This window comes from Enterococcus sp. 3C7_DIV0644 (assembly GCF_002141235.1).
Lineage (GTDB): Bacteria > Bacillota > Bacilli > Lactobacillales > Enterococcaceae > Enterococcus_D > Enterococcus_D entomosocium.
In genome coordinates this window covers 2,829,724-2,887,394 of record NZ_NGLK01000001.1, presented here as the reverse complement: position 1 = coordinate 2,887,394, position 57,671 = coordinate 2,829,724, and the positions used below count along the sequence as shown (strand labels likewise).

Sequence of the window (57,671 nt, the reverse complement as noted above, 5' to 3'; positions counted from 1 at the left end):
CTGGAATCCCCATATCAACTTGGAACGATTGGCCACCATTTGCTTCTGCAATCTTTGCAAAATTCTTCGCTTCTTCTGGCGTATCAAAGCTAAACGCGATCAATGCACTACTCGTGTTCTTCGTATCCCCAATACGTCTGCCATTCAGAAACTGTTGATAAAACTCATGTTCTAACAACATTATCCAAATCGATTCACTCCAAACCATTCCGCTGCTAGTCTCGTTTGAGAACTCTTCATTTTTGACAAATCCCAACGCTTCATAAAAGGAGGTTGCACGTTTGATATCAGTGACAGGCAAATTTATAAACACCATTTTATTCGCCATTTTCTTGCCTCTTTTCTTTGATAAGCTGCACTGCTGAATCCGCTCTCATTATAGCATTGGTCAATTGAATAAGAGAAACAATTGGCTTTTAGTAAATAAATGACTGATGTATTCTTTTCAAATCATTTTTGTGAAAAAACCTTTACTAAGATCGATAGCAATCACTCCTAATATAGGTCACTGAGGCTATAGCTGATTCATTCCAACTAAATCTCCGATCCTTGAGGAAGCAACATTTAGAAAGTGATTGCTTGTCCAATGTGTAAATCAGGCCAATCATTTGGCGAGACGATAATCGCTCCTGGAAGAACTTCATTTTCTCCCTCACGGAAATAGATGGAGATATGCCCCAATTCTGTGAAATTCGTATTTGCTGCCGATCCAACTTCTTGGATCTCATATTCTTTTTCTCCAATACGAAATTTCCCACCAACTTGAATCACATCTTCTGTTGGATCCTCATGCGTATGAATGACCGAAATCGCTCTCAATTCTGGTGTTGCTTTTGGTCCAAAAAGGATCAATAAACTTTCTTCTTTAAATGCTTCCACTAATTCTCCGATCTCTGTGACTGTCGTTTTGTACATAGAACACCCTCCTAGAATTCTTTTCAATTAAATAAATAGCGCTTACAATTGGACTGTAAGAAACAGTACTCTTGAAAGACTATCTGCTTCTATTTTGTTTATTGGTTCTAATCGTTGTAGCGTTTTGTGAGCCTTAACAACTTACACTTACGCTTCATGCAACAATTCATTTGCAACTTCATCAGTTGTAACAAGGACATTGATCAGCTGATGCTCTAGTGCAATTTTTATCGGTAAAACTTTTTTTGTTCCATAAGCAATCCCGATGACCGTTGGTATTTTTTTAATATCTTTTAAGTTCACACCGATCACACTCTTATTCAACTGACAATCAACTTCATTTCCTGTCTCATCGAAAAATCGAGAATTTATGTCTCCCTCGATTCCTTTTTCTTTAAGGCTTTTCATATCGGAATCGTCAATATAACCGATTTCTGCCATTGTACTTTCCTCGAAAGGACTTGCTACCCCGACTAAAGCAATGTCGACTTCACGTGCTTCTGCTATGACACTACGAATGGTTGAGTTTTCGGTCAAGTCCTTTTTAATTTGTGGGTTTGAAACTAACGCTGGAGCATACAAATACTTAGCTCGTCCTCGCATTTTTCTTGCCAGATCATACGATAATTGGTTGGAGTGGATATCTACATGATCATCCCCCATCCCACCAATCAATGGGTACACGGTAATTTCAGATTGATTGGCAAAAGGATAGTTATCAACTAAATTGCGGAGGGATTTCCCCCAAGACATCCCGATTTTAGTAGCTTTTTTTGATACCTTTTGTAGATACAAAGCACCTTGTCGTCCGACCATTTTGTCCACTTCATGATTTGCCAGATCCATCGTATCCACTACAACTGCACTTTTCAATTGGTATTTTTGTTCCAATTTTCGCTCTAGTGTTGCTGAATAAACACTTTTGCTATTAATAAAAATCTCTACTAAGCCAGCTTCCTTCGCATCAATTAAATTTTTAGAAACCAAAGAACGAGAAACACCAATGATTTTCGCAATCTCCGCTTGGGTTTTTCCTTCTTCATAGTACATCGATGCAATTTTAACTAGCTCTTTTTCATCTGTGCGATCCATCACGCATCTCTCCCTAAACCCTTTTATTAAAATATACCACACCTATTGTCAAATGACACAGACAATTCGCGATTTTCTAGAAATATGTTGGCTGATGTCTGCGGATGGATGTTGTTTTCTCCCACGATTTCTTGGAAGAACTAGGCAATGCTCTTCCACAAACGTTTTGCTTCTGTTGCAAATGAGTAGAATTTTTTTTCATTTAGAAAAGTATGATTTCCTCTGCTTTTTTCTCATTAGTACATCCCGATGCTAAAGACCCAAGCAATCAATACTGCAAGCACACCTGTAATGACCCGGCTATACAAGATCGCTGGGACTCCGACTTGCACGGTTTCAGGTTTTGCTTCGCCAAGGGATAGACCAACCGGAATGAAATCACAACCTGCTTGAGCATTGATAGCAAAAAGCGCCGGTAACGCATAAGCAACTGGAATGGTGCCTAAGCCAATTTGTGTTCCGATCAAAACACCAACGACTTGCGCAATCACACCACCAGGTCCTAAAATGGGTGATAGAAAAGGCATACTACAAATAAAAGCAATCAAAAGCATACCAATGATCGAATCAGAAAATGGTGCTAAAGCTTGTGCTAGGAGATCACCTACTCCTGTATAATTGATAAATCCGATCAGCATGCTGATAAAGGCCATGAAAGGAATAATGTTTTTCAATAGCATATCAACTGCATCGCGTCCTGCTTGGTAAAAAATGCCCATCACTTTGCCTATCCCTCGAGAGAACTTCACGAGAATGCTCTCTCTTTTGGCATTTTGTGCTTGATGCTGTGCTTTTGCTTGGGCATACTTTTCTTCAAATGACTCTGGGGCATCTGCAGTTTCAGTATCCGCCTGTTTCTCTAGCGTTTTTTCTTCTACAAGCACTGCCCCTTTAGTTTCACATAACTCGATATCCTCTGGCGTGACACCAGAAACGAAAACATCTTCTGTAATGAACTTAGCTAAAGGGCCAGAAGGCGAAGATGGCAAAACATCAACTGTTGGGATTTTCTTCATTGGATAAACTCCGATACGTGCTGTTCCACCACAATCGATGACTGCTGCCATAATTTCTTCTTCTGGGATCGCATTTGAGAAACCGTCGACGACTTCAGCCCCACTCAGTTCGCCCATCTTTTTCGCAACAGGATGAATTCCTCCTCCAGTCACAGAGATAATCTTGATTTTTTTCCCTTCAGGCTGAATTTCTAATCCTTTTCCCCAGCCGTTGCTACCTTTTTTTACAAAAATCTTTCTGTACATCGCTTTTCCTCCCATATACTCGATTCAACACACTTTAAATCGTTTCAGTTTTTGTGGCAGATTCTCGCTTCATTAAAAATTTTGTTATTTTCTCCGTAATCACACCTCTAACGAAAACCACGACAATCCCACATAAGAAATAACGAACGGCTAAACTTCCTTGATCATACCCTGCCTTCATGACCCCGTTAGCGATCCCCAAGTATACAAAAAGTTCGCCGGCATTCGCATAAGGAAATAAACCTGTTACAGGATGCAAAAATGAAACTACAGCATCATAAAATGCCGGTTTTTCTTCTTCCTCAACGAATTTTCCAAACGTATATGCCATTGGATTCGTTAATAAAAGGACCGATAAAATCGGCATGACTGTGTACCTTAATACAAGATGTTTCGCACTGGCACGAATTGCTTTATTGACTCGCTTCTCTCCAATAATAGCGATCAAAGAATAGGTAAATGTTAGTAAAACGATCAATAGCGGTATAATACCAGTCATAAAACTCATAAATTGTTCACCACCGGCTTCAAACAACCCAATAAAGTTTTTACCAAACCATTCAATATATTTCATTATTCATTCCTCCTAAAATCAAGTAATCGGTTTCATTTTTTTTGTCTAAAAAGGACAAAATCGCTTTTTGGTGCAAACACGATTTTTTCGTTTGCCATTCCTTCAATAACTCTTGAGAGGTTTGTTCACCAACTAATGCCTCACAAGATGTAAAACGAGAAAAAATCGTCAAGCCAGAATACGTATACGCCTCAATGATCCTTCCCTGTGTATTTGTTACTACGACTAATACCACCGATGAATACCAATTTTTGGCCACTTCTGTATTTAATTGATACCCACTTTTATTTTTATAGCGTTGGATTAATTGTTTCACAAAGCGCTGATAATACCGAATTTGAAACAAACTAAATATTCCTTGTAAAACGACGATAAGTGTTCCTAACACCACAATTCCTTGCATAAATAACCTCTCCTTTAACTACCACGATTTTTGTAAGTATGTGATATTGATATCTTTTTAGTGTAATTGATTCCTATGTTTGATACAAGCTAACGGTTATTTTATTCCTACTTACCTTATCTGGATCAGCGGTTAAAGGAGAAGCTAACTACTGTTTAATCAAATGTTTCGTCTTGCAATTTGCGTAATTTATATACAGTCGTTGATTCATCTAATTCAACATCATCCACCGTTAAAAAGGCTCCTTCTTTGATCGGACGCTTGGCAACTGCGCCAGCAATCAACCCAATCGGAATGTGACTATTTCTTTTCATGTCTTCATGGGTCTCAAGGACACCTCTTACGCAAAAGCCGCCGATTCCATCGATTCGCTCACCCGCTTTGATGGCTTTTTTCGTCACACAAACAGTTTCTGAAACAGGTGCTCCCATAGGTACGATTGCTGTATCTTGCTCTAGTACAGCTCTTGCAATGGTAATTGGTGTTTCTAATGAGCATAGATGAAACGGCCGATAGAGAAGATGATGATCACGCTCGCCTTTTTTCATCAGGTAATCTAATTCATGACTAACGCCTTCGTTTTGCCCTTTCACTATACAAAAGATTCCTGGGGCAATTCCGTCAACATATTCCACCACACCAAATTTATTTAATATCCCACCGTTTTCTTTGGTCGTCAGTTGTTCGAGCGTACCATCTAAATCCGCACTGATGCCATGCATGCCAACAACATCAGGGACAAACCCCATTGCATTAGAGAGCAAGTTCATTTCTCCCATCGTCTTTGTTCCATCTTGAAATGACGCTAGAATTTTCGGGCTCATTTTTTGGGCTTTGGCTTTTGCAGCTGCCGTATCTGGATTGGCATGGACCATCAATTGATTATTTTTTCCTTTACCAGCGACTAACACTTCCATCCCCATACTTTTAGCAAATTCATACATCTGCATCGTAGCCGCTGGCTCATCACCATCTGATCCAGTATAAATCAAGTCGGTTGCTCCATATAGCTTATTCATCAGAGGTCCAATCGTAATATCGATTTCAACATTCAAAAGTACAAGATGCTTTTTCGCCATTAGTGATTCAAGAGAAATTTGTGCACCTGCCTCAGGGACACCGGTTGCATCAACGATTATCTCTACTTTATCGGAATGAATAATATCTTTAAAATCTTGGCTGATCAAAATGTCGATTTTCTCATGGGCTGTCGCATTGTAAGCAGCAGCTGCACGATTGGCAGCTTCTAAATTGATATCGCTTATCCCACTGACGATCATTCCAGGAATCGTTGAAATTTGTGAAATCATACCAAAGCCCATTTGTCCTGCCCCAATCACACCTACCTTGATCGGGTTTCCTTCTTTTTCACGATGTAACAATTTTGCATAAAGCGTCATTGCTTCTTCCTCCTTTTTGTCAAACGACAAGATATTTGTCATTTGCTATTACATCTGTATTTTGCCATCTCTTATGTCATATGTCAACACCATTATCAAATGACATGACCACAGGCGTCTCATTTTCCTTTTTCTTCCTGTCTCTTTGCTATCCTTTCTTTATTCAGTCATTCGTTCTTTTCATCCGTAGAATTGACCGAATCGACCATAATTGCTTTTATAGTCATAAAAATTTTCAAAAAAGACCTAATAAATCACCTAAGAATCTGAGCTATAAAAAGCTAGGTTCTCCTCTCAAGAAAAAAGAAGGACTCGAAAATCGTTTATCATTTTCGAGTCCTCCTTTTTTTGTTCAAATTTCATGGTTCAAGTGCCCTTTAGAGTTAGCCATGCTGATTCACTGATGGTTCAATTGAAGTAAAGACAAAAAAGAAGAAATTCTTTCTTAACCTCTGCCATAAATCAGGATGTAACGAATTTGTTGATATAAATTTTTAGATAATGTCATTTCTTGATGGGTCTTTGTCTTGACCTAAAGTTAACTTCAACATTTATACTAACAATACTAACTTAAGAAAGAAGGATTTATATGAGAGCAGCAATTTTTGAAAAAGCAGGATTAGTTAAAGTGGAAGAAGTAAAAAAGCCAACTTTACAAGCAGCCGATGATGTTATTATTAAAGTTGTCCGAGCATGTGTTTGCGGTTCTGATCTTTGGTCGTATGCCCATGGCGATAGTAAAGAACCTCATTCAGTTAATGATGGTCATGAGGCATTAGGCATCGTTGAAGAAATTGGTCCAGACATTACGACTGTGAAACCTGGAGATTTTGTCATCGTCCCCTTCACCCATGGCTGTGGTGAATGTGATGCTTGCCGTGCCGGTTTTGATGGCACATGCGACCTTCATCAAGGCACAACGAATTGGTCTAACGGTTTCCAATCTGAGTATATCAACTTCCATTACGGCAACTGGGCCCTTGTAAAAGTTCCTGGTCAGCCAGCTGATTATACGGAAGGTATGATCAAATCTCTTTTAACTTTGGCTGATGTTATGCCCACAGGATATCATGCGGCACGTTGTGCACATGTAGAAAAAGGGGATAAAGTCGTCGTGATTGGCGATGGTGCCGTAGGACAATGTGCTGTCATCGCGGCAAAAATGCGTGGGGCTTCCCAAATTATTTTAATGAGCCGTCATAAAGATCGACAAGAAATGGCTCTTCAATCGGGTGCTACAGCTGTTGTGGCTGAGCGTGGTGAAGAGGGAATCGCGAAGGTACGCGAGATCCTTGGCGGAGGCGCGGATGCTGCTCTTGAATGTGTTGGTACAGAAGCTGCAATTACACAAGCCCTTGGTGTATTGCATAATGGTGGTCGTGTAGGTTATGTCGGCGTCCCTCACTATGATGATCGACCAATCGGTTCCACTTTTGCTCAAAACATTTCCATTGCGGGAGGATCTGCATCGGTCACAACATATGATAAGGAAATCCTGTTAAAAGCGGTGCTTGATGGTACTATCAATCCAGGCCGCGTTTTCACCCAAACCTATGATTTAGATGATATCAACCAAGCCTATGCCGATATGCAGGAACGAAAAACGATCAAATCTATGGTTGTTGTTTCAAGGGATGAATAGACAAAGCTAATTAAAAAAAGCTTGTCCTAACAATGGACAGCCTCTCGATAGACAAAGTACTATAACCAGTACTTTGTCTTTTTATCCATGAAGAAAGAAAACACTGTAACAGCCTACCCGTTTTCCACAATTAATCAATCCTAGAACTTTAAAATGATAGAACATAACGCAGAGCAAAAGAAAAAAGCCCTTGAAATCAAGGGCTTTTGCTTCATCTGATAATAAATGATTAACGACGAATTTCTTTGATACGAGCTGCTTTTCCGTGTAATGCACGTAAGTAGTACAATTTTGCACGACGTACTTTACCGTAACGAACAACTTCGATTTGTGCAACACGTGGTGTGTGCAATGGGAAGGTACGTTCAACACCTACACCGTTTGATACTTTACGAACTGTATAAGTTTCGCTGATACCAGCACCGCGGCGTTTGATGACAACACCTTCAAATAACTGGATACGTTCGCGAGTTCCTTCGACAACTTTCGCGTGAACGCGAACAGTGTCCCCAGGACGGAAAGCTGGGATGTCCGTACGTAATTGTTCTTGAGTTAGTTCTTGAATCAATGGATTCATGTTTATCATTCTCCTTATTCCCAAACATTCTTAAAGCATGAAAGCTCCAGCGGAACATCGTAATAGTTGAGTTTACACTCACTGAAACATCTTACCACAGTCGACCACAGTCTGTAAAGAGAATTTTCTTGTCATCGCGCAGAATATCAAAAAAACTGGCACTATTTTAGTTGCCAGCTTTCGCTTCTTCTTCAATTTCTTTTAAAAGCTTCTGCATTTCTTCCGTCAACGGATAATTTTCTAGCATATCAGGTCGGCGCTGAAAGGTGCGGCGCAATGATTCTTTTAATTGCCACTGCTCGATCAATTTATGATTGCCATTCATCAAAACTTCTGGTACTTTCATGCCTTTAAACTCTGCTGGGCGTGTATATTGCGGATGTTCTAATAAACCAGTGGAATGAGAATCGGTTTGTGCGGAGGTTTGATTGCCTAAAACTTCTGGTAATAGTCTGACCGTCGCATCGATCATGACCATTGCACCCAATTCGCCGCCAGTCAAGACGTAATCTCCCAGTGACACTTCATCAGTGACCAATGAACGGATTCGTTCATCGTATCCTTCATAATGACCACAAATGAAGACGAGGTGCTCTTCGGTAGAAAATTCTTCTGCCATCTTTTGATCAAAAGGTTTCCCCGCTGGGTCTAAAAGGATCACGCGTTTCTTCGTTTCTGGTGCTACTTCTTCGATCGCTTTGATATTGTCATAGACAGGTTGGACTTTTAATAACATTCCTGCTCCGCCACCATAAGGATAGTCGTCCACTGTTTGATGTTTGTTGTCGGAATAGTCACGGAAATTTGAGACGTTGATTTCTAACAGTCCCTTTTCCCTTGCTTTGCCAATGATCGATTCTCCTAGAGGACCTTCGAACATTCGCGGAAATAGTGTCAATACATCAATTCTCATCGTCTAACAACCCCTCTGGGATTTCCACAATGACCTGACCATTTTCAAGATCGATCGTGTGGACAACCGACTCGATATAAGGAATCAAGGCATCCTTCTTCCCTTTTCGTTGAACGACCCAAACGTCATTGGCACCTGGTGAAAGGATCTCTTTGACTTTACCAATGATTGTGCCATCTTCTTCGACGACTTCCAGACCAATAATTTCATGGTAGTAAAACTCATTTTCTGCTAAATCCACCAAATCATCCTTGGTAACTTTTAAAATGCCGTTACGAAACGGTTCAACATCGTTAATATTGGGATAGCCCTCAAACGTCACTAAATCAAAGTTTTTGTGTTTGCGATGACCTGAAACAATCAATGTTATTGGCTCTTTATTTTCACGAAAAAGTGTCAATTCGGCCCCTTTACGGTAGCGTTCTTCTGGAAAATCCGTTTGTGATATCACACGTACTTCTCCACGGATTCCATGTGTATTGACGATTTTTCCTACGTTTAAATATTCTGTCACGTTCGTTCCCCATTTCTTCTAACTTCTGTTCTATTTTAGCATAGCAAAGTAGCGAATTCTAGCCGTTTCCTAGCGCCCCATGTTTTCCTCAAAATCATCGCGCGAAAAATGCCCCTTCGACGCTTGATCAAAGGGGCATTGTCCTAATATGAACCTTATTGATTCATAGAAACGGCCATTTTCAATGCTGAACGTGCATCTTGATGTTGCACCGTTCGAAGGGTCTTTTCTTGTTGCCAAACCACTGTAGTTGCTGTATGGTCATTTTTTCCCATATCGATAGTGATTTGACCGACCTCAGGCGCTGGGAGCATAGCTTCTTCCAGATACGCTACCACTTCTTTGGCAACCGGAACTGGATCTTGTTTCTCTTGATTGACTGCTCGAACAGTCAATGACCAATTTCCTTCTTGCCAGCTCAAATAACTGGAACCAGCAGCTCCTTGCATATGCCCAGTAATGCCATATCCGAGATCAACGGCTTGTCCGCCATCATCAGCTGTTACATTGACCGCTGCAGCAGCTTCATCCGCTGATTGATAGTCTTTTGATTGAAAAGCAGCAATCGGTGTTTCCTCGTTCAAAGCCTTGTCATTGAGAGGCAGCTGCTTATCAAGTCCATAATAAAGAATCGAAGCATCGGACTGACTGCCAGCTGTGGCCGCATTCAACACTTTACCTGAAGCAAGTGGAATGTCCTTGGGCAAGACAAGATCAGGGAATGCCGCTTGTATTTGAGCGTAGATATCTGCAGTACTATTCGTGTTTGAAGAATCCCTAGAAGCCGCCTGACTAGAAGACGTACTTGATTGACTGGTTTCTGATTGATTACTTGCTTGCGTTTGGGTACTTTCCACCATACTCGTCGCTGTTGTTTCGGCACTACTGGCTTGACTGGTTTCTGGTTCCTGTTGATTATTGCAGCCAGCTAAGGCGCCCATCGTCAGCAGCGTAACGAATAATCCTAGTTCTTTTTTCATGATGTTCCCCTCCTTATACAAAGGATACCCCTCAATAAAAAAAATGACAAACAAGTCAGATTGTCTGTCATTTTTTTTGTTGATTTTTTAAAGATTTGTCACCCAATTTTGCAGTGATTGAAAGCCATCCTTGATCCATTGCCAAACTTGATTGGCGATCGTCGATAGGTCGCCCCAACGAAAGTTTTGTGTCCATTGGTTCAATTGCGTCATGATCTCCTCACGATAGACCCAAATTAAAAAGAGCAACAACAAGATTCCTAGCGTTCGCCAAAGAAAAGAACCAATTTTATAAATAAAGACGAGGATCAAAAGAACGACAATCCATGCGATTAGTTGAGACATACAAGCACCTCCTCCTTTTGATTATCTCAAAACCACCTTTTTTTGTCCTCCATCTTAAGCATGAATTTTACAAAAAAAGCATTCCTCAAAGAGAAATGCTTTTCATTCTTGCTTATTTACCATCAATGATATTCAAACGAACTTTTTTTGGTCCATTTGTCCGTACACTGTAAACGATTGTTCGAATTGCTTTGGCAACCCGACCTTGTTTACCGATGATACGACCAATATCCTCTGGTGCCACAGTAAGATTATATTCCAAGAAATCATCTGACTCTACCAGCTCAAGCTTGATATCCTCAGGTTTGGTAACAAGTGGTGAAACGATCGTTAAGACTAATTCTTGCAAATCTTTCATCCAAAGTCACCTTATTTCTTAGTGAATTTTGCTTCGTGGTGTTTTTTCATAACGCCTTCTTTAGAAAGGATGTTACGAACTGTATCTGAAGGTTGCGCACCTTTAGATAACCAATCAAGAACTAAATCTTCTTTGATTGTCACTTCAGCTGGGTCTAGTAAAGGATTGTAAGTACCAACTGTTTCGATGAAACGTCCGTCACGAGGAGAACGTGAATCTGCTACGACGATACGGTAAAAAGGTTTCTTTTTAGAACCCATGCGTTTTAAACGAATTTTTACTGCCATTATTTACACCTCCATTGATTTAATCACAAGAGCTAGTTTAACAGGTTTTTTCGATGGTGTAAAGAGTTTTTTCTTTACAGCTAAAAAAAGTTTCTTCTTTCTTATTTTCTAAGCATGGTTATCTTTTGCCAGAATGAATCAGGACGCGTATCATTAGTAATAGAGAAACTTTTTAAAGTCAAATCGTTTTATTTGCACCACCCACTTACTTTTGGTAAGCTTAATGAGTAGAAAACAACAAGGAGGAAATTTACATGACAAAAAAAATTGGTTTTATCGTCGGCAGTTTACGGGAAGGATCATTTAATAAACTCGTAGCGAAAAAATTCGCATCATTATTACCAGAAGGTTTTGAAGCATCTTTCATCGAAATCGGCAACTTGCCTTTTTACAATGAAGATTTGGAAGTTGAAGGAAAAGTTCCTGCTGAATGGACAGCATTTCGGGAAGCATTAAGCGCCGTTGATGGGGTCTTCTTCTTTACACCAGAATACAATCGTTCTGTTCCTGCAGCATTAAAAAATGCATTAGATGTTGGTTCTCGTCCTTACGGTGCTAGCAGTTGGGGTGGCAAACCAGCTTTGGTTGTCAGCGTTTCTCCAGGAGCGATCGCTGGGTTTGGTGCAAACCATCACCTACGTCAATCATTAGTCTTTTTGGATATGCCTACTCTACAACAACCAGAAGCCTATATCGGTGGAATCACCAACTTGATTGATGAAAACAACGAAATCAACCCAGATACAGTAAGCTTCTTTGAAACGATCATTACAAAATATATTGAACTCTTTCAACGATTCAACTAATTAAGAATCCAAACAAAAAGACCAAGAAACTCGGCACTGAGTTTCTTGGTCTTTTTACTGTGAAGAATAATCGTTTGCGCTTTTTACTCGCTGCCTGACACAGACTTTCGGACAAAATGAAGTTCTGTCAGTTCCCCCATCTGTTTTGTTTCAACAAACGTCAAGCGTCTCGCATAATCCCCCGGTTCAAACAGTCGCTTGCCCTCTCCTAAAAACACCGGCGCGATTTGAATAAACCATTCATCGATCAAATCAGCTTCCAGCAATGGTTTTAATAAGGAACCCCCACCTACTACCCATACGTTTTCCTCTTGTTTTAATGCTGAAACAAATGCAACTGGATCCGTTGACACTAGGGTTGCATCCGGCAGCGGCTCTTTTCGGGTACGAGAAAAAACATAGTTGGTCTTTTCAGGATATAGCAGTCCATCATCCATCAGTTTTTTTGCTTCTTGATAGGTCTTTCTTCCCATCACGGTCGCGTCGATGGTTGCAAAAAATGCTTCATAGGTCGTTGCAACACCGGTATCAGTTTGAAACAGCCAGTCCAGTTGATCCTCCATACCTGCTAAATAGCCATCGAGGCTGATTGCACCATAAAATACCACTTTTCCCAATTAGGCTCACTCCTTTATTTTTACGATTGCTTCTGACCTTCGACAAACACAAGTGACTAAGTGATCATTAACCATGCCGACCGCTTCCATAAACGCGTAAATAGTTGTCGTTCCGACAAATTTAAAGCCTCGCTTTTTCAAGTCTTTTGCTAGCTGATCGGAAATTTCCGAATGGGTCGGTACATCGGATTGCTGCTGAAATTCATTGATGACTGGCTCATGATTGACATATCGCCACAAGAATGCGGAGAAACTGCCGTATTCTTGTTGGATTTTTAAAACTTCTTGGGCATTGATGATCGCTGCTTCAATCTTTCGTCGATTGCGAATGATTCCTGGATTCATCATCAGTTCTTCCACTTTTTCTTCCGTATAGTTCGCTACTTTTATGATATTAAACTGATCGTATGCTGCATCGAAATTCGCCATCTTGTTTAAAATCGTTTGCCAGCTCAATCCTGCTTGATTCATATCTAACACCAGTTTTCGAAACAACTGCTGATCCTCATACTCAGGTTTTCCCCATACCGTATCATGATACTCCTGCATTGCTGGTGTACTGTTGGCCCATTCACATCGCTCCATTGTCCTCATCAGCTCCTTTTTGTTTATTTTATCATAAATGACTTTACATCCACCAGTGTACTACGTATACTAGTACACATAAATGAAAGGAGCTGATTTTGTGGTTCGCATTAACAAAGCCAGCAGCAAACCTTACTATGAGCAATTGGTTTTAAGTATCAAAGAAGATATTCTGAACGGTGTTCTAACCGCCGGAGACCAAGTACCTTCGGTTCGTGAAATGGCCAAGCGTCTGTTGATGAATCCAAATACCGTCAGCAAAGCCTACAAAGTATTGGAAAATGAGCAAGTACTTGTCACCATCAAAGGAAAAGGCACCTTTGTGAAAGTTACTGAGGATCTGCCACGCGATGAGATTCGGATCTTACAAGTGAAAGAACGTTTGAAAGAATTGGTGATCGAAGCACGCCATTTACAGATCAGCATGCGTGAGCTGAGCGATTGGATGAATGGCTTTGAACAAGAGTTAGGAGGCGATCCACAGTGAAGATCGAGCATGTGACCAAGAAAATGGAACAAACAATTGTCTTAGAAAACGTGAACTTCTCTTTGGAAAAAGGAGAGCTCGTAGGATTAATCGGCCGCAATGGTTCTGGGAAAACCACGTTGTTTCGGACGATTGCTGGGCATTATTTACTAGATGATGGGGAGATTTCCATCGATAACCAACGCCTGGATCAGCATCCGCAATTAAAAGAACAACTTTTTTATATTGATGAAAAAGAAAACTTTCTTTCGGCCTACTCTTTGAAAAAGCTCAATCAATTTTATCGGCTTGCTTATCCAAATTTCGATCAGAATCTTTACTTAGAATTGATGCAAAGTCACGGTCTTCCTCTGACGCTTTCCTACCGACGGATGTCAAAAGGTATGCAAGGTCTTTATAAAATGATTCTTGCGATCGCCTCAAATGCGACGTTCTTACTGTTAGACGAACCTTTTGATGGGCTTGATGTGATCGTCCGTAAAAAAGTGATTGGATTATTGCTGGAAAGCCTCAGCGAGTCGAATCGTACCGCCTTAATCGCTTCTCATAATCTAAATGAATTAGAACATATTATTGATCGTGCCTTGTTGATCAAAGGGAAAACGATTGAAGGAGACTACCGTTTGGAAACGATTCGCGAACAATCTCGCAAACTCCAACTCGTCTTTCGCAGCAAACAGATTCCTCCCCTTATCAAGCAGCACTCCAAGCTGATTCAAAAACAAGGTCGAGTCTTGACTGCTTTGTTTGACAATTACACAGAGGAGCTGGCGGCTGAGATCCAGCAACTTGATCCTTTGGTTTTCGAAGAATTACCTTTGACTTTGGAAGATCTGTTTGAAGCAAATTTACGACAAGAAGCATTGGTGGAAGGATAGAGGTGGAAAACGATGTTAAGCAATATATTTAAAGAACGCTACGGTAAGCTGTTGATCGGTTTTTGTTTTGTCGTGCTCTTCATGTATCTTAGTGCTGGCTGGCAATCACAAAATTCTTGGCACCAGCAAGAACGTTATTTGGCATCTGAGGAATTTATCAAAGATTTTAACGAAAATCGAGAATACTATGTCAAAAGCTACAACGGTGAAACCCCGGTTTACTTTGATTCGGCAGCAGAGTACCGCGATGCGGTATTGACAATCAACAAAGAGTACTCAGATGATTTTTATTACAATCGCCCGTATATGACCACCATGAATCAATTTGTGATTGTCTTCCTGTTTATTTGGGGCTTTTTGTCCTTTTTTGTCGATGGCCGCACCAATTTCAATCGCTTTTTATTTGCTTTACCCTTTAGCAGAAAGCACGTCTTTCGCAAGAAACTGCTTTTTATCGGCTTACCCTTGACCGCTTGTTTAGTGTTGGGCCTGTTAGGTCATATCCTGATCGAATACACAATGATCCCGGCTCGCTATCTCGCTGTGTCGCTTCAAGACGTGCTGCTTTCCGCCCTTAGTACTTTGGCAACGAATCTACTCGTATTTGCTGTCGGCATCTTGTTGGGCGTTTTACTGGGGAATCTGTTTACTGGCGTGCTGTCGGTGTTCTTCACTCTTTCTCTAGGAACAATGGGGTATAGCTTTTTCCAATGTACCCGCGAGTTTTTTAGTTTTGTATTTCTTGGTCATGGGGATTTTCTGCTTCCTTTTCAAACGTGGATCGATTGGCCGCAAGGATATGTCTATCCTTGGTGGCTACTGCTCCTTTACCTCGGTTTGAGCGGCTTGCTGATTCTTGCTGCCGAAAAAGTGTTCTCGAAAATTTCTTTAGAAAATGACGGTGATTATTTAACGATCCCTAAATTGCGCGCCCCGGTTTATTGGCTGCTTTCTTTGGGAACCTGGTTCTATCTATCCATGATTTCTTATTACCCGCTAGAAATTTTTTACCGTGATCTCTATGAGGGGTATGATGTCAGTCTTTGGAACATCATCCTTCGGCTTGGCTTGTTGCTGGTTGCTTGCTTATTCATCAGTTTATTGCTTGTCTATCCTAAAGCACTGATGAATTGGTGGTACAAACGAAAAAACAAACAGGTCAGCAATATTTAAAAAAGCGTCCCTACAACAAGAAATTGTTGCCGGGACGCTTTTATGTTTAATGTTTAGGTTTGTCGTCGTCTTTTTTGTCAAAGAAGTCATTTACTTTGCGAGAAACATCATCCGCAAAATCTTCAACCTTATCTTTGGCTTTCCCATATTTATTTTGGGTTTTCCCTTTTAACTCCTCGGAGTCATCTCCTGTAAGTTTCCCTTTTGTTTCGGTTACTTTTCCTTCAATGCGATCCTTGTTTGTCATCGTAAAAACTCCTTTCATACTTGCTATAAATTAATAGTAGCATCATTTGCCAGAAAGCACGAATGTTCTGCTTCTATCTTATCCTTTGAGTTGTCCGCAACGATAGTTCTTCGCTATTTTTGACTCTTGGACGATTTAGGATATTCAGTAGAAAGCTGGCTTTCTCTATAAAAAGGGATGTTCTTTAGATGTTCTATTTGATGTTCTTTGAAGGAGTTCATTTAAAGAGGACACTGTGAACATAAAAAAACCATGACCTGAAAGAAGGCAATCTGAGGAGCTGCAGCTGCTAGAATCAGGAGGTACAGATTCTCGATTTGGTGTCTTTTCAGGTCATGTTTTTTTTAATTGTACCCTAAGAGAAGGTTCGGTTCTTAGTTCCTATCAGTGTTAAACGATTATTTGCGTTTTTTCTTTTTCTTCTTTTGTTTTTTGACCATACGATTCATGGCCATTTTTCCAAGTTTCCCTTTGACACCGCCGCCAAACATTTGATCCATGCCAGGAATGTTCATATTCCCTTTGCTCATTTGCTGCATCATTTTGCGGGATTCTTTAAATTGTTTGATCATGCGGTTGACTTCGACGACACTGTTGCCAGAACCGGCGGCAATCCGGCGACGACGGCTTGGATTTAACAAATCAGGATTTTCACGTTCTGCTGGTGTCATGGAATAAACCATGGCTTTTTGACGGGCAATTTGTTTTGGATCAACTTTGACGTTCTCGATGCCAGGCATTTGGCTCATTCCCGGAATCATTTTCAAAAGATCTTCAATTGGGCCCATGCCCATGACTTGATCGATCTGTTCAACAAAGTCATTGAAGTCGAAGGAGTTTTCCTTCATTTTTTGAGCAAGTTCTTCTGCTTTTTTCTCGTCGTAATCTTGCTGTGCTTTTTCGATCAAAGTCAGCATATCACCCATACCGAGAATCCGACTAGACATCCGATCTGGATGGAATACTTCAAGGTCGGTCAATTTTTCACCGGTACCAGTGAACTTGATTGGAGCGCCTGTAACTTGACGAATTGACAATGCCGCACCGCCACGTGTATCGCCATCTAGTTTGGTGATGACTACCCCTGTGATCCCCAATTGTTGATTGAAGCTTTCCGCCACGTTGACAGCATCTTGTCCTGTCATCGCATCCACTACCAGTAAAATTTCATTTGGCTGTGCCAAGTCCTTGATTTGTTTTAGCTCTTCCATCAAGTTTTCATCGATATGCAAACGACCTGCTGTATCGATCAAGACATAGTCATTTTTCTTTTCCCGAGCCAAAGCCAATCCTTGGCGTACGATTTCAACTGGACTGACATCAGTTCCCATATCGAAAACAGGTACATCCAATTGCTGACCTAATACTTTCAATTGGTCGATCGCGGCTGGACGGTACACGTCACCGGCAATCATTAATGGACGTGCGTTTTCGGTTTTGATCAAGTGATTGGCTAATTTCCCAGCAAAGGTGGTTTTCCCTGCCCCTTGCAGACCAGCCATCATGATAATCGTTGGGATCTTTGGTGATTTTTCAATCCCAACTGTTTCTGATCCTAACGTTTTGGTTAATTCTTCGTCAACGATTTTAACGATCTGTTGCGCTGGAGATAAGCTTTCTAATACTTCTACCCCAACTGCCCGTTCACGGACATTTTTGGTAAACTCTTTCACAACTTGCAGATTGACGTCGGCTTCTAATAAAGCTAGACGAATCTCACGCATCATTTCTTTTACATCTGCTTCAGATACTTTTCCTTTTCTGCGCAGTTTACTCATTGCCTGCTGGAGGCGTTCAGTTAAACTTTCAAATGCCATTTTTTTTCATTCCTTTATTCTTCAATTTCTTGGAGCTGTTGAATAAACCCCTGTAAGGTTTCGTCTTTTGGATAGTGAGTTTTCGTATACTCGCTTAGCTGATCCAGCAAGTCTTCCCGCATGATATAGTCCGAAAACATATGTAGTTTTTTTTCATAGTCTTCTAAAATACGTTCGGTGCGTTTGATGTTGTCATAGACTGCTTGACGGCTTACTTGATACTCTTCAGCGATTTCTCCTAGAGAAAAATCATCTGCGTAATACAATTCCATGTAATTCATCTGTTTTTCTGTCAATAACGTGGAATAAAACTCAAACAACGCATTCATGCGATTGGTCTTTTCAATTTCCATTTGCTTCCTCCTGTTTTGCAAGCCATTCGACATCGGACAAAACAGTCATGCCTTGTTGCCGAAAATACGCACAAGCGACACCGATCCCTCTTCTTTTGATTCCAGAAAAATTGCCATCATAAATCATCTGACTGCCACAAGAGGGACTTTTCTCTTTTAGGATCAGTTGGGTGATGCCTTGCTCTTGTAATTTTTGATAAGCAATTTTCGCGCCGGTAGTAAACTGTTCGGTCACGTCTTCCCCTGAGATGGTGACGACCTTCGCTCGTTGCGCCCAAACGTCCACCCCATCGCCACCAACGATTTCGGCCGGTTCCCGTGGGATCGGCAAGCCGCCAAGAACTTCTGGACAAACCATCATTGCTTGACCTGCTCTTACCAGTTCGATCAATGGTGGCACTGCTTGGTGTTTTCCATCATAACGGCAAAGTACACCGCCTAGACACGCACTGATTCCGATCATATAGCACCCTCAGCTTTCCTATGAAATCGTCCTTTATTATAGCATTTATTTAGTGGTTGCAATAGTACCAATTGTCTATTCATGCTAAAATAGGACTTGTTCGTTGAAATTTAATCGTTTCTTGAAAAAAAGAAGCTAAAGGAGTTTGCCATGAAAAAAATACTCGTTGTCGATGATGAACCTTCCATCGTCACACTTTTAACCTTTAATCTAGAAAAAGAGGGCTATCAAGTCGTTTCCGCCTCAGATGGTCAAAAAGCCTACGAATTAGCCTTGTCTAAGCCTTTTGACTTTATCATCTTAGATGTCATGCTGCCGAATATGGACGGCATCGAGATCACGAAGAAATTGCGTCAAGAAAAAATCGAGACCCCGATCCTCGTCTTGACCGCAAAAGATGATCCAATCGATCGGATCTTAGGCTTAGAGATCGGCGCCGATGACTATTTGACGAAGCCTTTCAGTCCTAGAGAGGTATTAGCTAGAATGAAAGCCATCTTCCGTCGTTTAGAACCCCGTCAACAAACACGAGAAGAAGATCAACCTGCAGAGATTCTGCAAGTCGGTGGGATCCAAGCAGACCTGACGAATTTCCAAGTCAGTGTGGATGGTGAGAAAATCTTCCTAACGCCAAAAGAATTCGAGCTGCTAGTTTACTTTATGAAACGAAAAGGCCGCGTAATCGATCGCGATACCTTGCTCAATCGCATTTGGAACTTCGACTTTGATGGACAAAGTCGAATCGTGGATGTTCACATCAGTCATTTAAGAGAAAAATTGGAAGCTGATCCAAAACGGCCGGAATACTTAGTAACGGTTCGGGGATTCGGGTATAAATTTCAGGAGCCAGTCTAATGAAAAAACGCTATGGCTATGGTTTATGGTCGATCGGTCTATTGCTGATTTTTTTCCTGTGCTGGCAAGTTCTAAGCAGTTTTTACCGTCAGCAAGTCATTGCCCAGCAAGTGGCTTTTCTCCAAGAGAAAGCCACCGTATTTTTGAATCTATCAGATAATCAAACCGCGGCCTTAGAACAGTTTGCGGATACCTATGTTGAAGATAGCAATAGTCGCATCACTTTGTTAGATGACCATGGTCAGATCATTTTCGATACCTATGATCATACACTGCATGAAAACCGCTCCAATCGTCCAGAAGTCCAAGCCGTTTTGCGCGGAAGCTCCGTCGGTCAATCGCTGCGGGAAAGCGACACCTTGCATGAAGAATTGCTTTACGTGGCGATTCCTGTCAAAGAGGATGGAAACTTGACTCAAATCTTGCGAATCGCCGAACCGACCGCGGCTTTTTTTGCAAAAAATGAAGGAATCAAGCAGTCGATCTTGATTGTCTATCTTGTTTTTTGCTTTTTGATCAGCCTATTGATTTTCCATACCTTGCGCCAGCGAAATCGGCCGATCCAAACGATTCTGCCCGTCGTAAAAAAAATGATCACCTCGCCCGATCAACAAGCAATCATTATGCAAGAAACCCCTGAACATGATGAGTTGTATCAACTGATCAATCAGCTGAGCGAGCAAATGAGCCAGACCTATCGTGCCTATGCGGCTTCTGAACAGCAACTGTACGGCTTGCTCAGTGAACTGATGATCGGTGTCTTTATCATCAATGAAGAAAATCAACTGCTGCTGTTGAATCCGACGATGCAAGAACAGCTAGGGATGGAAACCGCACCGATCTTACCGCAACCTTTTACTGAAGTGATCCATGACACACAATTGATCCAGTTGATCTATCAATTTAATGACGAGACCCCTATTTTCCATGCGGAAACCACCCTTAGCGGGGAACGTTCAAAAGTCTTAGATGTTACCTTGCGAAGCTTCCAAGAAAACCAGTTGATTGGTATTTCTTATGACTTGACACGCATCCGACAATTAGAAAAGATGCAAAAAGATTTTGTCGGCAATGTTTCCCATGAATTAAAAACGCCGGTAACTTCCTTGATTGGGTTTACTGAAACACTGCTGGATGGCGCCAAAGAAGACCCTGAAACGTTGCAGACCTTCTTAGAGATCATTCAAAAAGATGCTTATCGCTTGAAAAATCTAATACAAGATATCATCCAATTGTCTCAAGACAGTGATTCTTTCCAGTATGTCGACCAACCGATCAACTTTTCTGAGCTGCTGCAACAAGTCGTTCAAACCTATGGTCCCGCAGCTGTTAAGAAGCAATTGACCTTTCAATTTGAAGGACCCGAACAATTCATTTTATCTACCAAAAAAGAGCTGCTGCAGCCCATCGTAAAAAATCTAGTTGAAAATGCGGTCACCTATTCAAAACCTGGTGGTGTCATCACATTATCCTATTCCGAGCAAGATGACCAGCTGCTTTTTCAAGTGCAGGATCAAGGCATCGGCATCGATGAAGAAGATCAAGAACGGATTTTTGAGCGGTTTTATCGGGTGGACAAAGCCCGCGCTCGCAATTCTGGCGGCACTGGACTTGGGCTGGCTATCGTCAAAGACTATACCAAATTATTAGGCGGCAGCATCAAGGTTGACAGTTTCCCTAAAATTGGTTCTACATTTACGGTGACTTTGCCGCTTCATTGAGAACATTAGAAAGAAAACTAGCCGAGAAAACGTCTAATGGCATTTTCTCGGCTAGTTTTTTGGAACCATACTTACTTAACAACTTTTGTTGCTGATTCATTGACGTAACCTAGCCAAGTTCCTTTATTATCATAAATTGACAGGTAATTACTTCCATTAAAGTGGCGATACACGTAACGCGCTTCGAACGTCTGTCCTTTCATGGCGTTAGTCACAGTACTTTTTTGTTTCCAAGAGAAATTTTGCCATAGTGGGAAATTCTGAGTAAACGTTATTTTTTTATGGTAACTTTGGTTTATTCCGGCAGCATTACTTGCTTCCTTTGCTCCATTGGCATTGATATAGCCAAGCCAAGTTCCTTTATTATCATATAGTGACGAATAGGTGCTACCATTGAAATGGTTGTAGTAAACTTTTACTTGAAGTGTTTGACCATAAAAATTACTGCTTTTATTTTTTTCTTTCCAAGAAAAGTTTTGCCACATCGAATAATTTTTACTTGTAACAGTGACATATTTACCACTTGAAATAGCTGTTCCACCTGCATTATTCGCTGTTTTGGTACCATTAGCGTTCATATAGCCTAACCATGTACCAGATTGATCATATAATGAATAATAAATACTGCCATTTAAGTGTTCATAGCGATATTTCGCTAAAACTGTTTTATTCAAGTAATCCTTGCTGGATGCCTTTACTTTCCATGAAAAATTTTGCCATATCGAGTAATTTCCACTGGTGATCGTTACATAGCGTCCATCGGCCAATGCGGGGCCTTGATTCGTTTGAACTGCTAATTTCGTTGAAGCGATGTACCCAATCCATTTTCCAGAAAAATCATAAACTGAATCATAATACGTGCCATCAAAGTGATGGTAAGTACCGGTTACTTTATAGGTATTTTTCACCATATCTGAAGTTACCGGTGCAGTCTTAGTAAATGTAAAATCTCGATATATCGTTCCTGGCTCTTTGAATTTGACATAGGTTTGCTTTGATTGCCAATTCCCTTGAGGACCATCAGCAACTTTGACGCCACCAGAGTTAATGTACCCAACCCAATTCCCTTGGTTGTCGTATAATGAATAATAGGTGCTACCGTTAATATGCTCATAACGCACTTTTATTTGCAGGGTCTGACCCAGATAAGCTTTAGAGTCTGCTTTTTTGGTCCAAGAGAAATTTTGCCAAATCGTATAATTGTCTTTTACAACGGTGGCATAACGGCCATCATTGATCGCACCGCCTTGTCCTTGACTGATAAAATACTTGTTATAATCTGAATTCATATCAAAGGTGCCATTGATCCCTGGGAATGTAACGTTATATGTCCACTGCCATGCACTATAATCCGTATACTTCTGATTTTGCGGTTCGTATGGATATTGTGCGATCCAAACTTTGTTTTTTCCTAAAGCAACAGGGTCGATCGCGTTATCCGTGACCCACGACACACCTATATAATGATGCGTATTCGTATACCCCAGTTCTTTTAATCTATTTTCAAAAACTTTTGACAATTGTGTATGATCTGCTTTTTTCTTAATATTTGGCTCTTCAATGTCATTGACCATTAGAGCAGAAGTCGGTAAATTTAATTGTCTCGCATAGCTTACAAAATAATCTGCTTCAGCTTTTGCCTGTGCCTCAGTGGTGAACCAACTGTAGTGATAAGCATGTACAATCAGCCCAGCGGCTTTAGCATTTGCAATTTGACTTGCAGCTAGTGGGTTTCGATAAGAAGTTGCCTCTGTCAATTTCACCACCACTGCAGAAACGCCATAACTTTTAATCAACTTGAACTGCTCCACAGTGATCTCTCCGTTGTGGGAGGAAATATCAATAAAGTCTTGCTTTGGGGTTGAGGGATCTCCTGCTGAAATATAAGGAACACTAGAAACAGACCGTGCCGAACGGCTTAAGCTGACTTTCAAATCTGAACGGCTTCGATACGTTGGGTCTAATCCTGAGCTGATATCATAGACAGAATCCGAAGCATTGTCTGGGCTTTTTTCTTCACTTTCGGCTGTACTGCTATCAACAGTCGTACTGCCCGTTTCACTGCGGTTACTTGATGATGTTGTCTCACTCGTTGAATCAATTGAGTCTTCGCTGGTTTCACCTGTATTCGAGCGAATTGTTTGGCTGTCACTGCTTGTCACATCATTCGTCTCAGAGTAAACAATAGCAGCCTCTTTTGACTCACTTGTTGATTCCGTGTCTGCAAAACCAACACGCATGCCAAAAATGACAAAGGCCGTTCCCGCATACAATGCTGCTATTAACATTTTTTTTGGAAATCTTTTCATTTTTTTCCCCTTTCACTGAATATTCATCTATATTCACTATCTATTTTACATAAAAAATAAAAAAAAGGTACAAAAAAAGAAGGAGTTCTTCCCTTCTTTTTTTGTACCTTATGAAAACTGTTTATTCAACATTCGTTACTTCGCCGTCTACACTGCGTTCTACTTTCATATCAGTGATTGGCAAGTATCCTAATTCGATAACGATTCCTTGTTGGACATCGTCTGTCATGATGTAATCAAGAAAGGCTTTGACATTAGCATCTGGTTCACCGTTCGTGTACATATGCTCGTAAGACCAGATGGGCCATTTGTTATCTGCAATATTTTCAGGGGTCGCTTCTACCCCATCAAGGGATAGCGCTTGGATTGAATCATCTAAATAAGATAAAGCAAGGTAGCTGATTGCTCCTGGTGTTTCAGCAACGATTTTACGGACTGTTCCAGAAGAATCTTGCTCTTGTGTTTGGATCGTCTCTGCACCATCTAAGCCCCATTTTTCAAAGGTCGCTCTCGTACCGCTGCCTGACGCACGGTTGATTACAGAGATTTCTTGATCTGCTCCACCGAGTTCAGACCAATTCTTCACTTTGCCTGTAAAGATATCGATTAAATCTTGTTGGCTAAGATCAGTAACGCCTGCATCTTTATTCACCACTGGTGCCATACCAACTACGGCTACTTTATGGTCAACTAATTTGCTGGCGTCCACACCATCTTTTTCATCCGCAAAAACATCGGAATTGCCGATCGTCACAGCGCCTGTTTCTACTTGACTTAAGCCAGTTCCGCTACCGCCACCTTGAACAGTAATTGTATAATTGGGATTGTCTGCTGAGAAGCTTTCACCTGCTGCTTCAACCAAGGGTTGCAAAGCAGTTGATCCTACCGCTAAAATTTCTACATTTTCATTTGATGCGGCACCTGATGAAGATCCGCCTGATGCTTGACTGCTCTCAGTGCTTGTACCACCGCTCCCACAGCCAGCTAATAATAATCCAGTTGCAAAAAATAAAAGTCCCAATTTTTTCATTTAGTAAATCTCCTTTCGTTATATGCTTAGTTTAGCAAGGCGGTGTAAACCCTTGATGGATTTCATGTAAAGAATCGATAAAGCGATGTAAATCTTTTGTAAAGTTCGTCGATTGCCTAAAAAGCCCCCGCTGCATCCATCAGAGGGGGCTTGCTTTATCTAAAAACGAAAGAAATGTCTGTAGAATCAATTGCTTTGCATATAGCGTGTCAAGCGATCCATCGCTTCTACCAAGTTTTCCATACTTGCCGCATAGCTTAAACGAACATAGCCTTCTGCTTCGGGACCAAAGGCGATACCCGGGATGATTGCTAATTGATTCTTTTCCGCTAAGTCGACACAAAAAGCCATGGAATCTTGGTTGAAACCAGCTGGTATTTTGGCAAAAATATAGAATGCACCTGATGGCTTCGCCATGTCAAAACCAAGGGCAGTCATCTTTTCAAACAAGTAATCTCGGCGTTCACGGTAATCGGCTTTCATGACTTCTGCATCATTGATGCCTTCGATCAATGCCCGCACTGCGGCTTTTTGAGAAATCGTTGATGCCGCAGTCACTAAGTATTGGTGGACCTTAATGATCTGAGCAGTCAACGCTTCTGGTGCAAAAATGAAGCCGACGCGCCACCCAGTCATCGCGTGAGATTTCGACAAGCCATTGATCACGATCGTTTGATCCCGCAAGTATTCAGCAATGGACACATGGGTTTCATCATAAGTCAACTCACTATAAATTTCATCGCTAATAACAAAAACGGGGTATTTTTCTAAAACCTCCGCCAATGCTTTGACTTGTTCTCGGGTATAAACGACCCCTGTTGGATTGCTAGGATAATTCAAAATGACTGCCTTGACTTGCTCCCCATGCTCTTTTAAGGCTGCTTCCAAAACTTCTGGCGCTAAAACAAAGTCATTGTCCGTCGTATCAAGATAGATCGGTTGGGCATGGGCTAAATGGATGACTGGTTCATAGCCTGGATAAATTGGTGCCGGTAGGAGAACTTTATCGCCAGGTTCCAACGTGGCTAATAAAGAAGCTGAGATTGCTTCCGTTGCACCGATCGTCACTAATACTTCTGATTGAAAGTCGTAATCAAGCTGATATTTATTTTTCAAAAAGAGGCTGGCTGCTTGCCGAACATCTGCTAAGCCGGCCATTCCAGAATAGTGGCTAAAATTTTGTTCGATTGCTTGGACACCCGATTTTTTCACGTGCTCTGGTGTGTTAAAATCCGGCTCGCCTAACGTTAACTTTAAAATATCAGGAATTGAAGAAACCCGTTCATCAAATTTACGAATCAATGAAACAGCTATATTGTACACTTCGTGATTGAAGCGTTGGCTTACGTCTGCCATAGTATCACTCCTTTGAATTAAGCAAATTCATTCGCTATTGTTGTTAATCCTAACACAAAAAGGCGACAATTTTAAGCAACGGATGAAATTAATCTAATAACCACAATTCCGTTTGCTTATTTACAAACAAAAACATTTTATGTTAGTATATAATCAAACAAAAAAGGAGAACCCAAAATGAAACCTTATCAAGAGTTTACCATTTCTGATTATCAGCAAGGATATGTCGAAACAACAACGGATTATTGTTGCGTATTTTGTCAGGAGACCTTCGACAAAGAAGAAATCTATCCCGTTGATGGCGCCTTTTTTACGGCAAAAAAACGAATGATACAGCATATCACTAAGCATCACGGAACCGTTCTATCCGCATTATTGGCTTTACCCAAAGAACAAACAGGCTTATCAGAAAGCCAGCAGGAGATTTTACAACTGTTTGCCCAAGATGTTAGCGATACTGTGATTGCCCAGCGCTTAGGTATCTCTTCTTCGACTGTCAGGAATCATCGCTTTAAGCTAAAAGAAAAGCAGCGACAAGCGACTGTTTTTATAAGTATCATGTCCTTGTTGCAAGAAACCCCGTTGCTGCCGCCTCACAAAGGGGCGACGATGCTTGATGATCGCTATGCCATTACGGCTAGTGAAAGAGAAAAGATCATTGCTACTTATTTTGATGAAGCGGGGTTTATCAAACAGTTTCCGAGCAAAGAAAAGCGCAAGATCGTTGTCTTAAGTGTGCTGGCACAAAAATTTGATCCGAAGAAAAATTATTCAGAAGCTGCCGTAAACGATGTATTAAAACAAGCGATCACCGATTATGTCACTGTCCGACGATATTTGATCGAGTATGGATTTATGCAACGGACGAAAGACGGAAAAACTTACTGGCTGACTTAAAACCCAGTCTGTAGTTGGATGGAATTTTTGTTAGTTGGATGGACAGTATCTTTCACAGTTTTGAAAAGTTAACAAGCTCCAGTTTTTTACAAAAAAAGACAAAGTACGAAAACACCCGTACTTTGTCTACTGTCTGAAACGCTGGGACAAGTTCCAGCGTTTATTTTTCTTTTAGAAAGATTTTTTTGATGATCAATTTATCAAATAATTGCGTTTGATTGTCTTGTTCCCCAATGACTTCAGCAGTCACTGATTTGCCGTCTTGTTTTTTGCGCAACTGATAAACAATCTTGCCTGTTTCTTTCAATTCGTTCACCATGTCGACGACACCGCCAAAACCTGTTTTACGAGTGATGAAGCCTAACGCCACCATCCGCTCATCTAAATTTTTTGCCGAGATGCTGGCACCGGTGATCAGTGCTTGCCGCATGATTTGTAAGAATTCTTCTAGCCCTGCCACTGGCGGCTGTTCAGGCTCTTCTTCCATTAGCGGTCGCTGACGCAAATAATCTAATTCCTGCAATAACGTTTCGTACTGCTCTTGTGTCAACATGACCCCCGCCACTTTTTCACGATTGAATACATATACTGCTGTTCCTGCTTCTCGCGCTTGATTAAATACATCCATCGGAGATTTTTTTACTTCAGTAATTGAAGTAGTGGGAACATCCAACTTCTTCAGTTCCATAATCAACGTCCTCCTTGTCTCAACGAACACATTATAGCATAAATCCAGAAGCAGATTATAGAGGTATTTCACTGCTCCTAGGAAAAGAAACAAAAAAGCGGCTAATCGCCGCTTTTTTCGATTGATAAGGTCATTGCATTGATGGCAACGATGATCGTACTCATAGACATCAAGACAGCTCCGACTGCTGGGTTCAAAATGATCCCGATTGGTGCGAGCACGCCAGCTGCCAAAGGAATAGCAAAAATATTGTATCCTGCGCCCCACCAGAGATTTTGAATCATCTTGCGCCTTGTTTTTTTCGCCAAAGTCAAGAAGTGCAAGATGTCTTGAGGTTCGCTATTCGTCAAAACGACATCGGCTGAATCGATCGCTACATCGGTTCCAGCTCCGATCGCAATCCCGATCGTCGCTCTTGCAAGACTTGGGGCGTCATTGATCCCATCGCCTACCATTACGACGCGCTTGCCCTCTTTGACATAGTCACTGACTAGACGTTCTTTATCGTCTGGTAACATTGCCGCATGGAAGGCTTCGATTCCTAGGTAATCGGCTACGGCTTGCGCCGCTTCTTGGTTGTCCCCAGTAGCCATAACTGGCGTGATGCCTAAGTCTTTCACTTTTTGAATAAATTGACTCGCTTCTGGTTTCACCTTATCCCCTAATGCGACGATTCCTTCCACTTTGCCGTCATGAACCAAATAGCTAATGGTATTGCCCTGCTCTTGATAATTTTTCAAGGATTTCCCTTGATACTGGATGGTTAATTGCTCCAATCCTTTTTGATTGACGATCAACCACTTTTGTCCATCGATTACGCCTTCCAGGCCAATACCCGTCCTTGTTTGAACATCAGTCGCCTTTTTGGCTGTGATGTTTTCCTTTTCTGCTTGGGCTAAAATGCCTTCTGCGATCGGATGATTGGCGGTTTTCTCAAGACCTGCTAGGTAAGCTAGTACTTCTGATGCAGAAAGGCTGCCTGTCGCCTCGATGCCAGTTACGGTAAACGTTCCTTCTGTTAACGTACCGGTCTTATCGAGGATCAGATAATCAACATGATGCGCATTCTCCAGTGCGTTGCGATTTTTTAAGAGCAAGCCGTTTTTGGCAGCGATCGATGTTGAACGAGCCACGACGAGGGGAATCGCTAGGCCTAACGCATGGGGACAGGCAATGACGAATACCGTGACCATTCGATCAAGAGCAGTCGGTAGGTCAGCAACAAACAGCCATACAGCAAAGGCCAAAACACCAGCAACTAAGGCGATATAGAACAACCATTTCGCCACTTTGTCCGAAAGTGCTTCTAAGCGGGATTTATCAGCTTGGGCTTTTCGTACCATTTCCATGACTTTTGCCAAATAGCTGTCTTCGCCAGTCCCTGTGACTTCCATCGTAATGGTACCATTGCCGTTGACAGATCCTCCAATGACAGTACTGCCGATGGTTTTAGGTACCCGTCTGGATTCACCGGTAACTGCCGACTCATCGATCGTTGTTTCCCCTTCAAGAATCGTTCCGTCTGTAGGAATCTTATCTCCTGAGCGAACGATCAGCTGTGTTTTGTTGGTCACTTCTTCTAATGGAATCTGTTCTTCTGATCCATCTGCATTTTTCCGAATCACTTCTTTTGGCAACAGTTCTGCTAATTTCTGTAATGCATTGCCGGCATTAGAAACGGCATTCATCTCGATCCAATGCCCCAACAACATGATCACGATCAGAGTCGCTAGTTCCCAGAAGAAATCCATTACATGAGGAACAGCAAGAAAATGATTAGCGATAAACGCGTAAAGACTATAAAAATAAGAAACCGTGATCCCCATAGCAATCAAAGTCATCATGGCTGGGCTTTTTTGTTTCAATTCCATTTTTGCACCACTTAAAAACGGCTGCCCCCCATAGAAAAACAGGATCGTTCCTAAAATCAATACAACCCAATCTGAGCCGGGAAACGTGAACTGAAAGGGCAATTCGATACCCATCATTGGTGATAAAATGACGATTGGAATCGCCAAAACCAAGGATAGCCAAAACTTTTGCTTAAAATTTCCCATATGCATACTATGATCCATACCAGACATCTCATGATCCATATGACTGTGATCCATGCCAGACATCTCATGATCCATGTGGCTGTGATCCATGCCAGACATCTCATGATCCATGTGGCTATGGTCCATACTGGAAACCTCATGATCCATGTGAGCATGGTTACTATCGGCGCTTTCATGCTCCTGCAGTTTTGATGTCGCCCCTTGATGATCCACCCCATTCATCTCATGGCTTCGGGGCTCAGGGACTTCCTCCGCCTGTGGGTGTGTGAGTCCTTCTTGCCCTTTATTATCCTGCTCATTCCTAGGTTCATTCCTATGATGGCTTGACGTCTGACGATTGTCTGCAGGTGACGTTTTTTTCTGATTCATCCTAGTATTCCCCTTCCTATTTCACTGAATATCCGTACAGTCTTGCGCCTTCATACAAAAGCTTCAAGCGGCTGGACTTTCTAGATTTTTCTCCTTATCACTTTAGCGTTTGCATCGCTTATTCAAAAACACCTTGATAACCAGCTTCAGTTATTGCACTGATTAAGGCTGTTTCTGTCACTTGCGACTCGTCAAATTTGACCGTCCCACGAGCTTTTTTCAAGTCGACTTTAGCTTTTTTCACACCCGGTACTTCATTTAAGGCTTTTTCAACTTTTGCGGCACAATGGGCGCAATTCATTCCGCTGATTTGCATATTTTTTTTCATTACTATTCCTCATTTCTTTTAACAGTTTGTTGGCTACTTATTTTGTTGCATGGGTTTTGCATTGGCACTGACCAGGAATACAATTACACGAAATCGCTGCTACTGGCACTTTTTGGTCGACTGCTGCTTGGAGCATCGCCAAATCTTCTGCCGTCAATGCTGCTTCTTGGATCATTTCTGCTAATGTTTGTCCGACTTTTTTGGCACAAATATGAGAAAAAAGATTCTCAACTGCACTGCGAACAGTGGCTTCTTCTGAAACAAGTGGCGAGTAAACAAACTTTTTCCCTTGGCTTTCTGTTTTCAATACGCCTTTTTTAACAAGTCGTCCTAAAAGCGTTTTGACTGTCGCTGCTTTCCAATTTTTATTTTCGCTTAACAAAGCGGTGATCTCTTTCGCATCGGATTGTCCCAATGTCCAAATCACACGCATGACTTCCCATTCAGAATCGCTGATTTTGATTGGTTCGACCACTGATTGCATTTGTCCACTTCCTTTCATAACTGATTCACATTTTTAAGTTTACATCTGTAATCGTATTTTGTCAAAAAAAAGCATCGCCAAACTTTCTGCATTTTGGCAATGCTTTTTTCTATTTCGTTAAAAATGGTTTGGTTCCAACGTTTAAAAGTGGACCTGATACGTCGTCACAGAGTGGAAGGGTTCTTCTGGGCGCAGCACGATCTCACCAAAGTGGGTGAATTTCTCAGAGCCAGGAACACCTTGTGTTTCGATCGCCATTCCGCCATGTTTGGCAAAAGGACCGGTCTTCATTGGGGCCCCAGCTTCTCCCTCACCTGTTGTGTAAATAACAACAGCAGGACGGTCAGTAGTAACAGTCAGCTGCACTTTTTGATCGGGACTGGTTACTTTCAGATCCCACTCTTGCTCATGATCCAATAAGAATGGATCATCCAACATGGTCGTTCCCATTGGGCGTTCTTGTCTAAAATCAAACTTTGTGCCTGCGACAGGCGTTTTTTCACCGGTGGTCGTCACGTCATCGTTCGTTTCAGCCACATGTTCGGCATTGATTTGAACCAAGTGGTCATCGATCGGCTGTTGGGTATCACCTGTCAAATTGAAATAACCGTGGTTCGTTGGGTTAAATAAAGTCGCTTTGTCTGTGTTAGCGTCATATGCAAGCAATAGTTCATTGACATTAGTCAACGTATAGGTGACTTGAAAACGAACATTTCCTGGAAAGCCGCCGTCGCCATCTTGTCGTGAGGTAGTAAAAATCACGCCGGCTCTGTCTGCTTCCTCAAAAGTTTCAGCGATCCAGATATCCGTGTCAAGCCCCTTTGAACCACCATGAAGCGTATTGCCGCCATCATTGTCCTCCGTTTGGTATTCTTGCCCCTCAACCTCAAAGCGGGTACCTGCGATCCTTCCCGCTACTGGACCGATCGTTGCACCATAATAGCGTGCTTGGCGATGTCCTTCGATCGTATCATAACCGACCACAATGTCGCGGCCTTCTTCTACTGGAACGACCCAATCCAATAAGCGTGCGCCTTCGGGACTCAGCCTTACGATGGTACCGCTATCATTGGAAAGCTCATAAATCGTTCCCATTTTTTCTGAGGTCGTTTGTTTCACATTTGGCATTCGTTCATATCCTTCTTTCTTTGTTTAGTCTGCTACTCTTTTTAAGTATAGCCGTTAAGGGCTAGATCCGTCAATTCAAGACGGACGGATTCAGTAGGCATTCATTTTATGCCGGGCCGTCTTCACACAAATAAAAAGCGGCAAGAATGCCCAACTGGTTGATTGAATCATGGTCAGCTGATCGTGAGAGAAAGTACTAGGAGAAGCGCTGGCTGCTCCTGTCTTTTCTTCAATAATCAATCACATTCGCTTCGCCTGTTGGGCTCCTATGCCGCAATTGTATCGTTTATTTTTTGTGTTTTGCTTGGTAATGTTTTCTCTTTCGTCGCTTTTCTTTGATTTGAGAAGCACTGGAAGCCAAATCCTCGCTTTCCTCTTCTTGCTTGTCTTGTCTTTTTTCCGCACGTGCCATGAGGACTTTTTGCCTGAATCGACGGTTTCCAAGGAATTTCAGTGCGCACATCAATGGTTGACGATTTTCTCCAACCAAACCAATCAATTCGATAAACAATTCAATGCCGAAGCCTGTACTGATGATCAGTAAAATGATTGCTGTGTTGCTGGCATAATTCATCAATAATGCAATAAATGAAAATACCATTGCCAAGGCATAGATCGTCAAAACTGTTCCTCGATGGGTAAACCCTAAGGAAAGTAAGCGGTGATGCAAGTGCATTTTATCCGCTGATGAGATCTTTTGCTTATTGAATTTTCTACGAATCATGGCATAGACGGTATCAGTGATCGGTACCCCTAAAATCAACATCGGGGTGATCACTGTAATGAAGGTCGCATTTTTTAACCCTTGCAACGATAAGACGGAGATCATAAAACCTAGAAAAAGTGCCCCAGTATCCCCTAAAAAAATCGTAGCTGGATAAAAATTGTAAGGAAAAAAACCAACGATTGCGGCAATTAATGTAAAGATCACCATTGGTACTTCAACTGAATTTGGTAAAAAGAAATAACTGATGATCCCAATGGTCGTCAGACTGATAATGGAGACCCCACTCGCTAGACCGTCCAAACCATCAATCAAGTTGACCGCATTTGTGATCGCCAAAACCCACAAGATCGTCATAGGCAATCCAAGCCAGCCCAAATCAAAAACCCCGAGATAAGGGATCGAAACCGTACTGATTTTGATGCCGGCAACAAAATAGATCTCCAAAGCCGCTAACGTCAAGCCTAGCGTTTTTTGCATAGGAGTCAACTCGAAGATATCATCCAATAATCCAGTAACTACGACGATAGCTGCCCCTAAAAGCATCGGCCAGACGTAGTCAAAGGGAATCATTGCGCGAAATTCCCAAAGCAATGCAAAAGAGAAGGAGAGGAAGATGCTTAATCCCCCTGCGGTCGGCATTGTTTTGGTATTGATTCGGCGATCTCCTGGTCGATCGACTGCGCCGATCTTAAAAGAGATCAATTTAATGATCGGTGTTAGGATTAAAGACACGATCATTGTTATAAATAAGCGCATTACAAATTTGAATGCAAAATCCATCGTTTATTCTCGCTTTCCGTTATTTCTCTTTATTGGTAAATGTATCTTCGATTTTCGAAGAAATCCGCTGAACAGGATCTGTTCGTTCTTTGATCTCTTGTCCTGATACATACTCTTCTACCACTGCGTTGATGATTCCACCCAAGATAATAATCGTCGCAGCAAGATTCAACCAGATCATTAAAACAATAAAACTTCCAATAATTTGATAGCCAATGATTTTCGCAGCAAAGTAACGGGCGTATAAGCCAAACACTTGTGACAGCAACATCCAGCCAATCGTTGCAAAGATCGCCCCCGGCAAAGTCGAACGCAACTTGACCTTTGCATTAGGCACTAACCAATAGATCAGCATCATGATAAACAGCAAAGCAACGATCGTGACTGGCCATTTGACTGTTTGGAACGTATCGATCAGATTGTCTTGAAACTTAAAAATCGGCTGCAAAAAATCAAGAATGATTTTTCCAAGCCCAAATACCATCGTAACCCCAACGATCGCAATCATAAAGAGCAGGATGATCACAAACGATACTGCGCGCACCACGATAAAATTGGAACGCTGGTCCACACCGAAGGCTTTGTTCATCGCAATTTGCAAGGCATTGATACTTTGACTCGCGGACCACAACGCCGCTAAAGCGGAGATCGACAACAATCCACCAGAGCTTGTGGTGAGGAGATTTTCGATCGCTGGGCCGATAAAATCATAGATTTGATTCGGGATCAATTCCTGTACATAAGATAAAACCGTGTTCGGATCAATTGATAAATAAGGCAAAAGATTCCCCAGCGCAATCATTAACGGGAAAAGTGAAAGCAATAAATAGTAGGCCACGACGACCGAAGTGGTCCCCATTTCTGAATCAGTTATTCTATTTTGCGTCGTTTCGATGAAACGCATCAGCTTTTGATTGCTTTTTACTTTATCAACGATTTTCATGTTTCTTCCTCCGCCAGCGAATCATCTGCCTTTTTTTCTTTGTCATACGTAACAACCAGAAGTCTCCTACTTATAAAATTTAGTAGGTTCCTTCTTCTCCTTGAGAAGTTAAAATTCTCGGACCTTCTTTGGTGATCGCCAAACTATGTTCATATTGGCAGCTTAAGCCGCCATCTAATGTATAGGCGGTCCAGCCATTAGGATCCATTTTCATTTTCCACGTCCCTGTATTGATCATAGGTTCGATGGTAATAACCATTCCTTCTTTTAAACGTAACCCTTTGCCGGCTTCTCCGTAGTGAGGGATCATCGGACTTTCATGGATCGTTGGGCCAATGCCGTGTCCTACGAAATCACGCACAACCCCGTACCCTTCTTTTTCCGCATAGGTTTGAATGGCATGACCGATGTCACCGATTCGGTTACCCACTTGCGCTTGTTCGATTCCTAGATACAATGCTTTTTTGGTTACTTCCATTAATCGATCAATCTCAGGCGTCGAGTTCCCTACGACATAACTCCAACAAGAATCAGAAATGGCGCCTTTTAAATCAATACACATGTCGACTTTGATTAGATCGCCGTCTTTCAATGGTTTTTTTCGAGGAAATCCGTGACAAATCTCATCATTGATACTGCAGCAAGTGGCATATTTGTAATCTTCAAAACCAATTTGGGCAGCGATGCCGCCGTGGCTTTCAATATAATCTCTGACAAACACTTCGATATCCCAACTCGTGATACCTGGTTTGATGAAACTGCGTAATTGTTTGTGGACATCTGCTAACAGCGCGCCGGATTCGGCCATGCGGTCAATTTCTCTGGCAGATTTTAATGTAATCATGTTCTCGTCTCCCTTAATTAAATTCCTCTTATTTTACCATAGAAATCCCTTATTTTACAAAATTCACAGACATTGTAAAGAGTTTTTCAAGTTTTGTTTTCAAACTTTCGTGCATTTGCTATAATCTGTAAGAGAGTTTTCCTTGAGAATAGGAATGAGATTGGAGGAAAAAGCCCATGGCTTTAGCAAAAATCGTCTATGCAAGCATGACGGGGAATACGGAAGAAATTGCGGATATCGTTTCTGAAGCCCTTGAAAATCTTGACATGGAAGTAGAAATGAATGAGTGTACCCAAGTGGATGCAGATGACTTTGAAGATGCCGATATCTGTATCGTCGCAACGTATACATATGGAGACGGGGAGCTACCGGATGAGATCGTCGATTTTTATGAAGATTTGCAAGAACTTGATTTAAGCGGCAAAATCTTTGGAGTCTGCGGCTCCGGTGATACTTTTTATGATGACTTTTGTAAATCGGTTGACGACTTTGAAGCCGCCTTTAGCAAAACTGGTGCGACAAAAGGAGCTGACAGCGTCAAAGTTGACTTGGCTGCAGAAGAAGACGATATTCAAAACTTAGAAGCCTTTGCCAAAAAACTAGCAGAAGCATTCGCTGAATAAAACAAGAAAACCTCTGACAAAATCAATTGATTCTGTCAGAGGTTTATTGTTTGCTTAATGATAACTGATATCGATGGGTGTTTCTCTTGCTAAAATATTATCGGTGGTTTCCGTCATCAGCTTAGCAATCTGATCTTCTGTCGGATGAATGATTCCCGAAGACATCAATGCCGCTAAGCCGGTAGCGACGATCCAGACACCGGTGTGCAAAGATTGTAATTTTACATCAGATAGATCTTGATATTTTGGTTCTTTTTTCACTGATTTCACAAAAAGGTCAAATGAAAACTGTTGCATGGAATCCCCACCACCATGCTCTTCTAAGTATAGCGCTCGGTATAATCGTTTTTCTTTATTTGCAAAGCCAATATAATTTAGCGTTAAGTCAACGATGACATCTCCCCGTCTTTCAACTGGAAAAACTTCTGTCGCTAAGTAGTCGTAAATCTGATTGATCAATGCATTTTTTAAGTCATCCATATTTTTAAATTCTAAGTAGATCGGTTGCGTTGAACATTTCATCTTCGCTGCGATATTGCGTGCGGTAAAACGTGTAAATCCTTCGGTTGCGACAACTTCATAGGCAGCTTTTAAAATCTGGTCTCTAGTAATAGTTTTCTTTCTTGCCATAATTTTTTAATCTCCTTAATTCTGCTATACATCGCTTTCAGAAATACCTTTTACTTATTGTATCATGTTTTTTTAAGTTTGCAAAAAAACTTTTAAATTTATTGCCCTTAGTGTTTCCAGTTTTTCAATTTGAAGACCACTGTTTTTTTGCTCACTTTTTCGTTTGTTTTCAAAAATACTTAGTGCTATCATGAAGACAGTTATAAATTTAGAATAAATGGAGGAATTTTAATGGTTTTACCAAACTTTAATCAGAACCTTGAAAAATATGCCCAACTGATCACTGAAGTTGGCGTAAATGTCCAAAAAGGGCACACGATCGTCATCCAAATCGCCGTGGACCAAGCACCTTTAGCTCGCCTATTAACGAAAAAAGCGTATGAATTAGGTGCAGACGAAGTAATCGTCCAATGGACCGACGATGAGATCCAAAAAGAATTTCTGACTCATGCGGCCGAAGATCGTTTGTCTACGATTCCTCAGCACAAAATTGATCAAACGGAAGACTGGGTTGAAAAAGGTGCCAGCCGTATCAGTGTCGTTTCCGCGAATCCAGATGCGTTAGCGGGCGTCGACTCAGACCGAGTGGCAACCTTCCAAGCAGCTTCTGGTAAAGCGATGATGAAATTGCGTCAAGCAACACAAGCCAACAAAGTCAGCTGGACTGTGGTTGCGGCGGCTGGTCAAGATTGGGCCCAAAAAGTATTCCCTGATGCTTCCCCTGAAGAAGCACAAGACAAGCTTTGGGATCAAATTTTCAAAACGACGCGTATCTATGAAGAAGATCCTGTCGCAGCTTGGAAAAAACACGATGAAACCTTGCAAGTTAAAGCCGAAGAATTAAACAAAGAACAATTCAGTGCTCTGCACTATACGGCACCTGGTACCGATTTGATCATCGGTTTGCCTAAAAACCACTTGTGGGAAGGTGCTGGCAGTTACAATACCCGCAATGAAAAATTCATGGCGAACATGCCAACAGAAGAAGTCTTTACTGCCCCAGATAATCGTCGCATTGATGGCTATATTTCAAGTACGAAACCATTGAGCTACGCAGGCACCATCATCTCTGGGATGAAGTTCACCTTCAAAGACGGCAAAGTCGTGGACTTTTCTGCGGAACAGGGCGAAGAAGTGTTAGGCAAACTGCTAGCAATCGATGAAGGAGCAAAATCTTTAGGTGAAGTCGCATTAGTTCCTGATCCTTCCCCTATCTCACAATCCGGCATCATCTTCTTCAATACGTTGTTCGATGAAAATGCCTCAAACCACTTGGCTTTAGGATCCGCTTATGCCTTCAGCTTGCAAGGCGGCACTGAGATGAGTGAAGAAGAACTGGCAGCTGCTGGTTTGAACCGCAGCCAAACCCACGTAGATTTCATGGTTGGCTCTGACCAAATGTCCATCGATGGCATCAGAGAAGATGGCACCACGATTCCTGTCTTTCGCAATGGTGACTGGGCTTAATAAAAAAAGGCTGAGGTGGAGTTGCTCCCCTCGGCCTTCTTTTACATAGAATATTGGAAACCGGCGGGTTTTTTCGTAGTAATCAGCCGGCTTTTTTGATAAAATCTACTTTGATAGTCTTTGATAAGAGAGGATGGATCCGATGACACCAAATCGTGAAGATTATTTAAAGCTCATCTTGGAGCTTGGTGGTGACCAAAAGAAAATCAATAACAAACAAATCGTGTCAGGTCTGGACGTCTCAGCAGCTTCAGTAAGTGAAATGATTTCAAAATTATTAAAAGAAGGCTTAGTGGAACATTCACCTTATCAAGGGGTACAGTTGACTGAAACTGGTTTAGCTTCTGCAAGTGCTCTGATCCGCAAGCATCGTTTATGGGAAGTCTTTCTTGTGGAGCACCTGCATTACTCATGGAATGAAGTTCATGATGACGCAGAAGTTTTAGAACACGTCACCTCGGAAACACTGGCGAGCCGCTTAGAAGCCTACCTTGATCATCCTCGGTATTGCCCACATGGCGGAATGATCCCCGAACAAGGAGAACTCATTCACGAAGGCGAAAAAAACACCATGAGTTCCTACCCGGTAGGAACCAAGATTCGTATCGCCCGTGTCCTTGATGAACGAGAACTGCTGGATTACCTTGTTTCGATCCAATTGAATATTCATGAAGAATACGAGATCATCGATGCGGCAGCATACGAGGGTCCGATTACGATCAAAAATGACACAAAAGAAATTGCTGTCAGCTACAAAGCCGCCAGCACGATTTTTGTTGATAAACTGTAAGGAGTGAAGATGATGGAAAAAAAGGTCCTTTTTACGATTTTTGGCGGTACGGGCGACCTTGCCCAACGCAAACTATACCCTTCTTTGTTTCGGTTGTACAAAAAAGGCGATTTGAAAGAAGATTTTGCAGTCATCGGTACTGCTCGCCGTCCTTGGTCGGATGAACACTATCGTGAAGTGGTGATAGGTACAATCAAAGAGTTGAGTGACTCACAAGAACAAGCAGAGACATTCGCTTCTCATTTCTACTACCAATCACATGATGTAACAGATACGAGTCATTATGATTCATTAAAGGATTTGGCGGAAACCTTAGATCAGAAATACCATTTAGAAGGCAATCAGATTTTTTACTTAGCAATGTCCCCTAATTTCTTTGGGACGATCGTTTCTCACTTGAAATCCCAAGGAATGCTGGATACTGACGGCTACCATCGAGTGATCATCGAAAAACCATTTGGAAGCGACTACGACTCAGCAAAAGAATTGAATGAAGAGATCAATCAAGTCTTTACAGAGCAAGAAATCTACCGGATCGATCATTATTTAGGAAAAGAAATGATCCAAAACATTTCTGCGATTCGTTTTGCCAATAACATTTTTGAGTCGATGTGGAACAATCGGTACATTGACAATGTTCAGATCAATATCGCAGAAAACTTAGGTGTTGAAGAACGCGGTGGGTATTATGATAAGAGCGGCGCCTTGAAAGATATGGTCCAAAACCATATTCTGCAGATCCTTTCCTTATTAGCCATGGAACCGCCAGTGGCTTTTTCTGAAAAAGAATTACGGACGGAAAAAATCAAAGCCTTAAATGCGATCCGTATTTACTCCGAAGAAGAAGTGAAACAACACTTCGTTCGTGGTCAATACGCCAAAGGGCAATTAGAAGATAAGGAATTTGCTGGCTACCGAGAAGAAGCCAATGTCGATGAAGAATCGGCAACTGAAACCTTCGTTGCTGGAAAATTCTTGATCGACAACTTCCGCTGGTCCGGCGTACCATTTTATGTGCGCACTGGGAAACGGTTGACGGAAAAAGGCACTCGCATCAACATTGTCTTTAAACAAGTCCCAGTCAATGTCTTTAAGCAAGACCTAAATGAACAAAAGCAAATCGAGAGTTTGGCACCGAATGTGCTGACGATTTACATTCAACCGACGGAAGGCTTCTCTCTTTCCTTGAACGGAAAAGAAATTGGCCAAGGGTTTGAGACATTGCCAGTGAAGCTCGATTACCGAAATAGTACTGAAATCGTCGAAAACACCCCTGAAGCTTACGAAAAACTGATTCTAGATGCCTTGAACGGTGATGGCACTAACTTTACCCACTGGGATGAAGTTGCCCAATCTTGGCGCATCGTTGATGTGATCCGTCACGCTTGGGACCAAGAAACACCTGATTTTCCAAACTATGCCGCAGGAACGATGGGCCCCCAAGCAGCCTATGATCTCTTAGCTGCCGATGGCTTTGAATGGATCTGGCGTCCCGATGAATGGTATCGTGAGCGAGATTTACTAAATGAGAAATAAGCAAATGGTCAATTGGATGAGGAAAAAACATCCAATTGGCCGTTTTTCTTTTTTACCGACTGTTTATAATAGAAAGAAATGAGAAACGAAAGGAGCAGCAGACATGAAACAAGTCTTATCGATCGCCGGTCTCGACAGTTTGGCAGGTGGCGGCATGACGGCTGATTTGAAAACATTTGAGGAATTCGGGGTGTTTGGCCATGCCCTATTAACATGTGTGGTCGCCATCAAGGATGATCTTATGTTCCATGATCTCCCTGAGCCTGTGATCCAAGCACAGCTGGATTCACTGCGCTCGGTCGTATCCCTAGATGCAATCAAAATCGGGCTGCTTCACCAAACGGCCATCATTGAATTGCTGCGGGATTTTTTACAAACATTTACCGGACCGATCGTGCTCGATCCAGTTCTTGCCTTTAAAGAAGGAGATACTGCCTTTAACCACTCCTATCAAGCAGGATTGATCTCATTGTTTCCTTACACAGCATTAGTGACACCTAATCTGCTCGAAGCACAACACTTATCTGGACAAAGCATTACCTCTTTAGCAGAGATGAAAACGGCGGCAAAAAAAATCCATGCGCTTGGTGCCCCAAATGTTCTGATCAAAGGTGGCAGTCGACTAACTGGGGAAACAGCCTATGATGTTTTGTATCAAGAAGGACAATTTACCGTTTTTGAGGCAGAAAAAAGTACGCGAACCACAACCAACGGTGCTGGCTGTACCCTCTCATCAGCGATTGCCGCAATGCTTGCTAAAGGCACTTCGTTGGAAGCAGCTATCCAAACCGCAAAAGCATTTGTTTGGGCAGGGATCGAAGACGGTCTGCCTTTAGGAACCTCTGGCAACGTCAATCAGCTCGCCTATTTTAAAAAGGAGGAACACCTATGAAAGTAAGAAACCTAACCATGATCGCTATGCTGACGGCACTTACCTGTGCACTTTCTTTGACCTTTATCATTCCTGTTCCACAAACGAAGGGCTTTGTGACCTTATGTGAAGCAGGGATCTATATCTCGGCCCTTTTGTTCGGACCTAGCGCCGGGGCCTTCGTAGGCGGAATGAGCGGTGGCATCATTGATTTTCTATCAGGCTATCCTGAATGGGCCTTCTTTTCCATTGTGATCCATGGTGTACAAGGCTGGATCGTGGGTAGAATGAACCATCGACCACTAGCAGCCGTTATTGTTGGCAGCTTGATCATGATTGCCGGCTATGCAGCAGCAACAGTTTTACTATTCGGTTTAGGGGCAGGGATCGCCTCAGTTCCAAGTAATTTGATCCAAACGGTCTTTGGCAGCATCGTTGCTTTACCGCTGACCCATGCCTTACGCCGCACGAAAAAGTTTTCTTTAAATGAAAGGTGATTCTCATGACAGATATCAATCAATTAAAAACGGATTTAACTACAATCGTTGAAGAAGTCATTACGACAGCGAACGTTGATGAAAATGATCTTTTTGTTCTCGGCTGTTCAACAAGTGAAGTGGTTGGTGGCTTGATTGGCAAAAATTCCAGTCAAGAAGTAGGCATGGTTATCGTTGAAACACTACGAGCGATTTTGCGTCCCAAAAATATTCATTTAGCCGTTCAAGGCTGTGAACATCTCAATCGGGCTTTAGCCGTTGAGCGTGAAACGGCTCGACTATATCAATTAGAAGAAGTCGCAGTAGTGCCCCAGCTGCATGCAGGCGGTGCTTGCTCAGTTGCGGCTTTCCAGCTGTTCGATGAGCCTATTGAAGTGGAGCACATAGTGGCAAAAGCTGGCATCGATATTGGTGACACAGCGATCGGCATGCATGTCAAACATGTTCAAATCCCGATCCGTCCCTCTATCAAGACCCTTGGCGCTGCCCATGTCACAGCTCTGGGATCACGGCCCAAATATATCGGTGGTCCTCGTGCTCATTACGCATAATAAGCGAATCGTATAATGAGCGAAAAACCATCTTCAAAAGGAAAAAGCATGCTTCGGCGTGCTTTTTTTGTGTCAACGTTCCTGCTATTGCCTCTCCTTTCCTTCCTTAAATGTGCTCTCCTTTCACTATTTTCTCCGCTCCATCTTATGGCAGCTTTTTCTACTTCAAATTCTGTTTCCTTTCTTGCGTAAAAAGAGCGACAGCTGTCGCCTTCCTTTTGTCATAAATTCGTCACAATTTCATCACAAAAAGAAAAGAAAGATACCAGTAAGCCCGTAAATTTCTTTTTTCTTTCCTTGATAGACTGAATGTAGCAAGAATCGAAAAGTGGAAGGAAGAAAAATATGAAAAAAATCGCCATTATTTTTGGAGGCAATTCATCGGAATACACCGTTTCTTTAGCCTCAGCAACTAGCGCAATCGAAGCACTCCAATCATCTCCCTATGATTACGACCTCTCTTTGATCGGGATCGCCCCAGATGCTATGGATTGGTATTTGTACACAGGAGAACTGGAAAACATCCGACAAGACACGTGGCTGTTGGATACGAAACATAAACAGAAAATCCAGCCGCTTTTTGAAGGAAACGGCTTTTGGCTAAGTGAAGAGCAACAAACGTTGGTACCTGATGTTTTATTTCCCATTATGCATGGCAAATACGGGGAAGATGGCAGTATCCAAGGATTGTTTGAATTGATGAAACTACCTTATGTAGGCTGCGGTGTGGCGGCCTCCGCATTATGTATGAACAAATGGTTATTGCATCAAGCAGCAGAAGCGATTGGCGTACAAAGCGCTCCTACGATTCTCTTGACAAATCAAGACAACCAGCAAAGACAAATCGAAGCCTTTATCCAGACCCATGACTTTCCGGTTTTCTTTAAGCCTAATGAAGCTGGCTCCTCAAAAGGGATCACAAAAGTGACTTGTGTCGAAGAAATTGCTCCTGCCTTGAAGGAAGCCTTCGCTTATTGTTCAGCAGTGCTCTTACAAAAAAATATAGCTGGCGTTGAGATTGGTTGCGGTATCTTAGGCAACGACTCTTTGACTGTCGGTGCTTGTGACGCTATTTCATTAGTAGAAGGCTTTTTCGATTTTGAAGAAAAGTACCAGTTGATTAGCGCCAAGATCACCGTTCCTGCACCATTGCCTGAAACGATTGAAACCAAGGTCAAAGAACAAGCTCAGCTGCTCTATCACAGTCTTGGTCTTAAAGGACTTGCTCGCATCGACTTTTTTGTCACGGATCAAGGAGAACTATACTTGAATGAAATCAATACTATGCCGGGCTTTACTAGTCACTCCCGCTATCCTGCCATGATGGCAGCAATCGGCTTATCCTATCAAGAACTACTACAAAAACTGCTTGTCTTAGCAAAGGAGGAAGGCAAATGAATCCCTATCTACAGTTAGTTAGCAAAGAGTTTCCATTAGAAAAAAACCAAGAGCCGCCCCACCTCGTCCTTGCTGCTTTTAGTGAAGAAGAAGTTTACTTGCAGCCTGAAGCAGCCAAACAATGGGAACGCCTCGTCAAAGCCTTAAAACTTGAAAACGAGATCTGCTTATTAGACGGCTATCGAACCGAAAAGCAGCAACGGCATTTATGGGAATATTCCTTAAAAGAAAATGGATTAGCCTATACGAAACAATTTGTGGCGTTGCCCGGCTGCAGCGAGCATCAGTTAGGCTTAGCGATCGATGTTGGTTTAAAAGGCCAGCAAGGTGATTTGATCTGCCCACGGTTTCGTGACAGCGCAGCGGCGGATTTATTTACACAGGAAATGATGAACTACGGATTTATTTTACGCTATCCCGCAGACAAACAGGAGATTACAGGGATTGGCTATGAACCATGGCATTTTCGTTATGTCGGTCTGCCTCATAGTCAAATCATCGCCAGTCAACAGTGGACATTGGAAGAATACTATCAATATCTTGAACAAACCGCGAGGCAGTTCGCATGAAGAAGAATCAAGGAATTGAGCAGTTTCGGGTGATTTTAGCGATGATGGTGGTGGCGATCCACTGTCTGCCCCTTCATCGATTGTGGCCCAATGGTGATATCCTGATCACATTGACTCTTTTCAGAATCGCCGTCCCCTTCTTTTTTATGATCAGCGGGTATTATGTGTTCAGTGATTTAGCCACCCAAAACAGCTATCCTGCCAGACAACGTATCTGGTTATTTATCAAAAAACAGCTGCAAGTCTATCTCATTGCCACACTGCTCTTTTTGCCGCTTGCTTGGTACAGCGGCATACTAGGATTGAACATGCCACTAGACACTTTTATTCAAACTTTGCTAGTCAACGGCATTCTTTACCATCTTTGGTATTTTCCTGCGATCATTACCGGCGGTCTACTAGTGATGGGCCTCTTGACACGGCTTTCTTTCAAGCAGGTGTTTTTCATTGCTGTCGGTTTGTATGTGGTTGGTTTAGGTGGGGACAGTTGGTCTGGCCTGGCTGCACAAACACCCATCACGCCACTCTATTCACTGATTTTCCAACTATTGGATGGAACTCGCAACGGCATTTTTTTTGCTCCCTTATTTTTGATCTTAGGGGTACTAGCCAGAAGATTTGCCAAAAAACCTGCTTCTCCCCATCGCTATAGTTATCTGATGATTAGTCTTATTTGCTTGCTTTTGGAAAGTTATCTCTTGCATCACTTTACTACACCTAAACATGACAGCATGTATGTCTTTTTGCCCTTCGTTCTCTTGTTTTTATTTCCGATCATTCAGCAATGGCAAGCACCCATGATCTGGAAACAAGCGGGTCGTCTGTCCCTTTGGCTCTATTTGCTCCATCCTTATACCATTGCAGTAACCCATTTTCTTAGTCAAAAGCTACCCTTGCTGCAAAACAATCTGATCAATTTCTTGGTGGTCTTAGGACTGACCATTGGGGTGGTGCATGGTCTCTTTGCTTTGCAAAAGCTGTTGCCGTTTCCGAAAAAAACGCCGCTCCACTTGCAGCGGGCAGCCAAAGAATTCTCAGCCCCCGCCCTGTTGCACAACTTGCAGGAAATCAAACGAGTGATTCCATCCACAACAAAAGTGATGGCGGTGGTTAAAGCAGATGCCTATGGTTGCGATGCGCAATTGGTCGCTCGTACCTTGGAAAGAGTAGGCGTCGATTTTTTTGCTGTTGCCACCATAGAAGAAGCCATCGAATTACGGCGAGCTGGCATTAAAAGTCGCTTACTGATTTTAGGGTACACTTCTGCCCAACGTGCCAAAGAGCTGAAACATTATTCCTTGATTCCAACCATCGTTAGTGAGGCCCATGGGCATGCTTTAGCCCAAACAAGCATTCCGATCGAATGCCATTTAGCGGTAGATACTGGTATGCACCGCTTAGGCGTTGCACCTGATGTTGAGACAGTTACTGGACTTTACGCCTTGCCATCTCTCAAGATCACGGGCATTTTTTCCCATCTAGGCTCTTCAGATCAGCTGGATACGGCAAGTATCTTGCGGACACAAGCCCAAATCACTTGTTTTGATGATCTGTTGGCTGGCTTATCCGCTAAAAATATCGCCTATGGACTGACACATCTGCAAAGCAGCTACGGAATATTGAATTACCCAGAGAAACACTATGATTATGTACGTCCAGGTATTCTTCTAACTGGTTCATTGAGCGTCCCGAACGAACCAACGAAGCAGAAGATAAACATACAGCCGATTTTGACACTCAAAGCCTTACTGGTAGACAAAAAAACAGTTGCCGCTGGTGAAGCGATCGGCTATGGATTAGGCACTGTTTTTGATCGACCAGCCACGATCGGGATCGTTAGCATCGGCTACTGCGACGGGGTTCCACGTGCCCTATCAAACCAAGGGTTCCAGCTTTCTTATCAAGGTGCTTTACTCCCGCAGATTGGGTTGGTTTGTATGGATATGCTCTTGATCGATTTAACGGACTATCCAGAACTGGCGGTCGAAAGTTCGCTCGAAGTAATCAGCGATTGGACGACTACCGCTGATCAAGCACAAACCATTACCAATGAATTGATCAGCCGCCTAGGTTCCCGCATCACCTCTAGTTCAAAGTAGAAAACGAATGCATTCGCTTACCGATTACGGTATGATGGGTGTAGAGTAAATGGTAGTGTAAATGAAAATGATCGTAGATAGTTGGAGTGAATCAAGGATGGCAGAAAAAATAATTGTTGTTGATGATGAAAAAGAAATCGCCGAGTTAGTCACGACGTTTCTAAGGAATGAAGGCTTTCAAGTGGAACCTTTTTATGATGGAACGAGTGCTTTGGCTTATCTCGAAAAAGAAACAGTCGATGTGGCAGTTTTAGATGTGATGCTGCCGGATATCGACGGCTTTCAGCTGTTACAGACCATTCGCAAAACCCACTTTTTTCCAGTACTGATGCTCACTGCCAAAGGAGAAGATCTGGATAAAATTACCGGTCTAAGTCTAGGTGCAGATGATTATGTGACTAAACCCTTCAATCCATTAGAAGTTGTTGCTCGGGTCAAAACGCAACTACGGCGATACCAACGATACAATCAGTCAGCTGTTCCGCAGAAGATTGAAGAATACGAAAAGGAAGGCTTACTGTTGAAAATCAACAGTCACCAATGTTTTCTTTATGGCAAAGAGGTTTTCTTGACCCCCATCGAATTTAAAATCCTGCTTTACTTATTTGAACACCAAGGATCGGTCGTTGCCTCGGAAACTCTTTTTGAAGCAGTCTGGAAAGAAAAATATTTAGATAACAATAACACAGTGATGGCACATATTGCCCGTCTGCGGGAAAAGCTAAACGAACAACCCCGCAAACCGAAATTAATCAAAACTGTATGGGGGGTCGGCTATATCATTGAAAAATAGAAGTCCATTGATCCGGAAACTTTTGACTCAATACTTTATCACCACAGGTGTTTTAATGCTCCTTTTGATTCTGATCCCTTTAACTGTTCGCTTTGTAGCAGGATTGAGGGTTTGGTACGGCTATGAGCCCATTTATCAAATATTAAGGCTTTTTGCTGATTATTGGCTCGTCTGTCTAGCGATCGGTGCCTTGCTGATTTGGGTGAGCACAACGATTTATTATATGAGTAAAGCCATCAGCTATTTGAATGAAACGATTCAAGCCACGAATCAATTGATTGCTGAACCTACGAAGCGAATCGTTCTTTCCAGCAATCTGATCGACGTGCAAGAAGAAATGAACCAGTTGCGGGAAAAAAATCTACAGGATCAACGAGCTGCCAAAGAAGCAGAGCAGCGGAAAAATGATTTGATCGTCTATCTCGCACATGATTTACGCACACCTTTGACCAGTGTGATCGGCTATTTGACACTTCTAGAAGAAGAACCGCAGCTTTCTTCCGAACTACGCGCACGCTATACCAAGATCGCCTTGCAAAAAGCCCAGCGGCTAGAATTATTGATCAGCGAATTTTTCGAAATCACTCGTTTTAATCTTACAACGATCGCCTTACAGACCGAAACCACGGATCTTAGCTTGATGCTAGAACAGTTGACGTTCGAATTTTTACCGCTGCTAGAAGAAAAGAACCTTCATTGGCAACTGCAGCTACAGAAAAAAGTCTATGCGACTGTCGATACAGAGAAGATGGAACGCGTCTTTGATAACTTGATTCGCAATGCCATCAATTATAGTTATGCCGATTCCCCCTTGCATTTAGCCATCAGTGCCTCTGATGATATCCTGATTCGTTTGACCAATCATGGAAAAACGATCCCTGCTGAAAAGATTGGCTTGATTTTTGAGCCTTTTTACCGCATGGACGCTTCCCGAGCAACGGCGACGGGTGGGACCGGTCTGGGGCTGCCGATCGCCAAAGAAATCGTTGAGGCATTAGGTGGAAAAATCTGGGCGGAAAGCCGTGACGAAACCATCGTCTTTTCGATTCGTTTACCAAAGGCAGCAATGGAAAAAAATGAACAGCGATCAAAGCCCCATCCATCTGAACCAACTGCTTAACAGGCAAACAACCTGAGCATTTCGCTGTTCCCCTTCTAATTCAGAAGGAGGAAGAGCTGCTCAGGTTGTTTTTTATTGATTGCTTATTGATACACCAATGATCGTAACGCTTGATCGACTTTTTCTGCCGCTAAGCGTCCTTCACGAATCCCCCAGATGACTAAACTCGGTCCTCTTTTAGCATCTCCTGCGACTAACACTCGTTCATTGTTCGTCGTGTAATCATCGTACACTTCTCGCACACCAAAGGCATCGAAGAGTTGGGTCTCTGCACCAACAAAGCCCATTGCCAACAAAACCAAATCCGCCTTGATCACTTGCTCTGTGCCAGGGATCGGCTGAAACTGTTGATCTACTGAGACCGTTTCGATGGCGATCAACTGGCCGCGTTCGGCGCCGATAAAGGCTGTTGTGGACACCCCATGATACGTCACTTGTGTTTGCAGGACTTCAGCCGCTTCTTCTTGCCCATAGCCTGTGCGGGCTGTCATTGGGTATTCAGGCCAGGGATTGCTGTCGGTACGTGTCAATGGCAGTTGGGGCGTGATCTCCAATTGACGCACAGAAGCGGCTCCTTGCCGAATCGCTGAACCAATACAGTCATTTCCAGTGTCGCCGCCGCCAATCACGACGACGTGCTTGCCAGCAAGTTTTTTACTTGTTGCCGCTTTGCCATGCTTTAAGACATCTTTGGTTGCTTCCGTCAGATAATCGACTGCAAATTGCACCCCAGTCAATTCACGACCTGGAATCTTCAAGTCACGAGGAACACTAGCTCCTGTTGCCAAAATGACCCGATCATACTGAGCGGACAATTCTTCTGCTGACAAGTCACGACCGATCTCCGTATTAGCGACAAAGGTCACGCCTAGCTCTGCCATCAAGTCAATACGTCGCTGCACAACATCTTTATCTAATTTCATATTTGGAATACCATACATCAGTAAACCGCCAAAGCGATCACTGCGTTCATAGACCGTCACTTGATGTCCTAGTTGATTCAAGCGCCAAGCAGCAGATAAACCAGCCGGTCCGCTACCAACGATTGCCACCTTGAAACCAGTCGCTTCTTGAGGCAACCCGGAGGCTTTGACCCAATCGTTTTCAAAAGCAGTATCGATAATAAAGCGTTCATTGTCGTGGATCGTGACACCTGAGCCATTCAGTGCCTCGGTACAGCCTTTTTCACATGGAGCTGGACAAACACGTCCAGTCATTTCCGGTAATGGATTGGTTTTGGCAAGACGCTCAAAGGCGGCTTGGAAACGCCCTTGATAAACCAGATCATTCCATTCAGGAATCAGGTTGTCATTGGGACAACCTGAAACCGCCCCTTGCCCGCCGTAAAAAGAACCAGTATGACAAAAAGGAATGCCACAATTCATACAGCGCGCCGCTTGCTCTTGACGCTCATTTTCAGGCAATGGCGTCTGTAATTCTTGCCAGTCTTGGATACGTTCTGAAACCGGTCGGGTAGGATTTTCTACTCTTGGGTACTTTAAAAAACCAAATGGATCTGCCATATTAGTCGCGCTCCTTTCCTGGAATAGTCAATTGTGGACCGACGACGGCTTCGAAAGCTTTCGTCACAAGTTCCTCCCCGATAAATCCTTGCTCAGCCAAAGTCTCCGTTGCTTGGATCATCTGATGGTACTCTGTCGGATAGACTTTGATGAAATGTTGCTGCTGATTTTCCCAATCTTCTAAAATCTCAGCCGCCTTCAATGAATCCGTATAGGCAAAATGCTGCTGGATCATCTCCTTCAACTGGTGGTCATCACCGCTTTCACCAATCCGGTACAAATCAACCATTTCCCGATTGCATTTATCAGCAAAGGTTTGATCGGGATCGTAAACATACGCCACGCCACCGGACATTCCAGCACCGAAGTTGCGACCGGTTTTTCCTAAAATCACCACGACGCCGCCAGTCATGTACTCACAGCCATGGTCCCCAACACCTTCTACAACGACTTTGGCTCCACTATTACGGACGCAAAAGCGTTCGCCAGCAATGCCGCGGAAATAGCCTTCACCCCGATTCGCCCCAAAACAAGCAACGTTACCGACAATCGGTGAATGCTCTGCGTCATAAGCGGCATCATCAGGCGGCACAATGATCAAACGGGCACCACTCAGTCCTTTGGCTACATAATCGTTGGCCTCGCCAATCAGTTTCAACTGGATGCCCTGGGTGGCAAACGCCCCAAAACTTTGTCCAGCAATGCCGCGGTACGTAAACTGCAACAAACCTGGCGTTACTTCGTAATTGCCAAAGCGTTCTGCGATCCAGCCCCCTAAACGAGCGCCGACTGAACGTTGAACATTATTGATCGTATGATTCATAACGATTTCTTGATTATTGTCGATAGCTGCTTGGGCAAAAGCGTCTAACTCTGGCCACTGTCGTTTCTCAAGGAATGGGTCCGTCACTTTGCGCTCGATTGGGATCGTCGTCCCAATCATTCTAGAAAAGTCTAACGACTTTGCTTTGCCTTTGGCAACGAAGCGTGGTGTCAACACTTCCGCGTGTCCTACCATCTCATCAATCGTGCGAAACCCTAGCTCGGCCATTGTTTCCCGTAAATCTTCTGCTAAAAAGTACATCGTATTGATGATGTGCTCAGGTTTCCCTGCGAAAAATTTGCGCAACGCTGGGTTCTGTGTAGCAATGCCGACAGGACATGTATTGATACTGCAAACTCGCATCATGACACAACCAATCGCAACTAGCGCTAAAGAGGCAAAGCTATATTCTTCTGCTCCTAAAAGAGCAGCAATGGCGATGTCACGCCCCGTCATCAATTTTCCATCTGTCTCTAAGGTCATTCGCTGCCGCAAATGATTCATAGCTAACGTTTGATGGGCTTCTGCAAGCCCCATCTCCCAAGGCAAGCCAGCATCCCGAATCGAATTTCTCGGAGAAGCACCGGTCCCACCGTCATAGCCTGAGATCACGACTACGTCTGCACCGGCTTTGACGACACCGGTAGCGATCGTACCCACACCTGTACTAGAAACCAATTTGACATTGATGCGGGCATACGGGTTGATTGCCTTTAAGTCATAGATCAGCTGGGCTAGATCTTCAATCGAATAAATGTCGTGATGTGGTGGCGGCGAAATCAGTCGGACACCAGGTGTTGAGCCACGAATCTCCGCTACCCATGGGAAGACTTTGTTGCCTGGCAATTGACCACCTTCACCAGGTTTTGCCCCTTGGGCCATTTTGATTTGGAGTTCGTCCGCACTCATTAAATATTCGGCATTGACACCAAAACGGCCAGAAGCTACTTGTTTGATACGACTGTTATAGTTAATGCCCTTCACTGGTTTGAAACGATTCCGATTTTCTCCACCTTCTCCACTGTTGGATTTTGCACCGATCGCATTCATCCCTTCAGCAATACAGCGATGCGCCTCTTCACTTAGAGAGCCGTAAGACATCGCGCCGACTTTAAACCGTTTGACGATCGTTTCAACAGGTTCCACCTCAGCTAAAGGAATACTGCGTCTCGTGTTCCCAAAAGTCCACATAGAACGGAGGGTCGTTGGATTCTCTAACGCGTCTTGGTTCATCTCCGCCGCATATTCTTTATAAAGCGCATAGCTGCCTGTACGAACAGCTTTTTGAAACCCATAGATCGTTTTTGGATTGAACAGATGATGTTCCCCGTCGGCTTTGTATTGGAAACTACCGCCCGAATCAAGATAATCCACGCGTTTCTCGCCATACGCCGCTTCATAACGCATTAAGTATTCTTGCTCGATTTGCGCTAATGAAAGTCCACCGATACGAGTAACCGTGCCGGTAAAGTATTCGGAGATGACTTTCTCAGAGATACCAACAGCTTCAAACAATTGCGCCCCATGGTAACCGGCGATCGTTGAAATCCCCATTCGTGACATGATTTTGACAATGCCCTTTTCACATGCTTTACGGTAACTTTCGATCTTCTCTGAAAGCTCAAAATGCGCCAATGTCTGGTAAGCCCCATAAGGGTGGACCCCACTTACTCCGTAGCCGACTACCATGGCATAATGATGGACCTCACAGACTTCCGCAGTATCCGCAACGATTGATGCCAAGGAACGTTTGCCTTTTCGCACCAAGTAATTGTGCAGACCTGATACCGCCAAGAGAATCGGAATCGCCACTTTTCCTTCTTGCGCTTGGATGACTTCCCGATCACTTAAAATGACGATCGTTGCCCCAGAATCGATTTTTTGCTCCGTCTCTTTAAAAAGCGCTTCTAACGCTTGTTGCAAAGCTGCCCCGTTTTCTGGTACATAATCATAAAGAATCGACTGTAAAGCCGCTTTTTGACCATTTTGATCTAACTGTTTGATTTTTTCATATTCACTCGTTTTTAACACCGGACTAGCAATCTTCAGCTTATTACAATTGATTCGAATGTCCTTTGAAACATCCCCATCTCGACCTAAAAACAGCTCGGTACCGATCACCAATTTTTCGCGAATCGCATCGATTGGCGGATTGGTCACTTGGGCGAATTGTTGCTTGAAGTACGTAAACAAGGATTGGGGACGTTCGCTCAAAATAGCTAAGGGTGAATCAAACCCCATGGAGATCACTGGTTCTTCTCCCGTTTGAGCCATTGGTAAAATCAACGTGCGAATGATCTCATCCGTGTAACCATTTCGTTTCCAAAGGGTCTGGATCGCATCATCTGCTGTTTCCTCCTGCTTCTCAGTCTCAGAAAGCAGCTCTGGTATCAATAAGTGATCCGCTAGCCACTCCTGGTAAGGATGGGCATTCGCATAATGAGCTTTGATTTCTTGATTGCGTAAGATCACTCCTTTTTTGGTATCCACCAAAAACATATTTGCTGGTCCAAGCACCCCTTTTTCAATCACTTCCGATGCTGGCAAATCGACAACACCTGACTCAGAGGCCACGACCACAAAACCAGTTTTCGTGATCGAGTAGCGAGATGGCCGTAACCCATTTCGATCGAGTGCAGCCCCTACCAAATCCCCATCTGTAAAACATAAAGCTGCCGGTCCATCCCAAGGAGCCATAAAGCTTGCGTTGTACTCATTAAAAGCCGTCAGCTCCGGCGACAATCCAGCTTCTTTTGACCACGCTTCTGGCACCATCATCAACAGTGCTTGAGGAATATCTCGCCCTTGACGGTACAAATATTCCATACAATTTTCTAGTTTCGCCGAATCAGAATTTTCATCATCATAGACTTCGATCTGATGTCCATGCATCCAATTTTCTGCCCCGCGTAACGTGTTGATTTCGCCATTATGGGCTAAGAAACGAAAAGGTTGCGCCCGACTCCAGCTTGGAAAGGTATTTGTCGAAAAACGAGAATGGGTCAATGCGATACAAGAGGTCATTTCTGGGCTTTGAAGATCTTTGAAAAATAAGCCAACTTGATAGGCATGCAGCATTCCTTTATAAACAACTGTCTTACTGGACAAGCTGCAGATAGACAACTCATCAGTATGATACGTTTTTTCCAGTTTACGTCGTAGCCGGTAAAGCTGATCTTCAAAGGGACGGCCAGCAGCTACATCGACAGGTTTTTCAATAAAGACTTGCACAAATGAGGGCATGACTTTTTGCGCCCCCGGTCCACACTGATAATAATCATAAGGCACATCCCGTTGCCATAAAACGGTAAAACCCATTTGTTGAATGTCTTTAGTTACTTCTTCTTGGACCTGTGCTGCTCGGAGCTTTTCTTTCGGTAAAAAAAACATCCCAACAGCATAGGCACCTTTTTCAGGCAATGGGATTTCGGCCTCTTTTGCTCGCTGTTGAAAAAATGGGTCAGGCATTGCCATCAAAATTCCAGCTCCGTCACCTGTGTCAGGTTCAGCGCCAGTTCCCCCTCGGTGGTTCATCCGTTCTAACATTGTTAAGGCATTTTGCACAAGTTCTCGGGAATAGCGACCATCTTTTTGTGCAATAAACCCCATCCCACAAGCATCTTTTTCAAAAGCGGCATCGTACATCGTTTGGTTCGTTTTCCTCATCATCTCTAAATCACTCATGGAATCACACTTTCTTTCAATATTCTGAATATTCCGATTTTTAACAGTTTACAACCTGTTTTTCTATCTGGCAAGTTTTTTTTACTTGATCCGAGCTCGTTGGTTTCTTCTGTTGACAGTGAAATACTCCATCTCGAACAAACAATTGCCTACAGACCTTAAGGAAGAAACTTCGTCTAGTAAGGTTTTTTTATTATACAATAAACTGTCGAAAAATTATTGCAAACAAATGAGAATCGTTATCAATTGCCACCTATTTTCTCATATTCATGTCAGAAACGTGCGTTTTTCTCCCATTCTCAAGGAATAAGAATGAGCAAGCGCAAAAAAGATGACCCGCAATGGGTCATCTTTTTTCGTTCTATTATTTTTCAAAGCCTTCTGCAACTGCTTCGGGATAGTTTTCTTTGACGATGGTTGCACAATGCCCACAAAGTGTTGGCAGTTGCTCTTCTACACCAACATCTACCCGGACTTGGCGACAACGTTCACATACTTCCCCTTCGGCTTTTTCAACTAAGATCGCCACATCCTCAAATTGATATGCCGCTTCAGGAGCTGCTTCACCGACTTCTTTGATCGTTAAGAAGTCTGGTGAAATGATCAGCAGTTGTGCAATATCTGAATCGATAGCTTTTAGCAATGCCGCAACTGGCTCAGTTGGATAAACAGTGACTTTCGCTTCAAAGGACTTTCCGATCAATTTTGCATTACGCGCTTCTTCTAATGCTTTTAAGACATTGTCACGGAAATCAAGGAAGGCCCGCCAAAGATCGAGCAGTTCTTCTTGGTTAGCAAATGTATCATAGCCAGGGAACTCCGCTAACTGTACGTATTCCTCTTCTTCTTTCAAGTGTGACCAGATTTCTTCTGCGGTATGCGGAATGATCGGTGTCAATAATTTCGTCAATGCAACCGCTGTTTGATAAAAGACAGTTTGCATAGCACGGCGTTGGAAATCATTTTCAGCTTCGATATAAACGACATCTTTTGCAAAATCCAAATAGAAGGAAGACATATCGACTGTCAAGAAGTTGATGACTGTCCGGTAAATATGCAAGAAGTTATATTTTTCATAGCCATCTTCCCGAATCGTTTTGATCGTTTGATTCAAACGAACCATCATGTATTTATCGACAGAACGCAAGTTTTCAAAAGGTACGCTGTCTTTTGCTGGATCAAAATCACTCGTGTTCGCTAATAAGAAACGCATGGTATTGCGAATCTTCCGATAGACTTCTGACACTTGATTCAAGATATCCATAGACACTCGGACATCCGCTTCGTAGTCAACACTGCTGACCCAAAGACGCAAAATATCCGCACCCATTTGATTGATCACTTTTTCTGGTGCAATGGTATTACCAAGAGATTTACTCATCTTGCGACCTTCGCCATCTAAGGTGAAGCCTTGAGACAAGACGGCTTTATATGGTGCGACTTCATTGATCGCAACACTAGTCGTGATACTTGAGTTGAACCACCCACGATATTGGTCAGAACCTTCCAAGTACATGTCAGCTGGGAACGTCAATTCTGGACGTTGACGTAACACGGCTTCGTGAGAAGAACCTGAATCAAACCAAACATCCATGATGTCAGTCTCTTTCGAGAATTTGCCATTTGGTGAGCCCGGATGCGTGAAGCCAGCTGGCAGTAATTCTTCTGCTTCTTTTTCAAACCAAATCGTTGAACCATGTTCAGCAAACAAGTTTGCCACATGCTCGATCGTTTCAGGCGTAATGATGGCTTCGCCGTTTTCTGCATAAAAGATTGGCAACGGAACGCCCCACGCACGTTGACGAGAGATCACCCAGTCGCCGCGGTCGCGAATCATATTGTATAAACGAGTTTTGCCCCATGGAATGATCCAATCTACTTTTTCGATTTCATCCAAAATATTTTGGCGGAACTTATCAATAGACGCAAACCATTGTGGTGTTGCCCGATAGATGACTGGTTTTTTCGTCCGCCAATCATGTGGATAGCTGTGAGTAAAGAAGTTTAGTTTTAGTAGGGCTCCTTTTTCTTCTAAAAGCTCAGTGATCATTGGATTGGCTTTGTCATAAAAGACCCCTTCAAATCCTGGTGCTTCTTCTGTGAAGACCCCACGGCTATCGACTGGTGATAAGACATCTAGACCATATTTTTTGCTGACGATGTAGTCATCTTCCCCATGTCCTGGTGCAGTGTGGACCAAACCAGTACCGGCATCCAATGTCACATGGTCCCCTAACATCAATAGAGACGTACGATCATAAAAAGGATGTTTTGCCGTCATTTTTTCCAATTGATCGCCAGCCAATTCTTGTAATACTTCGACAGATTCCCAACCGATCTCATTCGTCACGGTTTCTAATAAATCTTTTGCTACGACGAATTTGCGGCCATCGGCCAAGATTTGAACATAGGCAAAGGTTGGATTCACAGAGATTCCTAGATTCGCTGGTAAGGTCCATGGCGTCGTCGTCCAGATAACAAAAGATGTATCTGAATCAAGCAAATCTTTGCCATCTGCTACTGGGAAAGCCACATAGATCGATGGTGATTTCACATCTTTGTATTCGATCTCAGCTTCTGCTAATGATGATTCACTAGATGGTGACCAGTAAATTGGTTTCAATCCTTTGTAGATGTAGCCTTTTTCTGCCATTTTTCCGAACACGCGGATTTCTGCTGCTTCATAGTCTGGTGTCAATGTGATATATGGATGATCCCAGTCACCAGAAACGCCTAAACGTTTGAAATCAGCTCTTTGTGTATCCACTTGTGTCAAAGCATATTCTTCACATTTTTTGCGATATTCTGCCAAGCTCATTTCTTTGCGCTTGATCCCTTTATTGGTCAGTACTTGTTCGATCGGTAAACCATGAGTATCCCAACCAGGTACATAAGGGGAACGGAAACCTGACATCGATTTGGAACGTACGATGATGTCTTTACTGATTTTGTTTAATGAATGTCCGATATGGATATTTCCATTTGCGTAGGGAGGGCCATCGTGTAAGACAAAGGTTGGCTTGCCTTCATTTAATTCTTGACGACGTTGATACAATTGATTTTCTTCCCATTCTTTTTGCCAATCCACTTCGCGGTTCGGCAAGTTGCCTCGCATTGGAAAAGCGGTTTTTCCAAGATGCAGTGTTTCTTTCATTTTCATTCTTGTTTCGCTCCTTTTCGTCTCTCAACGTTTTGGTATAGTTTCAAAATCCATCGACTCGATCAACCGATTGCTTCTATTGAACCTGTCAAATGGACTGGTTGCCATAAACTCAATGCATTTAGGATTCACTGATTGTTAACAGTTGATCAGCGTGATTCCTAATTTGGTTACTACGCTCCCTACGGTCGCCTAGTACTGTTCATCATCTATTCTGTCTTCCTTCGTAAGCCAATCATAGTGATTCCTAGTACGGTTACTACGCTCCCTATGGTCGCCTAGTACTGTTCATCATCTATTCTGTCTTGCTTCGCAAGCCAATCATAGTGATTC

At 42.7% G+C, this 57,671-nt stretch carries 55 protein-coding genes (1 of these 55 running past the window's edge); 20 read left to right on the top strand and 35 right to left on the bottom strand.

From position 1 onward, the window contains the following. From A5877_RS13545 to A5877_RS13515, 7 genes are all read right to left on the bottom strand, one after another. Positions 1–328 carry the 5' portion of a VOC family protein gene (locus tag A5877_RS13545; protein ID WP_005237221.1) on the bottom strand. 77 nt of this gene lie to the left of the window's left edge, so only the first 328 of its 405 coding nucleotides appear in the window; the start codon lies at positions 326–328; its stop codon lies beyond the left edge, outside the window. A gap of 236 nt (positions 329–564) precedes the next feature. After that, the gene (locus A5877_RS13540) at positions 565–915 is read right to left on the bottom strand and encodes a PTS glucitol/sorbitol transporter subunit IIA (protein ID WP_086316973.1); all 351 of its coding nucleotides are present in this window, start codon (positions 913–915) and stop codon (positions 565–567) included. Between the two features lie 147 nt (positions 916–1,062). Beyond that, positions 1,063–2,007: a sugar-binding transcriptional regulator gene (locus A5877_RS13535; protein WP_005237223.1), complete on the bottom strand. Its 945-nt coding sequence runs from the start codon at positions 2,005–2,007 to the stop codon at positions 1,063–1,065. 236 nt (positions 2,008–2,243) lie between these two features. Continuing rightward, on the bottom strand, positions 2,244–3,269 hold the full coding sequence (locus tag A5877_RS13530; RefSeq protein ID WP_034878713.1) for a PTS glucitol/sorbitol transporter subunit IIB: 1,026 nt from the start codon (positions 3,267–3,269) through the stop codon (positions 2,244–2,246). Between the two features lie 34 nt (positions 3,270–3,303). Next, positions 3,304–3,843, bottom strand: coding sequence for a PTS glucitol/sorbitol transporter subunit IIC (locus tag A5877_RS13525; protein ID WP_005237225.1), 540 nt, complete (start codon positions 3,841–3,843; stop codon positions 3,304–3,306). Then, entirely contained in the window at positions 3,830–4,246 is a 417-nt protein-coding gene (locus A5877_RS13520; RefSeq protein WP_005237226.1) for a transcriptional regulator GutM, read from the bottom strand. Before A5877_RS13520 ends, A5877_RS13525 begins: the two co-directional genes overlap by 14 nt. A 155-nt stretch (positions 4,247–4,401) precedes the next feature. Further along, positions 4,402–5,646 (bottom strand): NAD(P)H-dependent oxidoreductase, encoded by a 1,245-nt coding sequence (locus tag A5877_RS13515; protein ID WP_034878715.1) that lies wholly within the window; start codon positions 5,644–5,646, stop codon positions 4,402–4,404. Positions 5,647–6,235: 589 nt separating this feature from the next. On the opposite strand from A5877_RS13515, the gene A5877_RS13510 reads away from it, so the two are divergent. Beyond that, positions 6,236–7,288: an alcohol dehydrogenase catalytic domain-containing protein gene (locus A5877_RS13510; RefSeq protein WP_086316972.1), complete on the top strand. Its 1,053-nt coding sequence runs from the start codon at positions 6,236–6,238 to the stop codon at positions 7,286–7,288. A gap of 229 nt (positions 7,289–7,517) precedes the next feature. Here A5877_RS13510 and rplS read toward each other — a convergent pair whose 3' ends face one another. The 7 genes from rplS to rpsP form a co-directional block, all read right to left on the bottom strand. Further along, positions 7,518–7,865 (bottom strand): 50S ribosomal protein L19, encoded by a 348-nt coding sequence (gene rplS, locus A5877_RS13505; RefSeq protein ID WP_002357176.1) that lies wholly within the window; start codon positions 7,863–7,865, stop codon positions 7,518–7,520. A 166-nt stretch (positions 7,866–8,031) separates the two neighbouring features. Continuing rightward, entirely contained in the window at positions 8,032–8,778 is a 747-nt protein-coding gene (gene trmD / locus A5877_RS13500; RefSeq protein WP_086316971.1) for a tRNA (guanosine(37)-N1)-methyltransferase TrmD, read from the bottom strand. Continuing rightward, a complete protein-coding gene (gene rimM / locus A5877_RS13495; RefSeq protein ID WP_061053876.1) occupies positions 8,768–9,292 on the bottom strand; it encodes a ribosome maturation factor RimM in 525 nt (174 codons plus the stop codon). Before rimM ends, trmD begins: the two co-directional genes overlap by 11 nt. A gap of 155 nt (positions 9,293–9,447) precedes the next feature. Continuing rightward, positions 9,448–10,272, bottom strand: coding sequence for a hypothetical protein (locus tag A5877_RS13490; protein ID WP_086316970.1), 825 nt, complete (start codon positions 10,270–10,272; stop codon positions 9,448–9,450). Between the two features lie 87 nt (positions 10,273–10,359). Next, the gene (locus A5877_RS13485) at positions 10,360–10,617 is read right to left on the bottom strand and encodes a hypothetical protein (protein WP_005228919.1); all 258 of its coding nucleotides are present in this window, start codon (positions 10,615–10,617) and stop codon (positions 10,360–10,362) included. 112 nt (positions 10,618–10,729) lie between these two features. Further along, complete coding sequence (locus A5877_RS13480) at positions 10,730–10,975, bottom strand: KH domain-containing protein (RefSeq protein ID WP_005228918.1); 246 nt, start codon at positions 10,973–10,975, stop codon at positions 10,730–10,732. 11 nt (positions 10,976–10,986) lie between these two features. Further along, positions 10,987–11,262 (bottom strand): 30S ribosomal protein S16, encoded by a 276-nt coding sequence (gene rpsP, locus A5877_RS13475; RefSeq protein WP_005228917.1) that lies wholly within the window; start codon positions 11,260–11,262, stop codon positions 10,987–10,989. A gap of 254 nt (positions 11,263–11,516) precedes the next feature. Between rpsP and A5877_RS13470 the strand changes: the two genes are divergently transcribed. After that, a complete protein-coding gene (locus A5877_RS13470; protein WP_061053874.1) occupies positions 11,517–12,068 on the top strand; it encodes an NADPH-dependent FMN reductase in 552 nt (183 codons plus the stop codon). A gap of 83 nt (positions 12,069–12,151) precedes the next feature. Here A5877_RS13470 and A5877_RS13465 read toward each other — a convergent pair whose 3' ends face one another. Continuing rightward, the gene (locus A5877_RS13465) at positions 12,152–12,685 is read right to left on the bottom strand and encodes a dihydrofolate reductase family protein (protein WP_005237235.1); all 534 of its coding nucleotides are present in this window, start codon (positions 12,683–12,685) and stop codon (positions 12,152–12,154) included. 6 nt (positions 12,686–12,691) lie between these two features. Beyond that, positions 12,692–13,270, bottom strand: a complete 579-nt coding sequence (locus A5877_RS13460) for a DNA-3-methyladenine glycosylase I (protein WP_016619836.1) — start codon at positions 13,268–13,270, stop codon at positions 12,692–12,694. Between the two features lie 100 nt (positions 13,271–13,370). On the opposite strand from A5877_RS13460, the gene A5877_RS13455 reads away from it, so the two are divergent. From A5877_RS13455 to A5877_RS13445, 3 genes are read left to right on the top strand one after another with little or no spacing between them, the layout of a single operon-like run. Then, complete coding sequence (locus A5877_RS13455) at positions 13,371–13,757, top strand: GntR family transcriptional regulator (protein WP_008377404.1); 387 nt, start codon at positions 13,371–13,373, stop codon at positions 13,755–13,757. After that, positions 13,754–14,635, top strand: a complete 882-nt coding sequence (locus A5877_RS13450) for an ABC transporter ATP-binding protein (protein ID WP_005237238.1) — start codon at positions 13,754–13,756, stop codon at positions 14,633–14,635. Before A5877_RS13455 ends, A5877_RS13450 begins: the two co-directional genes overlap by 4 nt. A 12-nt stretch (positions 14,636–14,647) precedes the next feature. Further along, positions 14,648–15,808, top strand: coding sequence for an ABC transporter permease (locus tag A5877_RS13445; protein WP_008377401.1), 1,161 nt, complete (start codon positions 14,648–14,650; stop codon positions 15,806–15,808). Between the two features lie 46 nt (positions 15,809–15,854). Here the strand turns inward: A5877_RS13445 and A5877_RS13440 are convergent, their stop codons facing one another. The 4 genes from A5877_RS13440 to A5877_RS13425 form a co-directional block, all read right to left on the bottom strand. Further along, positions 15,855–16,055, bottom strand: coding sequence for a CsbD family protein (locus A5877_RS13440; RefSeq protein ID WP_008377398.1), 201 nt, complete (start codon positions 16,053–16,055; stop codon positions 15,855–15,857). A gap of 398 nt (positions 16,056–16,453) precedes the next feature. Then, entirely contained in the window at positions 16,454–17,872 is a 1,419-nt protein-coding gene (ffh, locus tag A5877_RS13435; RefSeq protein ID WP_005228902.1) for a signal recognition particle protein, read from the bottom strand. Between the two features lie 14 nt (positions 17,873–17,886). Continuing rightward, positions 17,887–18,225, bottom strand: coding sequence for a putative DNA-binding protein (locus tag A5877_RS13430; protein ID WP_005228897.1), 339 nt, complete (start codon positions 18,223–18,225; stop codon positions 17,887–17,889). Continuing rightward, entirely contained in the window at positions 18,215–18,688 is a 474-nt protein-coding gene (locus A5877_RS13425) for a DUF523 domain-containing protein (protein WP_005237241.1), read from the bottom strand. Before A5877_RS13425 ends, A5877_RS13430 begins: the two co-directional genes overlap by 11 nt. Before the next feature lie 150 nt (positions 18,689–18,838). Here A5877_RS13425 and A5877_RS13420 point away from each other — a divergent pair, with 150 nt between their 5' ends. Beyond that, on the top strand, positions 18,839–19,543 hold the full coding sequence (locus A5877_RS13420; protein WP_005237242.1) for a response regulator transcription factor: 705 nt from the start codon (positions 18,839–18,841) through the stop codon (positions 19,541–19,543). After that, positions 19,543–21,264, top strand: a complete 1,722-nt coding sequence (pnpS, locus tag A5877_RS13415) for a two-component system histidine kinase PnpS (protein WP_005237243.1) — start codon at positions 19,543–19,545, stop codon at positions 21,262–21,264. The genes A5877_RS13420 and pnpS overlap by 1 nt, the downstream gene beginning before the upstream one ends. Positions 21,265–21,335: 71 nt before the next feature. Here pnpS and A5877_RS13410 read toward each other — a convergent pair whose 3' ends face one another. The 3 genes from A5877_RS13410 to A5877_RS13400 all read right to left on the bottom strand — a co-directional run bounded on the left by A5877_RS13410 (position 21,336) and on the right by A5877_RS13400 (position 25,959). Continuing rightward, entirely contained in the window at positions 21,336–23,573 is a 2,238-nt protein-coding gene (locus tag A5877_RS13410) for a GH25 family lysozyme (RefSeq protein ID WP_005237245.1), read from the bottom strand. A gap of 121 nt (positions 23,574–23,694) precedes the next feature. Beyond that, positions 23,695–24,603: a phosphate ABC transporter substrate-binding protein PstS family protein gene (locus A5877_RS13405; protein WP_005237246.1), complete on the bottom strand. Its 909-nt coding sequence runs from the start codon at positions 24,601–24,603 to the stop codon at positions 23,695–23,697. Between the two features lie 186 nt (positions 24,604–24,789). After that, positions 24,790–25,959: a pyridoxal phosphate-dependent aminotransferase gene (locus tag A5877_RS13400; protein ID WP_005237247.1), complete on the bottom strand. Its 1,170-nt coding sequence runs from the start codon at positions 25,957–25,959 to the stop codon at positions 24,790–24,792. A gap of 177 nt (positions 25,960–26,136) precedes the next feature. Between A5877_RS13400 and A5877_RS13395 the strand changes: the two genes are divergently transcribed. Next, positions 26,137–26,856, top strand: coding sequence for a DUF2087 domain-containing protein (locus A5877_RS13395; protein WP_086316969.1), 720 nt, complete (start codon positions 26,137–26,139; stop codon positions 26,854–26,856). A 160-nt stretch (positions 26,857–27,016) separates the two neighbouring features. Here the strand turns inward: A5877_RS13395 and A5877_RS13390 are convergent, their stop codons facing one another. The 8 genes from A5877_RS13390 to map form a co-directional block, all read right to left on the bottom strand. After that, on the bottom strand, positions 27,017–27,544 hold the full coding sequence (locus tag A5877_RS13390; RefSeq protein WP_005237249.1) for a type II toxin-antitoxin system Phd/YefM family antitoxin: 528 nt from the start codon (positions 27,542–27,544) through the stop codon (positions 27,017–27,019). A gap of 101 nt (positions 27,545–27,645) precedes the next feature. Then, positions 27,646–29,970 (bottom strand): heavy metal translocating P-type ATPase, encoded by a 2,325-nt coding sequence (locus A5877_RS13385; protein WP_086316968.1) that lies wholly within the window; start codon positions 29,968–29,970, stop codon positions 27,646–27,648. 118 nt (positions 29,971–30,088) lie between these two features. Next, entirely contained in the window at positions 30,089–30,298 is a 210-nt protein-coding gene (gene copZ, locus A5877_RS13380; RefSeq protein WP_005237251.1) for a copper chaperone CopZ, read from the bottom strand. A gap of 37 nt (positions 30,299–30,335) precedes the next feature. After that, the gene (locus A5877_RS13375) at positions 30,336–30,782 is read right to left on the bottom strand and encodes a CopY/TcrY family copper transport repressor (RefSeq protein WP_034872472.1); all 447 of its coding nucleotides are present in this window, start codon (positions 30,780–30,782) and stop codon (positions 30,336–30,338) included. A 141-nt stretch (positions 30,783–30,923) separates the two neighbouring features. Beyond that, positions 30,924–31,910, bottom strand: a complete 987-nt coding sequence (locus A5877_RS13370; protein WP_086316967.1) for an aldose epimerase family protein — start codon at positions 31,908–31,910, stop codon at positions 30,924–30,926. Positions 31,911–32,196: 286 nt separating this feature from the next. Beyond that, the gene (locus A5877_RS13365) at positions 32,197–33,417 is read right to left on the bottom strand and encodes a glycosyltransferase family 4 protein (protein ID WP_086316966.1); all 1,221 of its coding nucleotides are present in this window, start codon (positions 33,415–33,417) and stop codon (positions 32,197–32,199) included. A 19-nt stretch (positions 33,418–33,436) separates the two neighbouring features. Further along, complete coding sequence (locus tag A5877_RS13360; RefSeq protein WP_005237256.1) at positions 33,437–34,360, bottom strand: YihY/virulence factor BrkB family protein; 924 nt, start codon at positions 34,358–34,360, stop codon at positions 33,437–33,439. A 79-nt stretch (positions 34,361–34,439) separates the two neighbouring features. Beyond that, entirely contained in the window at positions 34,440–35,204 is a 765-nt protein-coding gene (gene map / locus A5877_RS13355; RefSeq protein WP_005228863.1) for a type I methionyl aminopeptidase, read from the bottom strand. Between the two features lie 176 nt (positions 35,205–35,380). Here map and A5877_RS13350 point away from each other — a divergent pair, with 176 nt between their 5' ends. After that, positions 35,381–35,827 carry a flavodoxin gene (locus A5877_RS13350; RefSeq protein WP_005237258.1) on the top strand — a complete coding sequence of 149 codons (447 nt, stop codon included), beginning with the start codon at positions 35,381–35,383 and terminating at the stop codon, positions 35,825–35,827. Between the two features lie 54 nt (positions 35,828–35,881). On the opposite strand, the gene A5877_RS13345 is transcribed toward A5877_RS13350, so the two are convergent. Continuing rightward, on the bottom strand, positions 35,882–36,457 hold the full coding sequence (locus tag A5877_RS13345) for a TetR/AcrR family transcriptional regulator (protein ID WP_005228861.1): 576 nt from the start codon (positions 36,455–36,457) through the stop codon (positions 35,882–35,884). Between the two features lie 231 nt (positions 36,458–36,688). Here A5877_RS13345 and A5877_RS13340 point away from each other — a divergent pair, with 231 nt between their 5' ends. The 11 genes from A5877_RS13340 to vanS all read left to right on the top strand — a co-directional run bounded on the left by A5877_RS13340 (position 36,689) and on the right by vanS (position 48,148). Continuing rightward, positions 36,689–37,924, top strand: a complete 1,236-nt coding sequence (locus tag A5877_RS13340) for an aminopeptidase (RefSeq protein WP_005237260.1) — start codon at positions 36,689–36,691, stop codon at positions 37,922–37,924. 142 nt (positions 37,925–38,066) lie between these two features. Continuing rightward, the gene (locus A5877_RS13335) at positions 38,067–38,714 is read left to right on the top strand and encodes a metal-dependent transcriptional regulator (protein ID WP_008377371.1); all 648 of its coding nucleotides are present in this window, start codon (positions 38,067–38,069) and stop codon (positions 38,712–38,714) included. A 9-nt stretch (positions 38,715–38,723) separates the two neighbouring features. After that, positions 38,724–40,250, top strand: a complete 1,527-nt coding sequence (zwf, locus tag A5877_RS13330; protein ID WP_005237262.1) for a glucose-6-phosphate dehydrogenase — start codon at positions 38,724–38,726, stop codon at positions 40,248–40,250. A gap of 103 nt (positions 40,251–40,353) precedes the next feature. Further along, the gene (locus A5877_RS13325; protein WP_005237263.1) at positions 40,354–41,142 is read left to right on the top strand and encodes a bifunctional hydroxymethylpyrimidine kinase/phosphomethylpyrimidine kinase; all 789 of its coding nucleotides are present in this window, start codon (positions 40,354–40,356) and stop codon (positions 41,140–41,142) included. Continuing rightward, positions 41,139–41,618 (top strand): ECF transporter S component, encoded by a 480-nt coding sequence (locus A5877_RS13320; RefSeq protein WP_005237264.1) that lies wholly within the window; start codon positions 41,139–41,141, stop codon positions 41,616–41,618. The genes A5877_RS13325 and A5877_RS13320 overlap by 4 nt, the downstream gene beginning before the upstream one ends. A gap of 5 nt (positions 41,619–41,623) precedes the next feature. Further along, on the top strand, positions 41,624–42,169 hold the full coding sequence (locus A5877_RS13315) for a TIGR01440 family protein (RefSeq protein ID WP_008377364.1): 546 nt from the start codon (positions 41,624–41,626) through the stop codon (positions 42,167–42,169). A 345-nt stretch (positions 42,170–42,514) separates the two neighbouring features. Beyond that, the gene (gene vanC / locus A5877_RS13310; RefSeq protein WP_016613831.1) at positions 42,515–43,567 is read left to right on the top strand and encodes a D-alanine--D-serine ligase VanC; all 1,053 of its coding nucleotides are present in this window, start codon (positions 42,515–42,517) and stop codon (positions 43,565–43,567) included. Further along, positions 43,564–44,136: a D,D-carboxypeptidase/D,D-dipeptidase VanXY gene (gene vanXY, locus A5877_RS13305; protein WP_008377360.1), complete on the top strand. Its 573-nt coding sequence runs from the start codon at positions 43,564–43,566 to the stop codon at positions 44,134–44,136. Before vanC ends, vanXY begins: the two co-directional genes overlap by 4 nt. Continuing rightward, a complete protein-coding gene (gene vanT / locus A5877_RS13300) occupies positions 44,133–46,235 on the top strand; it encodes a membrane-bound serine racemase VanT (protein ID WP_008377356.1) in 2,103 nt (700 codons plus the stop codon). The genes vanXY and vanT overlap by 4 nt, the downstream gene beginning before the upstream one ends. A 97-nt stretch (positions 46,236–46,332) precedes the next feature. Next, positions 46,333–47,028, top strand: a complete 696-nt coding sequence (gene vanR-C, locus A5877_RS13295; RefSeq protein WP_034872470.1) for a vancomycin resistance response regulator transcription factor VanR-C — start codon at positions 46,333–46,335, stop codon at positions 47,026–47,028. Then, positions 47,018–48,148 (top strand): vancomycin resistance histidine kinase VanS, encoded by a 1,131-nt coding sequence (vanS, locus tag A5877_RS13290; protein WP_034872467.1) that lies wholly within the window; start codon positions 47,018–47,020, stop codon positions 48,146–48,148. Before vanR-C ends, vanS begins: the two co-directional genes overlap by 11 nt. 83 nt (positions 48,149–48,231) lie before the next feature. Here vanS and A5877_RS13285 read toward each other — a convergent pair whose 3' ends face one another. The 3 genes from A5877_RS13285 to ileS all read right to left on the bottom strand — a co-directional run bounded on the left by A5877_RS13285 (position 48,232) and on the right by ileS (position 57,338). Continuing rightward, the gene (locus tag A5877_RS13285; protein ID WP_086316965.1) at positions 48,232–49,671 is read right to left on the bottom strand and encodes a glutamate synthase subunit beta; all 1,440 of its coding nucleotides are present in this window, start codon (positions 49,669–49,671) and stop codon (positions 48,232–48,234) included. 1 nt (position 49,672) lies between these two features. Beyond that, a complete protein-coding gene (gene gltB / locus A5877_RS13280; RefSeq protein WP_086316964.1) occupies positions 49,673–54,178 on the bottom strand; it encodes a glutamate synthase large subunit in 4,506 nt (1,501 codons plus the stop codon). A gap of 364 nt (positions 54,179–54,542) precedes the next feature. Then, on the bottom strand, positions 54,543–57,338 hold the full coding sequence (gene ileS, locus A5877_RS13275) for an isoleucine--tRNA ligase (protein WP_016613827.1): 2,796 nt from the start codon (positions 57,336–57,338) through the stop codon (positions 54,543–54,545). Positions 57,339–57,671 lie beyond the last annotated feature (333 nt).

Bases quoted from the DNA above. Each gene is read 5' to 3' on its own strand.
- A5877_RS13320 (WP_005237264.1), top strand. From the start codon at position 41,139: ATGAAAGTAAGAAACCTAACCATGATCGCTATGCTGACGGCACTTACC.
- A5877_RS13510 (WP_086316972.1), top strand. From the start codon at position 6,236: ATGAGAGCAGCAATTTTTGAAAAAGCAGGATTAGTTAAAGTGGAAGAA.
- A5877_RS13315 (WP_008377364.1), top strand. From the start codon at position 41,624: ATGACAGATATCAATCAATTAAAAACGGATTTAACTACAATCGTTGAA.
- vanC (WP_016613831.1), top strand. From the start codon at position 42,515: ATGAAAAAAATCGCCATTATTTTTGGAGGCAATTCATCGGAATACACC.
- A5877_RS13385 (WP_086316968.1), bottom strand. From the start codon at position 29,970: ATGAATCAGAAAAAAACGTCACCTGCAGACAATCGTCAGACGTCAAGC.
- A5877_RS13480 (WP_005228918.1), bottom strand. From the start codon at position 10,975: ATGAAAGATTTGCAAGAATTAGTCTTAACGATCGTTTCACCACTTGTT.
- A5877_RS13535 (WP_005237223.1), bottom strand. From the start codon at position 2,007: ATGGATCGCACAGATGAAAAAGAGCTAGTTAAAATTGCATCGATGTAC.
- A5877_RS13360 (WP_005237256.1), bottom strand. From the start codon at position 34,360: ATGAAAATCGTTGATAAAGTAAAAAGCAATCAAAAGCTGATGCGTTTC.
- copZ (WP_005237251.1), bottom strand. From the start codon at position 30,298: ATGAAAAAAAATATGCAAATCAGCGGAATGAATTGCGCCCATTGTGCC.
- A5877_RS13440 (WP_008377398.1), bottom strand. From the start codon at position 16,055: ATGACAAACAAGGATCGCATTGAAGGAAAAGTAACCGAAACAAAAGGG.
- A5877_RS13285 (WP_086316965.1), bottom strand. From the start codon at position 49,671: ATGGCAGATCCATTTGGTTTTTTAAAGTACCCAAGAGTAGAAAATCCT.
- zwf (WP_005237262.1), top strand. From the start codon at position 38,724: ATGATGGAAAAAAAGGTCCTTTTTACGATTTTTGGCGGTACGGGCGAC.
- A5877_RS13390 (WP_005237249.1), bottom strand. From the start codon at position 27,544: ATGGAACTGAAGAAGTTGGATGTTCCCACTACTTCAATTACTGAAGTA.
- A5877_RS13485 (WP_005228919.1), bottom strand. From the start codon at position 10,617: ATGTCTCAACTAATCGCATGGATTGTCGTTCTTTTGATCCTCGTCTTT.
- A5877_RS13520 (WP_005237226.1), bottom strand. From the start codon at position 4,246: ATGCAAGGAATTGTGGTGTTAGGAACACTTATCGTCGTTTTACAAGGA.
- A5877_RS13530 (WP_034878713.1), bottom strand. From the start codon at position 3,269: ATGTACAGAAAGATTTTTGTAAAAAAAGGTAGCAACGGCTGGGGAAAA.
- vanR-C (WP_034872470.1), top strand. From the start codon at position 46,333: ATGGCAGAAAAAATAATTGTTGTTGATGATGAAAAAGAAATCGCCGAG.
- A5877_RS13400 (WP_005237247.1), bottom strand. From the start codon at position 25,959: ATGGCAGACGTAAGCCAACGCTTCAATCACGAAGTGTACAATATAGCT.
- A5877_RS13430 (WP_005228897.1), bottom strand. From the start codon at position 18,225: ATGGAAATTGAAAAGACCAATCGCATGAATGCGTTGTTTGAGTTTTAT.
- A5877_RS13460 (WP_016619836.1), bottom strand. From the start codon at position 13,270: ATGGAGCGATGTGAATGGGCCAACAGTACACCAGCAATGCAGGAGTAT.
- A5877_RS13375 (WP_034872472.1), bottom strand. From the start codon at position 30,782: ATGCAATCAGTGGTCGAACCAATCAAAATCAGCGATTCTGAATGGGAA.
- A5877_RS13370 (WP_086316967.1), bottom strand. From the start codon at position 31,910: ATGCCAAATGTGAAACAAACGACCTCAGAAAAAATGGGAACGATTTAT.
- A5877_RS13425 (WP_005237241.1), bottom strand. From the start codon at position 18,688: ATGATCGGAATCAGTGCGTGTCTAGGCGGTGTACTTTGCCGTTATGAT.
- pnpS (WP_005237243.1), top strand. From the start codon at position 19,543: ATGAAAAAACGCTATGGCTATGGTTTATGGTCGATCGGTCTATTGCTG.
- A5877_RS13445 (WP_008377401.1), top strand. From the start codon at position 14,648: ATGTTAAGCAATATATTTAAAGAACGCTACGGTAAGCTGTTGATCGGT.
- A5877_RS13410 (WP_005237245.1), bottom strand. From the start codon at position 23,573: ATGAAAAGATTTCCAAAAAAAATGTTAATAGCAGCATTGTATGCGGGA.
- ffh (WP_005228902.1), bottom strand. From the start codon at position 17,872: ATGGCATTTGAAAGTTTAACTGAACGCCTCCAGCAGGCAATGAGTAAA.
- rpsP (WP_005228917.1), bottom strand. From the start codon at position 11,262: ATGGCAGTAAAAATTCGTTTAAAACGCATGGGTTCTAAAAAGAAACCT.
- A5877_RS13365 (WP_086316966.1), bottom strand. From the start codon at position 33,417: ATGGATTTTGCATTCAAATTTGTAATGCGCTTATTTATAACAATGATC.
- A5877_RS13470 (WP_061053874.1), top strand. From the start codon at position 11,517: ATGACAAAAAAAATTGGTTTTATCGTCGGCAGTTTACGGGAAGGATCA.
- trmD (WP_086316971.1), bottom strand. From the start codon at position 8,778: ATGAGAATTGATGTATTGACACTATTTCCGCGAATGTTCGAAGGTCCT.
- vanT (WP_008377356.1), top strand. From the start codon at position 44,133: ATGAAGAAGAATCAAGGAATTGAGCAGTTTCGGGTGATTTTAGCGATG.
- gltB (WP_086316964.1), bottom strand. From the start codon at position 54,178: ATGAGTGATTTAGAGATGATGAGGAAAACGAACCAAACGATGTACGAT.
- A5877_RS13420 (WP_005237242.1), top strand. From the start codon at position 18,839: ATGAAAAAAATACTCGTTGTCGATGATGAACCTTCCATCGTCACACTT.
- A5877_RS13345 (WP_005228861.1), bottom strand. From the start codon at position 36,457: ATGGCAAGAAAGAAAACTATTACTAGAGACCAGATTTTAAAAGCTGCC.
- A5877_RS13525 (WP_005237225.1), bottom strand. From the start codon at position 3,843: ATGAAATATATTGAATGGTTTGGTAAAAACTTTATTGGGTTGTTTGAA.
- vanXY (WP_008377360.1), top strand. From the start codon at position 43,564: ATGAATCCCTATCTACAGTTAGTTAGCAAAGAGTTTCCATTAGAAAAA.
- A5877_RS13340 (WP_005237260.1), top strand. From the start codon at position 36,689: ATGGTTTTACCAAACTTTAATCAGAACCTTGAAAAATATGCCCAACTG.
- A5877_RS13350 (WP_005237258.1), top strand. From the start codon at position 35,381: ATGGCTTTAGCAAAAATCGTCTATGCAAGCATGACGGGGAATACGGAA.
- map (WP_005228863.1), bottom strand. From the start codon at position 35,204: ATGATTACATTAAAATCTGCCAGAGAAATTGACCGCATGGCCGAATCC.
- A5877_RS13395 (WP_086316969.1), top strand. From the start codon at position 26,137: ATGAAACCTTATCAAGAGTTTACCATTTCTGATTATCAGCAAGGATAT.
- ileS (WP_016613827.1), bottom strand. From the start codon at position 57,338: ATGAAAATGAAAGAAACACTGCATCTTGGAAAAACCGCTTTTCCAATG.
- A5877_RS13515 (WP_034878715.1), bottom strand. From the start codon at position 5,646: ATGACGCTTTATGCAAAATTGTTACATCGTGAAAAAGAAGGAAACCCG.
- A5877_RS13335 (WP_008377371.1), top strand. From the start codon at position 38,067: ATGACACCAAATCGTGAAGATTATTTAAAGCTCATCTTGGAGCTTGGT.
- A5877_RS13405 (WP_005237246.1), bottom strand. From the start codon at position 24,603: ATGAAAAAATTGGGACTTTTATTTTTTGCAACTGGATTATTATTAGCT.
- rplS (WP_002357176.1), bottom strand. From the start codon at position 7,865: ATGAATCCATTGATTCAAGAACTAACTCAAGAACAATTACGTACGGAC.
- A5877_RS13540 (WP_086316973.1), bottom strand. From the start codon at position 915: ATGTACAAAACGACAGTCACAGAGATCGGAGAATTAGTGGAAGCATTT.
- A5877_RS13325 (WP_005237263.1), top strand. From the start codon at position 40,354: ATGAAACAAGTCTTATCGATCGCCGGTCTCGACAGTTTGGCAGGTGGC.
- A5877_RS13490 (WP_086316970.1), bottom strand. From the start codon at position 10,272: ATGAAAAAAGAACTAGGATTATTCGTTACGCTGCTGACGATGGGCGCC.